This is a genomic window from Bradyrhizobium sp. WSM3983, assembly GCF_000473045.1.
Classification (GTDB): Bacteria; Pseudomonadota; Alphaproteobacteria; order Rhizobiales; family Xanthobacteraceae; genus Bradyrhizobium.
This window is the reverse complement of record NZ_AXAY01000024.1, coordinates 1-56,647: the sequence shown is the minus strand read 5'-3', so window position 1 is coordinate 56,647 and position 56,647 is coordinate 1. Positions and strand designations below refer to the sequence as shown.

The window sequence follows — 56,647 nt, the reverse complement described above, 5'->3', positions numbered from 1 at the left end:
CGGCACGCTGACGATGCCGTTCTCACCAAAGATCATCGGCAACCCGATCCTGCCCGCGATCCATGGCGGCATGACTGGCGCCTTCCTCGAGACATCAGCGATTCTCGGCGTGCGGCGCGAGCTCGGGATCGCCGCGCTGCCGAAGCCGATCGGGTTGACCGTCAACTATCTGCGGTCCGGCCGCGCTCTCGATACCGTTGCCAATGTCTCGATCGTGAAGCAGGGCCGGCGTATCGTCGCCTTCGAGGCGCGGGCCTGGCAGGACGATCAGGACAAGCCGATCGCCTCCGCTTTCGGCCATTTCATGCTGCGCCCGACGCCCGGGAACGACGAGGAATAGGCGTATTTTACTTGACGGAACGGGCTTGGGACTCAACCATACCGCATTCCGACGAAAGGTATTCGGTTGCGGCATCCGATCGACATCATCGCCATGTTTGCCGCGCTTTGGCTGCTGGCGTCGATGGTGCTCGACGCGCTGACGCCGAAGGAGCTGACGGCGGTCATGATCGCTATTGCGATCGGGCCCGCCGTGGTCGTCACCGCCGTGTTCTACTATCTGCGCTGCCCGCGGACGGATTTCGCTGTCATCTTCGCGGCGCTCTGGCTGATCTCCGACATCGCCATCGCTTTCATCTCGCCAAAGGAACTGCCGCACTTCCTGATCGTGCTCGGCTTCTTGCCGGCGGCGCTGATCGGCATCGTGCTGCACTGGCAGCGCTTCCAGCGCCGCCATGAGCGGCTGCCATTACCGTCGGCGAAGCGTGGCTAGCGAGCTGGTACACCTCTCCCCAGCGGGGAGAGGTGTACCAGACCGCGTCACCCGAAATCAACGCGGCAGCAGGTTCGTCTTCGCGAGGTCGATAACCGCGTCGCCGCGGCCACTCATCACCGCGCGCAGCACCCACAAGCTGAAGCCCTTGACCTGTTCGGCCGTGATGGTCGGCGGCATCGACAGCTCCTGCTTGGCGGTGACGACGTCGAGCAGCGCCGGGCCATTGTGGGCCAGCATCTCCTTCATCGCGCCCGGAAGCTCGCCGGGATCCTCGACGCGCTTGGCAAAGATGCCCATCGCGCGCGCCATCGCGGCGAAGTCAGGATTCTCCAGATCGACATTGGTGTCGACGAAGCCGGCCGCTTTCATCTCCAGCGCGACGAAGCCGAGCACGCCGTTGTTGAAGATGACCACCTTCACCGGCAGCTTCATCTGCGTCAGCGTGATCAGATCGCCCATCAGCATGGTGAAGCCGCCATCGCCCGATAGCGAGATCACCTGGCGGCCGGGCTGCGAGGCCTGCGCGCCGATCGCCTGCGGCATGGCGTTGGCCATCGAGCCGTGCACGAAAGAGCCGATCAGCCGGCGGCGACCGTTCATCTCAAGATAGCGCGCGGCCCACACCGTGGGCGTGCCGACGTCGGCGGTGAAAACGGCATCGTCCGAGGCGTGGTCGCTGATGACCTTTGCGAGATATTGCGGATGGATCGGCCTGCTGCCCGGTGTACCCTTGGCGAGCGTGTCGAGGCCTTCGCGCGCCTTCTTGTAATGCGCGACGGCATCGTCGAGATGCTTGCGCTGGGTCTTGGTCTTGAGCAGCGGCAGCAGCGCCTCGATGGTCAGCTTGACGTCGCCGACGAGGCCGAGATCGATCGTGCAGCGCCGGCCGAGATTTTCCGGACGGATATCGATCTGCGCCACCTTCGCATCATCAGGGAAGAACTGCTTGTAGGGAAAATCCGTGCCGAGCATCACCAGCGCGTCGCAGGCATGCATGGCAGCGTAGCCGGAGGAAAAGCCGATAAAGCCGGTCATGCCGACGTCGTAGGGGTTATTGTATTCGACGTGCTCCTTGCCGCCGAGCGCATGTACGATCGGGCTTTTCAGGGCTTCGGCGAGTTGCATCAGCGGCGCATGCGCGCCGGCGCAGCCGCGGCCGCAGAACAGCGTGATGCGCTCGGCACCGTTGAGGAGATCCGCAAGCGCCTTCAGCTCATCGGCCTGCGGCACGACCTTGGGTGCCGCGAGCGCAAGTCCGCGCGTCGTCGACAACGCGCGCTTCGGCGGGCTGCGGAACGCGACATCGCCGGGCATGGCGACGACGGCGACGCCGCGCAGACCCACCGCTGCGCGGATCGCATTCTCCAGCACGAAGGGAAGCTGGCTCGGATCCGAGATCATCTCGCAATAATGGCTGCATTCGCGGAACAGATTTTGCGGATGGGTTTCCTGAAAATAGCCGCCGCCGATCTCGGCCGAGGGGATTTGCGCCGCGATCGCCAGCACCGGCACGCGGCTGCGATGTGCGTCGAACAGGCCGTTGATCAGATGCAGATTGCCAGGCCCACAGGAGCCCGCACACACGGCGAGGCTTCCCGTCATCTCGGCTTCGCCGGCAGCGGCGAAGGCCGCGACCTCCTCGTGGCGGACGTGCACCCATTCGATGGTGCCGCGGCGGCGCAGCGCCTCTGTGATCGCGTTCAGGCTGTCGCCAACAATGCCATAGATGCGCTTGACGCCGGCCTGTTCGAGCGTTGCCACGAACAGATCGGCTATGTTGTTGATCGCCATGTCGGTCTCCTGATCTCGCTGATGCAGCAAGATAGGATAACGCGCGACCGTGACGGCATCACGGCTTGTTTATTGGCGGCTCAGTCTTTCACAATCGCCCGATCATAGGCGTCGATTGTCGCCTTCGCGCGCGCGGCGACATCGGCGGCCGACATGCCGGGCTTGTAGAGGCTGGAGCCGAGCCCGAACGCGGTGACGCCGCCCTTGATGTACTCGGCAAAATTCTGGTCGGAGACGCCGCCAACGGCGGCGATCATCACGCCGGCCGGCAGAATGGCGCGGATCGCGGCAATACCGGACGCGCCGAGCACGCTCGCCGGAAAGAATTTGAGGCCGGATGCGCCGGAGCGCGCCGCGAGCAGCGCCTCGGTCGGCGAGAACACGCCAGGCAGCGTCACCATGCCGTGTTGATGCGCACGCGCCAGAACTTCGGGATCGACATTCGGCGAGACCATCAGCTTGCCGCCGACATCGTTGAGACGATCGACATCTGGCGTGGTCAGAACCGTGCCGGCGCCGATCAGCACGCCGGCCGGCGCGAGCTTCGCGGCCGTTCCGATCGAGCGGAACGGATCGGGCGAGTTCAACGGAATTTCGATCGCGGTCATGCCGGCCTCGATCAGAACTCCGACGATGGCCTCGGTCTCCTCCGGCTTGACGCCGCGCAGGATTGCGACCAGGGGCCGCTTCATCGGCGGAAAGGGAACGCTCATCTCAAGATTCCTTCTTGCTTCGTCCAGATCGCCGCAGCCGCCATCGACAGGCCGTGGCGCACCGCTTCATCGGCATCGATCGGGTTCACGTCGACCTTCAGCGCGTCGAAGGCAAGCCGGTACAGAGCCGCCAGCCGTCCCGAGGCGATCAGCGTGATGCCGGCCTTTGGCACGGTGCCGGAAAGGCCCGCCGCAAGCTCGACCCCGATCAACGTGCCCGACAGCGTCTCACGTGCTGCGGCTGGCGTGCCGCCAAACAGCAGTTGCCGCGACCGCGCGCCGAACAGGAGATTGGCCGCGAAGGCCGGCGCCTCGAACGCGGCTTTCGCCGCGGCCTTGAAGCTCGCGACATCCTCGACCTCATCGGCGCCGGCGACTGCGAGCGACAAAATCGTCTCGCGCGACACGACACTGAAAAGCTCGCCGGTCATGAACGTCGAGAAATGCGCGACCGTGCCGTCCTTCACCCGCACCCATTTCGAATGGGTGCCGGGCATGCAGACCAGCGCCTCGCCGGCGGCATCGAGACCGAGTGCGCCGAGCAATTGCGTCTCCTCGCCACGCATCACGTCCGGCGCGGCTGTGTCGCGCTGCGCGATACCAGGCAGGATGCGAATGTCTCGCGCCTCGCCCGGCACGCGGGCGGCCTGCTTCAGAACGGCCGAGAGCGGCGCGGGCGTGTCGACATAGCCGGCCTCGACCCAGCCGGTGCGGGCGCCGGCCATACCGCAGACCAGAACAGGTAGATGATCCGGCGCGCTGACGGCGGTGAGGTGCGATTGCAGCACGCCAGGGAAGCCGGCCTTGGCCGCCGCCAGCATGCCCTCATCGCTGCGGCGCTCGGTCAGCACGTGGCCAGTGCGATCGACCAGCCAGAGCCGAAAGCTGCTGGTGCCCCAGTCCACCGCGACAAAAGCGGGTTCGGTCATTTCGAATCGTATCCTTAAGTCTCACCGCCAAGACGCCGTCTCGCGACAATGAGACGGACGCTTGGCAAATCTGCCCCGGGATATCGGCTATCGCGGCCCCAAACCAGCCTTTTCTCGCGGGTCTGGGGGCGGGGGCGCGCTGGCACACCGCTTGCTGAAGCTATCCTGCTCACGCCCGTGAACCGCGCAGCAAGACGCGTCAACATCAGATGAGGAATCCATGGAGATCGGCTATTTCACGATGCCTTCGCACCCGCCGGAGTGCGGCCTGAAGGAAGGACATGACTGGGACTTGCAAGTCATGCGCTGGCTTGACGAGCTCGGTTATCAGGAGGCTTGGGTCGGCGAGCACCACACCGCGCCCTGGGAACCCAATCCCACGCCGGACCTGCTGATCGCGCAGGCCTTGATGCAGACCAAGAACATTCGCATCGGACCGGGCGGTTTCCTGCTGCCCTATCACCACCCGGCCGAGCTCGCCAACCGTGTCGCGATGCTGGACCATCTCTCCGAGGGCCGGCTCAATTTCGGCGTCGCGGCCTCGGGCTTGCCGAGCGACTGGGCGATGTTCAACGTCGACGGGATGAGCGGCCAGAACCGCGACATGACCCGCGAAGCGCTGGAGATCATCCTGAAGCTTTGGTCCGATCCCGCGCCTTTCACCTACAAGGGCAAGTTCTGGACGGTGACCAAGCCGGACACGATGTTCGACTTCCTCAAGCCGCACATCAAGCCGCTGCAGGCGCCGCATCCGCCGATCGGCGTTGCCGGGCTGTCGAAGAATTCGGACACCCTCAAACTCGCGGGCGAGCGCGGCTTCATCCCGATGAGCCTCAACCTCAACCCCGCTTATGTCGGCAGCCATTGGGATTCGGTCGAGATCGGCGCCGCCAAGACCGGGCGCAAGCCGAACCGCGCGGATTGGCGGCTGGTGCGCGAGGTCTTCGTCGCCGACACCGACGAGGAGGCCTGGAAGCTCTCGACCGGCGACATGATGGGCCGGATGATGAGCGAGTACTTCCTGCCGCTGCTCGGCCATTTCGGCTTCAAGGACTATCTGAAGCACGCGCCCGACGTGCCCGATAGCGACGTCACCGTCGAATATTGCGCCAAGCGGAACTGGATCGTCGGCTCGCCGGCAACGGTCACCGAGAAGATCGAGAAGATCTATGACGAGGTCGGCGGCTTCGGCGTGCTGCTGGTGTTCGGCTTCGACTACAAGCACAAGGCCGAGGCCTGGCACCACTCGCTCTCGCTGCTCAAGAACGAGGTGATGCCGCGCTTGAAGCATCTCGGCTCCGCGAAGAAGGCAGCTTGACCGGAGGCGGGTGCGGCGCGATTCTGCCGCACCCGCTTCTATTTCGGAGATTTCCGCGTGACGGTCGACGCCAATCCTTTCGACGCGAAGCATTTCAAGCAGGCGATGCGCCAATGCGCCGGCGCGGTCGCGCTGGTGACGGTCGGCGCCGAGCACGGCAAGCGCACGGGCCTCACGGTGACCTCGGCCTGCTCGCTGTCGGATAATCCGCCCTCGCTGATCGTCTGCGTCAACCGCAACGCCAGCGCGCACGCCCGCATCCGCGAGGAAGGCGCCTTCGCAATCAACTTCCTGCACGAGGATCACGCGCTGCTGGCGCTGACCTTCAGTGGCCAGAAGGGCGTCAACGGCGACGATCGCTTTGCGTTCGGCCAGTGGACGCGCGGCGAGACCGGCGCCCCGGTGCTGACGGATGCCGTCGCCGCGTTCGATTGCGTGCTGGCGCAGGAATTCGAGACCAGGACACATTCGATCTTCGTCGGCGAGGTGCGCTACGTGTCACATTCCGACGGAGCCGCGCCGCTGGTCTATCTGCGCAGCAGCTTCCACACACCTCACGAGATCCGCGAGACCGTTTCAGTCGGCGATCTCGATTCGCGGCATCTGAGCTGGACGGATTTTTCGTAAGCATCCAGCCGCTCGCATTCCGACGATCTAGAACAGATCGTACCCGGGTGTGAGGATGCCGCCCGGATCGTGACGGCGCCTGGCTTCGCCCAGCAACGACCATCTCGCGCCAAAATGATCCGCCCAATCCTGTGACGACATGGCAAGCGCACTCACCGGGTATAGCATCCCGCCTGCGCCGCGAATGCGATCGTAGACCGCACGATTGCGTACGACCTGCCTGTCCGCATTCGCCGTCTCCGCCGATGCCGGGATGCGGATGAGATTGAAGGGAAACACAACGCGTTCGTCCGGCAGCCGAAGCAGGGGCGTACGGCACCCGTCAGTGAACATCGGATAGTAGGTGATCCGTCCGAACGGGCCAAGGTCATCGCTGCTCTGCCCGGCAATGACATCGCTTGCGATCTGAAGCGCGTTGCTGCCGGGCAAATAGGTCAGGAGCCAGGGATGCGGATTGAACCATTGGCCATTCGATCGCAGAAGCTTTTCGAGCTTGGCAAATGCGTTGGCGTCGTCGCCAAAGCCGAGGTCGGAGACGATCTCGCGCTTGTCAGCCAAGTCCGCAAGCAAAGCCTTGTCGTCGGGAGGCATGTTGCTGTCGTAGAAGACGCCCGCTTCCAGTTGATAGCGCCAGCCGCCGGCGCCGTCGGGCACGACGGCCCCCTGCAACTGATCGAAGCGCGCCTCGTCCAGAACGCGCCCTTGATCGGCAGTCAGCGAGGCAAGATCGGGATAAGACAGCTGAAAGCGGCGAACCCGTTCGGGTGCGCGCATAAGCCGAAGCGTCGCTCTGGTGATGAGCGCGCATTGCGCAAGGCCGGCCCGAACGGCATCAAAGAGTTCGGCATGCGAGGTCGGCGAGCAGGTCAGCTCCGCGCCTTCGCCGGTGACCACATCAAGTTCCAGAACCTGGTCCGTCTGGAGGCCGTGCCGGGACGAAGACCCGCCGATGCCCCCGACGGCGAGCGTGCCGCCGACAGACAGTTCGAGGTAGTTCGTCAAGACCGGTGGAACGAGCCCTTTGGCCAGGGTCGCATCCACCACCTTGTGCCAGGTCGCACCGGCATCGACCACGACACGATCCGGCTCGATCCGATGGATTGTGGCCAGCGCGCCAAGATCCATCACGATGCCGTCTTCGGCCATGGCCCGGCCGTAGGTTGCGTGGCCCTGCCCGCGTGCCGCAACCCTCAACCCTTGTTCCCTTGCCCAGCGCAGGATGTCGGCGACCTCGCCGCTCGTCGCGGGCTTGCAGACGGCCCGAGGCTGCCTGTGCACGATGTGGCCGAAATCCTGCGCGGCCACCGCGCGGGATTCTGCGTCGTCCGCGAGCAAGGCCTTGGGCGACCGCAGGTCGCGCGAGCCCGGCGACTGTCCGGCGAAGGTGGCGGAAGCAAACGTCGCGGTGACGCCGACGCCGGCGTGCAAGAGTGTACGTCGATTGGGAGTCATGGGTGCAGTCCTTTGCGCCGCGCTCGGCGGATATGCCCCCGCCTCAAGCTGCGATCGACTCTACGCCGGGACAACGGGCGTGCCGCGGGATAGACATTCCCGCCAATCGGTAGAATGCGTTCCCGGGCCTCGCTCAAAGCCGCTCGTGCTTCAGCCTCTCCGCCAGGAGGTCGACGAAGAAGTGCGTCTTGGCCGGCGGTATCGCGCTTGGTGGAAACACGGCGCGGACGGGCGTTCGCGGTGCCTCAAAATCCTCGAGCACGATTTCGAGAGTTTCCTGATCGACGAGATCGCGGATCTGCCAGAACGGACCATATCCGATGCCGATGCCATGACGGGCGGCGGCATGCGCGGCCGTGGTGTTGTCGGTGCGAAAGCGGCCATTCACCGGCACGGTGGTCAGGCGGCCCCCGATCTGAAACCGCCATATGTCGGCTTCGCCCCGGCCGGTCCTGCGCAGGATGCATTGATGACTGACGAGATCATTGGGGTGAAGGGGACGGCCGTGGCGCGCGAAGTAGGCGGGTGCGCCGTAGGCAACCGTGCGTAACTCTCCGAGCCGCCGGGTCTTGAGCGAGGAGTCCGGCAATTCCCTGATCCGGACGGCGAGATCGAAGCCACCACCGACGACGTCGACCGGCCAGTCGGATATATTGACGTCGGCCTCGATCTGCGGAAAGCGCGCCATGAACTCGGCGATGGCAGGCACCACGTGAGTCGACCCGAACAGGACGGGGGCGGCGACCCTCAGGAGTCCCGATGGCTCGACGCGCCGGTTTGCCGCCTCGAGGCGCGCTTCGTTGATTTCCGCAAAAGCCGGCTTGACGCGACGATAGAAGGCCAATCCCGCTTCAGTCGCCACCGATTGCCTCGTGGTTCGCCGGACCAGTTCGACACCGACGCTCCGTTCCAGCGCAGCCAACGCGCGATTCACCGATTGTAGCGACCGGTCCAATTGTCGCGCGGCGGCCGTCTGGCTGCCGGCTTCAATGACGGCCAAAAAGACTTCGATCTCCTCCATCGAATCCGCTCCTCTCTCGCTCTGTCTGGAATATATGTTCGCGATGGCGCAACTGGCGCCCTGCAACCGATCCAGGAGAGTCGACAAGGAATCGAGCCGCGTCCGGGTTCCCGACATCCTTCGACAGAAGCCAGCCAACCCGTCAGAACGGAATCTTCAACTGCTTGATTTTCCGATACAGCGTGGCGCGGCTGAGCTTCAGCGCGCGGGCTGCTTCGGTGACGCGGCCACCATGCTTGCGCAACGCCTCGACGATCGTCGCGCGCTCGGCGGCGGCGAGGTCCGGCTCCTCGGCGCGGCCTCCGAACGGCGGCAGATCGAGATCGGCATCGGTGATGACCCCATCCTCTGCCGTGCAGCCCGCAAGCCGCAGCGCATGGCGGAGCTGGCGCATGTTGCCGGGGTAGGGATAGGCCGAAAGTAGTGACCACGCTTCGACCGAGAGGCGGCAGTTCGGCGCCTCCTCGCGCGCGATCTGGCGGATGATATCATCCCTGTCCGCGCGTTCGCGCAGGGCCGGCAGCCGCACCTCCACGCCGCGCAAGCGGAAATAAAGGTCAGCGCGGAAGGCGCCCTCCTCCGCCATGCGGCCGAGATCGCGGTGGGTGGCGCTGATCAATCGGATGTCCACCGGCACGGGCTTGAGCGCACCGAGGGGCCAGACCTCGCGATTCTCCAGCACGCGCAAAAGCCGCGTCTGCAGCGCGATCGGCATGTCGCCGATCTCGTCCAAAAACAGCGTGCCGCCATCGGCCTGCACGATCAGGCCCTTCGAGCCGTCGCGCCGCGCGCCGGTGAAGGCGCCGGCCTCATAGCCGAACAGCTCGGCGTCGATCAGGCTTTCCGGCATCGCCGCGCAGTTCAGCGCGACATAGTTGTTGCGGGCCCTGTTGCTCGCCGCATGAATGGCGCGCGCGAACACGTCCTTGCCGACGCCGGTCTCGCCATGCAGCAGCACCGGCAGATTGCGATCGCCGATGCTCCTCAGCCGCTTGACGCTTTTGACCAGGCCGGGATCGCGCCCGGCGAGCCGATGCAGCGCGTCGAAGCGATCAACGGGCTCGTTGCGGCGCGGCGTGGACGATTTTGCGCGCGGCGGCGGGGCGACATGGCCCTGCCCCAGCGGGTGGCCATCGGCGCGGCGCAGATCGACGATCTCGTCTGAATGGCGCACGGCGTGATGATCGAATTTGATGTAGCGCGACAGATCGATGCCGGAGGCGATCAGGCCATCGGTCAAGCCGAGCAGTGCACGCGCCGACCGGCAGGCGCCGACGATGCGGCGGTCGTCGTCATAGGCGAGCAGGCCACTGCCGCCGTCGCCCGGCACGGTCGCGATCCAGGCGTTGCGGAAATAATCGCGGAAGATCGCCCCTTCCATCCGCCGCGTCGCCTCCATCGTCACCGCGAGCGCGAGCTGATGCGCGGCCCGTTCGAGGTCCTCGCGGCAGGAGGTGATGTTGATCGCGCCGGCAAGACGTCCAGCCTGGTCGAACAACGGCGCCACGGCGCAGGAGAACATGTGCCACTGCGCACGAAAATGCTCGTCGCGATGCACCAGGATCGGCTTCTGCGCCGCGAGGCAGGTCCCCAGGCCGTTGGTGCCCTCAAACGTCTCGGCAAAGTTCGAGCCGGTGTAGATCTTCCAGTCCATGAACATCCGTGCGTCGGCTTCGCCCGGCAAACGGCTGAACAGCATGGTCGCGTTCGCGTCGGCGAGATTGACGCAATAGCCGGCGTCGCGCAGCACACGGGCAAGATCGTCGAGCTCGGGCGTGAGCAGCCTGATGGTCTCTTCCATCGGCTCGGCGACGTGACGGACTTCGGCTTCAGTGAGCGTCTGCGGCGGGCCCTGACGGGCAGGATCGAGCTTGTGGCTGATCAGGCAGCGCCGCCAGGATGTCGCGATCCGCGACTCCGCGTCGACATCGGCCACATGATTGGCGACGGACAAGACACGGGCGACATGGTTCGAGGCCGAAAGGCTGGCCATCGCGGACGTCTCCACCCTGTATTATTGTGCAAAGTCTGGCACCACAGGCGGGGATGTCAATCGGGAACCGGGACGCAGGCTATTGCTGCACTGCGCTCACCACGTGTCGATGCACGGCCGCTTCTTCTCCGTCCGCGCCGGCGGATTCGGCACCGAGCGCAGGCCCGCCATGATCCAGCGCCGCGTCTCGGCGGGGTCGATGACGTTGTCGATCTCGAACACCGAGGCGATCGAGACCGCCTTGCCGTTGGCGTAGAGCTCGGCGACCTTGTTGCGATAGTAGGTCTCCCGTTCCTCGGGGTCGGCGATCGCCTCCATCTCCTTGCGGAAGCCGAGGCGAACATAGCCCTCCAGGCCCATGCCGCCGAACTCGCCGGTCGGCCACGCCGCGGTGAAGAAGGAGGCGTGGAAGCCGCCGCCGATCATCGACTGCGCGCCGAGCCCGTAGCCCTTGCGCAGCACGATGCCAAACAAGGGCACCGTGAGGCTCGCACCAGTGACGAACATGCGCGAGACGTGACGCACGATCGCGGTCTTCTCGGCTTCCGGGCCGACCATGAAGCCGGGCGTGTCGCAGAGCGAGACGATCGGCAGATCGAAGGCGTCGCAGAGCTGGAGGAAACGCGCGGCCTTGTCGCCGGCGTCGGCGTCGATCGCACCGCCGAGATGGCGCGGATTGTTGGCGATCAGGCCGAACGGCTTGCCCTCGATGCGGATCAGCGCGGTGATCATGCCGACGCCATAGTCGCGGCGCAGCTCCAGCACCGAATCCTTGTCCGCGACGAGGTCGATCACGCTGCGGATGTCGTAGACGCGCAAGCGGTTCTCAGGAATCGCGCGGCGGAGCAGGCGCTGGTCGGCGGCCTGCCACTCCGTTACCGCGCCCTGGAAATAAGACAGGTATTTTTGCGCGACGGCTGTCGCCTCTTCCTCGTCCTCAACCACGATGTCGATGACGCCGTTCGGCGACTGGAACGAGACCGGACCGACCTCGGCCGGGTGATAGACGCCGAGCCCGCCACCTTCGATCATCGCCGGGCCGCCCATGCCGATCGAGGCATTTTTGGTGGCGATGATGACGTCGCAGCAGCCGAGCATCGCGGCATTGCCGGCGAAGCAATAGCCGGAGACGACACCGATCACCGGCACAAGACCAGACAGCCTTGCGAACTGCACGAAGGACGGGCCGTCGAGGCCGGTCATGCCGAGCCGGTCGGTATCGCCCGGCCGGCCGCCGCCGCCCTCCGCATAGAACACCAGCGGCACGCGCCAATCTTCCGCCAGCGAGAGCATGCGGTCGATCTTCTTGTGGTTCATATGGCCCTGCGTGCCCGCGAGCACAGTGTAGTCATAGGCCACGACAATGCAGCGAGCGGCTTCGCTGCCGAACTTTTCGGCGTTGACGGTGGCAACGCCCATCACGAGGCCGTCGGCCGGGGTGTTCTTGATGAGATCGTCGAGCTTGCGACGCCGCCGCTGGGCGGCAATGGCGAGGCTGCCATATTCCATGAACGAGCCGTCGTCGACGAGCTGGGCGACGTTCTCGCGTGCGGTACGCTGATTGGTGTTGCGGCGGCGCTCGACCGAGGCCGGGCGGTTCGCGTCGAGCGTATTGGCCTGGCGCGCGATCAGCTCGGCAAGATCGGGACGGATGTGGTCGAGATCGATGTCGGCTTCGGCCGCCGCGCGATCGGCGGCGACGTCGAGCGGTTCGAGATACAGGATCGGCTCGCCATGCAGCAGCGTGACGCCGTCGCCGGCGACGAGCTTTGTCACTCGCCCGCCTTGCTCGGCCATGACCAGATGCTCCATCTTCATGGACTCGATCACAGCGAGCTGCTGGCCAGGGCGCACGACCTCACCTTCCTTCACCTGAATGGTGACGATGGTTCCCTGCAGGGGCGCCGCGACTGCGACTGCGCCTTCAGGCACGGCTTGTGCCACGTGGGTCTCGGCACCGTGAGCGCCGGTTCGCTCGGCCGCGGCAAAGTACAGCGGCTTGGCTGCGCCATCCGCCGCCTCGACGAGCTTTGCGATGTTGCGATCAATGAAATCAGTCGCGATGCGGTTGGTCCTGAAATCGGGATGCGCCAGCACCGCTTGGAGGAAAGCGATGTTGGTGACGACGCCGTCGATCCGAAACTCGCGCAGGGCGCGTGAGGCTTTTGCCACGACGTCATGCCAGGCTTCACCCGGCGTATGCACGATGACCTTGGCCAGCAGCGAGTCGAAGGCCGCGCTGGTCTTGTAGCCGGCATAGCCAAAGCTATCGACGCGGACGCCGGGCCCCGACGGCGGCTCGAACACGGCGAGCACGCCCCCGGTCGGATGCGTCGCGCCACTCTCGTCCAGCGTCTCCATGTTGACGCGCAGCTGCATGGCATAGCCGCGCGGCTTCGGGATCGCGCCCTGCGCAAGGCCGAGCGAGGCCAATGTGCTGCCTGCGGCAATCGCGAGCTGGGCGCGCACGAGGTCGAGGCCGAGCACCTCCTCCGTCACGGTGTGCTCGACCTGGAGCCGTGGATTGGCCTCGATGAAGGCAAAGCTGTCCTCGGCGCTGCCGTCGACCAGGAACTCGAAGGTGCCGAGATTGTCGTAAGACGCGGCCGTCGCGAGCTGCTTCGCCGCCTCGATGATGCGGCCCCGCAAGCCGTCGCTCAGTGAAGGGCTCGGCGCGACCTCGATGAGCTTCTGATGCCGGCGCTGGATGGTGCATTCGCGCTCCCAGAGATGCGAGATCGCGCCATGGCGGTCGCCGATGATCTGCACCTCGATATGACGGGCTTGCCGGATCAGCCGCTCGGCATAGACGCCGTCGAAGCCGAACGCTGCCTTGGCCTCGGATTGGCAGCGCGCATAAGCTTCCGCGAGATCGGCTGCATTCTCGACAACGCGCATGCCGCGGCCGCCGCCGCCGGCCATGGCCTTGATCACGATCGCCGCATGGCTGCCGAGCGAGGCAAAGAACGCCGTGATTTCCTCCAGGCTCGACGGGCCGCTGGTGCCGGCGATGATCGGCACGCCGCAGCGCTTTGCCAATTGCCGTGCGGCCACCTTGTCGCCGAACAATTCCAGCGCGGCCGCCTTCGGTCCGACGAAGGTGACGTTCGCATCCGCGCAGGCCTTCGCGAACGCCTCGTTCTCGCTGAGGAAGCCGTAGCCGGGATGCACGGAATCGCAGCCAGCGCTCTTCGCCGCCTTCACCACCGCTTCGATGTCGAGATAGGCCCGCGCGCCGCGACCGGAGATTTCGACCGCCTCGTCGGCAACACGCACATGCAACGATAGCGCGTCATCTGCGGGATGGATCGCAACCGTGGCAATGCCGGCGTCAGCCGCGGCACGCGCGATGCGGATGGCGATCTCGCCGCGATTGGCGATCAGGAGCTTTTGGAACGACATTCAGGACTCTCCGGGCACGCATGCGCGCCGCGCCTATTGCAGCGGACGTCGTGTGACGTCAACGACTAGAGGACCTGGAGTCAAGAGCGGTCCAGCCGCGGCCCGCATTGGTGCCGCGTCGCGGAATTAAGCTGTGTGGAGAGCCGCTAGGCCGCGCGCACGCCCGCAACGAAGGCGCTGACCTCGTTCTCCAGCGATTGCAGCTTCCCGGTCAGGCGTCCGCTCGATTGCAGCACGAGGCCGGCGGCCTGGCCGGTCTCGGCCGTCGCATCAGTGACGCCGGAGATGTTTTGCGAGACCTGGTCGGTGCCGGACGCCGCCTCCTGCACGCTGTGCGCAATGGCCTGCGTCGCGGCGCCCTGCTCCTCGACTGCGGCTGCGATCGACGAGGAGATCTCGTTGACCTCCATGATGGTCTTGCGGATGCTCTCGATGTTGCCGACGACCCGGTTGGTCTCGGCCTGGATCGCGGTGATCTGCGCACCGATTTCGTCGGTCGCTTTCGCGGTCTGGCTCGCCAGTGATTTCACTTCGCTCGCGACCACGGCAAAGCCCTTGCCGGCCTCACCCGCGCGTGCGGCTTCGATGGTGGCGTTGAGCGCGAGCAGATTGGTCTGCGAGGCGATCTGGTTGATGAGGTCGATGACCTCGCCGATCTTGTGGGCGGCCGCGGCCAGCCCCTGCACGGTGTCGTTGGTGCGCTGGCCGTCGGCAGCCGCCTTGTCGGCCACGGAAGCGGCCTGCGCGACGCGCTGGCTGATCTCGGTGATCGAGGCCGACAACTGGCCGGCGGCGGAAGCCACCGTCTGCACGTTGCTCGAGGCCTGCTGGCAGGCGGTCGCGACGAAGCTCGCGCGGTCGGTCGCCTTGTTCGCGGTCTCCGACATGCCCTGGGCTGCCTGCTGCATCGCGCGCGCCTCGTTGAAGACGTCGCGGACGACGGCCTGAACACTCGCCTCGAACTTGCCGGCAAGATCGGTCATCGTCTTGCGCTTCTCGTCGTCGGTCCGCTGCTTCGTCTCCTGCTGTTCGGCATGCATCCGGCCCACCGCCGACGCATTGTCCTTGAAGACGGCAAGCGCCTTGGCGAGCCCGCCGACCTCGTCGGCACGGTTGGTATAGGGCACTTCGAACGCACTGTCGCCGGCGGCAAGGCGCTCGGTCAGGTTAGTGATTTTCGCCAGCGGCCGGGTCACGCTACGGCCGATCACGAAGGAGGCGCCGAGCACGAGCACAAACACCGCGAGGCCGACCAGACCGAACGTCATCGCATCCTCGCGGAAGACGGCGTCGACGTCGTCGAGATAGATACCGGTGCCGATGATCCAGTTCCAGGGCGCAAAGCCCTTCACATAGGAGATTTTCCCGACCGGCTGCTCGAAGCCGGGCTTGGGCCAGAGGTAGCTGTAGAAACCCGCACCCTGTTTCTTGACAACGTCAACGAAGCCGACGAACAGCGCGTTGCCAGAGGGATCCTTCATCGCGGCGAGATCCTTGCCGTCGAGCTCGGGCTTGATCGGATGCATGATCATCTTGGGGGTCATGTCGTTGAGCCAGAAATACTCGACCTTGTCGTAACGAAGGCTCTTGATCTCGGCCATTGCGCCGGCCTGCGCCTGCTCACGCGAGAGTTTTCCGTCACTCTCGAGTTTCTGGTAATGCGCGAGAATGCCATAGCCGACATCGACCATGTGCTGTGTCTTGGCCTGGCGATCGGCGATCATCTGGCTGCGCAGGGTCGACAGTGCGATCGGTGCCAGCGTGATCATGCCGAGAAGGCTGATGCCGACAATGAGGACCAGCTTGAAACTGATACGAGAGAAAATCATCGGTGCTCGCAAGATTTGGCGGGGCTGATATGCCAATTTATCCCGCTCGCCTTAGCAAAGCCTTAAGCATTCGGGTTCCCCGCACAGGAGTCGGCCCGCTGATGCCTAGCGACCGCCTTTGCCGAGCACGAGGTCGATGGTGTGGGCGGCGATCTTGCGCAGCTGCGGCTCGTCGTCGAAGGCGCGTTCAAGCACGGCGAGGCCGCGCGTCACCGTGATGATATGCAGCGCTGCGCTCGTGGGGTTGCCGTCGAATTCGCCGCGCTCGGCGCCTGCCGACAATGTATCCTCAACCAGCGCGGTGATGCGCGACACAAGGTTCGCAAAAGCCTTCCGCGCGTCTTCGTCGAGCCCCTCGCCTTCAGCCGCGCCGAGCTCCATCAGCCCCCGCGTCGTCGGACATCCGCGCGGTGGCGAGCCCGATCGGAAGTTGGTGATGGTCAGGTCGAAGAACGCGGTGAGACGTTTGCGCAGCGAGCCGGCGCCAAGTGCCTCCTGCAGAGCGACGAGATAGCCGCCCGCATAGCGCTCATAGGCCTGGAGCAACAGCGCCTCCTTGCTGCCGAAGGCATTGTAGAGGCTGCCGCGCTGAACGCCGGCGTCGCGCGCGATGTCCGACAGCGAGGTGCCGCGCACGCCCTTGCGCCAGAACTGGTCGAACGCGATGCGCAGGACGTCGTCGTTGTCGAATTCGCGCGGTCTCAAATCGAGCTCCTCTAAATGTCATCAATATTTGACACGACGTCAAAAACATGGTTTCTGGACACAGTGTCAAAAACTAGTTGGGATTGATAGCCCGTTTCGTCAATGGGCCGAACGGCCGGCGCCTGCCTGGCCGATCGGTGCCGCATGTAAAGGGACCAGCTGATGCCTCTCCTTCACATCTCGATGCGCGCCGGAAAGCCGGACGCCTACCGGCAGGCGATCCTCGACGGCCTCTACCGCGCCATGCGCGAGGCGCTCAATGTGCCCGAGGGCGACGAGTTCATGACCATCAGCGAGCACGAACCTGCAAACTTCCGCTGCGGCAATGCCTATGGCGTCGAACGCAGCGACGACGCCGTGCTGATCCAGATCACCGTGTTCGCCTCGCGCACCCCGGAGCAGAAGAAGGCGCTGTACCGCCGGATCGCGGAGCTGCTCGGCGAAAATCCGGGGATCCGCCCCGAGGACGTGTTCGTGAACGTGCTCGATGCGCCCAAGGAGAACTGGTCCGTCGGCCACGGCCTCGCACAATTTGCGTGAGTCTGCCGGGCGCAGGCCCACTGATGCCCCCTTGAGAATTGCGGGCCGAAAAGGTCTGATAGGGCGCGGAGTGAACCTCCGCTGAGCCGAACCCTGGACCTGAACGGCATGACCATGTCGGTCGAACAATTATGGAGCCTGCCGGAGACCGCGCTGGTCGGTGCCTATGCGGAGGCGCGGCGGCGTTATGCCGAGAAGAAGTTCGAGCGCGACACCCAGCGGGCGCGGCTGGAATGGATGCGCGCAAAACTGTTCGTCAACACGCAGGGCAATGTGACCGAGCGCAAGATGGCGGTCGACGTTTCCGAGGAACTGGCGCGCAAGGGCCAGGAGGTGCGCGAGATGACGCGCGATCTCGACATGCTGAAGGTCGACGTCGACGTGATCGACACCATGATCGGGCTGCGTGGCGCACACGGTGCTCCCGCGGTTCACGCGGACGAGGCGGCCGAGAAGCCGGCCGAGCCGGAGGGGGAATGAGATGGCCGCATTCCGGGGAAGCTGCCTGTGCGGCGAGGTCGCGTTCGAGGTCGAAGGTCCGTTCGATCGTTTCCTCAACTGCCATTGCGCGCGCTGCCGCAAGGCGACCGGCACCGCGCATTCTTGCGAGGTGATCGTGGAGGCGCAGGCACTGCGCTGGCTGCGCGGCCAGGCGTCCGTCGTCCGCTTCGACCTGCCCAATGCACGAAGTTTTGCCACCGCGTTCTGCAAAACCTGCGGCAGCCCGATGCCGCACCTCACACGCAGCGGGCGCGAGGCGATCATCCATGCCGGTGCGTTCGACGACGAGCCGCTGGGCGCGACACCCGACCGTCATGTCCATTGGGCGTCGCGCGCGGAATGGTATGTGCACGGGGATGGGTTACCGATGGAGGATTGACGGCGGCGCGCGATGACCACGATGTCGCGACACACAGTCCTGCGGCGCGGCCGACATCCCCTTAACATTGGGGTAAGAATGTCATCATTCACCCCCTCGTAAGGCCCGTCTGTCCCATGCTATTCTCAGTGTATGGACGGTCATTCGGAGCTTTCGTTGCAACGGGCCCCGCTCAAGGTCGACCTTCAGTCCGGCGAGCCCGTCTGGACATCGCCACGGCAGGACTTGTGGCAGCGCATTGCGCAGCATGATTTCGAGCCCGATACTCCCCTGAACTTTACCGATCGGCTTGCGCGCGATCATGGCTGGACGCTCGAGAATGCGCGTGCAGCCATCGATGCCTATCGACGCTTCTGCTTTCTGGCCGTCGTCTCGCCGACGCCGGTGACGCCGAGCGAAGTGGTCGACGAGGTCTGGCACCAACACCTCATCTATTCGCGCGACTATTGGACGATCTGGTGCGGTCAGGCGCTTCAGGCACCGCTGCATCATGATCCCACGCCTGGCGGGCCTGAGGCCCAGATGGCCTATCGGCGGCAATATGCCGAAACCCTGGCTCTGCACGAACAATTCTTCGGACCACCGGCCCCCGAACTGTGGCCGGCAACGCATCTTCGCTTCGGGCCTCCCCGCTACCATGTGACGGACCGCAGCAACTGGCTGATCGTTCCGCGACCCATGGCCTGGATCCGCCGTTTATCCAAAAGGTGAACCGATGGAATGGAATCCGTTCAACTGGACTGCCGGCCCTTTCCTCACCCTCTATTTGGCTCTCGCATTCTCTGTCTTCGTGCTGGGCTTCCGCCTCAAATCGCAGATCGGTCCGGCCGCACGCGCGACCGGCAAACTGGGCGTGCTGGAATTGGCATATCTGGCGGGCGGCGCACGCCGGCTCGGTGACGCCGTATTGCTCAGGCTCACGTCCGGACACGGCGCCACCATCGAGCCCCACGGATACAAGATCACCGTCATCGACCAGTCGCCCCTGGCAACCCTGATCGGCCAGCCGCCCCGGATGCAATTCCAGGCCGGCATGACGCGGCAGCAGTTCCAGACGGCCATCGACCCGGTCGTCACGCGCATTCAGGACCTCCTGGAAAAGTCCGGCTATTGCCCAACCCGCGAACAGTTGGCATCCTTCCGCCTGGAGGTCCTCCCCTTCGTCGCGCTTCTGATCGTGTTTGGGATCACCAAGGCCGTGATTGGCTCATCACGGCATCATCCAGTCGACTTCCTGATATTCCTCATCCTGCTCACTGCATTCGCCGGCTTCGTGCTGGCCAAAGCGCCGCGGCGGACGCAGGCCGGCACCAACATTCTGGAGACCTATCAGTCCTCGAATGAGCGGGCCTCGCGCGCGCCGCGCGATCAAGAACTCCTTCTCGCCCTGGCGCTCTCCGGCCCTGTCGTCCTGACGGGGACCGCCCATACCTCTGTCTACAGTGCGTCGCAGACGATGAGCAGCGGAGGCGGTGGCGATGGCGGCGGTGGTTGCGGGGGCGGTGGCGGCGGGGGTGGTGGCGGATGCGGCGGCTGCAGTTGAGCCGTAGATCGCAGCCTGCCTCACCCTGTTGCGACACAAGCTTCCATGATTCCGTCGAGCTCGGCTTTCGATAGCATCCCGAGCTCGGTGATGAAGACGATCCGTGCCCGCGGCACGCCTTCAGTCGGGGGTTCGCCCGGCGCGAGTGTCGCGCGGCCGCCGGCGAACTGAAACACCATCAGACGTCCGGGCTGCTCGATGGTCTCGAACAGGCCTTTCGCGCGCGCCAACTTCGGCGCCAGCTTGCCGATCGCCTGTTGCAGGCGCGGCAACGAGAGCGGCTGGTCGGAGGTCCAGCTCAACGTCTCGAAGCGTTCTTCTGCCGGCCGTTTCGGCCCCGGCTCGCGCGGTGCCGGCGCGCCATCACTCGCGGGAAACAGCAGTGCGGACGGAATCGCGCCATGCTTCGCATCGACCACCACGGCGGGCACACGCTGCGCGCGGATGGCCTCGCGCATCCGCACGCCTGCGCCTTCGTCGGCCAGATCGAGCTTGCTCAACGCCACGATATCGGCGACGCGCAGCTGCGAGCGCTGGAGCGCATCGTCCAGAGCGGACGGTGGCATTGCGGCGTCGATCACGCAAAGCACGGTTTCCAGTGGTGCCTCGCGCAGGATTACCGGGTCCATCAGATTGCGCACGATGTCGCTGGGATCGGCGACGCCGCTGGTCTCGATGACGATGTATTCCGGCTTGGGATCACGCCGCAGCAGCGTCGAGAGCGTGCGGATCAGGTCGCCCTCGAGCGAGCAGCAGATGCAGCCATTGGCAAGGCTCACCACGCCATCGCTCGCCCCCGCGATCAACTCCGCATCGATGTTGATCGCGCCGAAATCGTTGACGACAGCGGCAATGCGCCGTCCGTCCGCGTTCGCCAGCAGGTGGTTGACGACCGTGGTCTTGCCCGCCCCCAAAAAGCCCGTCACCAGGAGAATGGGGACCGGCATGGCTCAGCCTCCGACGACAGGACGGCGCACGGGCCGACCCGGTCGCGCCGCGACGTCCAGCACGCCGTCGCTGATCAGCGGCCGGCCGCTGACCACGAGATGCCGCACGCCTTCCGACGGACGGTTCATCGCGGTGAATGTCGCGCGGTCCGAGAGTTTTTCGTAGTCGAATACGACGATGTCGGCATCGGCGTCCTTTGCCAGCCGGCCCTTGGCGCGCATCGCCGGCGTGCTCTGCGACAGGATCTCTGCGGGGATCAGCGCGCATTTGCGCACGCCTTCGAGCAGCGACACGGTCTTGCGCTCGCGCACCCATTCGCGGATGAATTTCGTGAAGCAGCCGGCCGAGCGCGGATGCGAGGTGGCGTCATCCGGCAGCGGCCAGGCATCGCCCTTGTAGGTGCTGCCGTCCGACAGCGTCCATGGCATCGCATCGGACGCAATCGCGCCGCCGGGATAGAGCACCGACATGTCGAGGAGATCGCGATGATGCGCATTGTTCTCGGTGTCGAGGATGTGCCACAGCACCAGCGAGGACGGCTCCTCGGCCTGGGCTTTCAGCAGCTCCTCGCGGTCGTGGAAGCGATAGCCATCGGTCACGCGTTGCACCGAGTCATAACCGGTGCCGTTGCGCTCGACGAACTGGGGATCGCTGAAGAAGGCCGCCGCCAGCACTGTCGAGCCGGTGCCGTAGGGATAGGCTTCGACCGTGATGGGAAGGCCCTGCGCCTGCGCCTTCTCGACCAGTACGCGGCAGCGCTCGATGTCGGTCTTGCTCGATGAATTGAAATGGCAGATGTGCATGTGCGCGCCTGTGGCGCCGGCATAGCCGATCAGACGGATATAGGCCTCCGCCGCACTTTCGGGGTCGATGCGCGACATGTAGGCGACGTGGGTGAAGGTCGGCACGTCCTGCTTTGCGGCGAGTTGGCAGACCGCGGTCAGTTCCTGCACGCCGGCGCCCGGCGCATAGGCGTTCAAGATGCCGATGCCGATGCCGCCCTCGTTCAGGCCGCGCGCGAGGCGCTCGAGGATCCCCGCCACCTCGCCATCGCTCGCAACGTTGTCCATCCAGCGGCGATCACGCATGGCATTGCCGAACGCTTCCAGCGAGCTCTCCGCGTTCGAGCCCGTCATCGCGCCGATGCGCGCAAAGGCCCAGTTGGTGGCGGCGCCGTAGTTCAGCACGCGGCCCTTCCGGGCCTGGCGCTCATACCATGATCCCACCGGCAGCACGCCGGCCTCGAGATCGAGCGTCGTCGTCACGCCGTCGAACGCCTGCATGCGGTCGGCAGGGATCGACTGGCCATGGGCGTGCAGGTCGATGAAGCCGGGCGCGACCACGAGCCCGGTCGCATCGATCACCCGCTCGGCGCCGCCGAGCGAGGAGCCGACCGCGGCGATCTTGCCGTCCACCACCGCCACGTCGCCAACGGCGTCCATCCCGCTCGCGGGATCCACCACCCGGCCGCCAGAGATCACCAAACCGCTCATATCGTCACACTCCTCCGCGCTGAGGCCGCATAGAGGCAGATTCCGGCAGCGACGACCACCTCCACTGAAGCCGATGCATTATGCTTGCACGGACTGGCGCTCAAGAGAGGTTTGGCGTGTTGTGCCCGACGGGATCGCCCCGGGCATGGATGCCTGGAGCGATGGCCAACTTCCGCGCGGCATGGCAGGTAGGACGCGGGCAATATCGTTCATTCCCGCGGAGAATATGATGGACCGGCTGGCTGCGATGGAGACGTTCGTCCGGGTCGTCGAAGCGGGCTCCTTCTCCGGAGCGGCCCGGCAACTTCGGGTGGGGCAGCCCGCCGTCTCGAAGTCTGTCGCCCAGCTCGAGGAGTATCTCGGCGTCAAGCTGCTGACGCGGTCGACGCACGGCCTCACCCCGACGGAAGCCGGGCTCGGTTATCTCGAGCGCGCCAGGCGCGCGCTCGAGGAAGCAACCGAGGCCGAGCTTGCCGCGCGCGGAGCCGGCGCAGGGCTGAAAGGCAGATTGCGGATCTGCGCCGCGGTGACCTTCGCCCGGATCCATCTCATTCCGCTCTTGCCGAAGTTTTTGGCGCAGAATCCGGAGCTAGACCTGGAGGTCGTCCTGGACGACCGCCAGATCGACCTCGTTCAGGAGGGCATCGATGTGGCGCTCCGCATGGGAAAGTTGTCGGATTCGACCCTGACCGCTCGCCGTATCGCACGATGCAAACGTCTCGTGTTGGGAACGCCCGGCTACTTCGATCGCGCCGGCACGCCATCGACGCCAAGTGAACTGAGCAGGCATCAGGCCGTCATCTATCTCCAGGAAGGCAGCGTCTGGTCGTTTCGGCGCGAGAGCACTGAATTGGCGGTGCAGGTTCAAAGCAGATTGCGGGTGACTGCTGCGGAAGGCGTGAGGGCTGCGGTGCTGGCCGATGCAGGTCTCACCATCGCCTCGGAGTGGATGTTCAGTCCCGAACTGCGATCGGGCATCGTGCGTGCGGTCCTGTCTGAATGGAGCTTGCCTGCGCTCGACCTGTGGGCGGTACTTCCAACCGGTCGCGCCGCGACGGCCAAGGCGCGCGCGTTCGTGGCTTTCTTCGAGCACACGTTCAACGCATGACGGGCTGATCCCGGTCACGGTGAGACGAACGAGCATGTCTTCGATCCCACGCGGCATTCAGCGTTTCGGATCGATGAGTACGGTGACACTCAACGGAGCTTGCTCATCCCGAGCCTCTATCCAAGGAGTGTCGCCATGTCCCGCTCATCGATCCTGAATCGCTTCATCCGGACCGTCGCCTCAACAGCCGTCTTCATCAGCCTGCTGTCGCCGGCACATGCGAGCGCGCGGCTGCCGTGGCCTGCGCCGGTCGGCCATCGGCAACCGCACCGGGCCGACGTCCCGCAATCGGAGGCCGTTTCGGCCTGGGAGCGCCAGCAACGGAGCTTCGACCAGGAGCTGGACCGCAGGCTGGTCATCTGCCGCGGCTGCTAAGCCTGCACGATGCTTATTCCTTCCGGGAATAACCACTAGTCGGACGGTCCTGCTACCCCCGACCGCCCTGTCCTTTACCTTCCTGCGTGTGAGTTCAACCAAACGGGGCGGCGCCGCCGCCCTCCACGCAGAAGCCAAGGAGAACGCCATGTCATTGCAAGCCAAGCTCGACGCTTTCAAAGCCGATTTCGAAGCCGGAAAGCCGCCCTACAATGTTCCTCACGCCGTCATCGAAATCATGCATCGCGCCACCGCCGAACTGATCCAGTCGGGCGCCGCCCAGCACGCCAAGAAGGCCGGCGATGTCGCCCCGTCCTTTTCGCTGACGGATCCCGAAGGCAACGTCGTCAACTCGGCGGATCTCTTGAAGCGCGGCCCGCTGGTGCTCAGCTTCTACCGCGGCGTCTGGTGCCCGTATTGTAACATGGAGCTGCAGGCGCTCGAAGCGGCGAGGCCGGAGTTCGACAAGTATGGCGCCTCGCTGATCGCGATCTCGCCGCAGACCGCCCCGAACAGCCGCAAATCGGTGCGCCAGAACAAGCTCTCCTTCCCGATCCTCTCGGATGCCAAGGGCAAGGTCGGCGCCGCGTTCGGACTGCGCTTCGACCTGCCCGACTATCTGGTCGAGCTCTACAAGCAGCTGAAGAACGATCTGCCGACGTTCAACGACGATCCGAGCTGGACGCTGCCGATGCCGGGCCGCTACGTCATCGGCCAGGACGGCGTGATCCTCTACTCGGAAGTGAACCCGGACTATACCCGCCGGCCCGAACCCGAAGACATGATTCCGGTTCTTCAGCGGGCAGCCGCCGTCAAGGCGTGACGGCGTACGAGGCGGCCGATGGGGCGCAAGCTTTAGCGACCATCGGCCGTCGTCTTTTCAAGCCTTGATCCCAAAGGAAGCCACGATGTCCAAGCTGTTCACGCCGACCACGGTCGGCCGCTATCGATTGTCCCATCGCGTCGTGATGGCGCCGTTGACGCGGATGCGCTCCGACCCCGGTGATATTCCGAGCGACCTTATGGTCGAGTATTACACGCAGCGCGCCTCCGACGGCGGCCTGATCATCTCCGAAGCCACCCCGGTCTCGATCCGCGGCAACGGCTATGCCGGAGCGCCCGGCATCTACTCGGATACCCAGATCGCCGGATGGCGGCGCATCACCGACGCGGTCCACGCCAGGGGTGGGCGCATCTTTCATCAATTGTGGCATGTCGGCCGGCAGTCGCACGTTGATTTGCAGCCGAATGGCGAGGCGCCGGTTGCGCCGTCTGCCATTGCGGCCGAGGGCTATGCCTACACCAAGAACGGCGAAGCCCCGTTTTCGATGCCGCGCGCGCTCGAGCTGCATGAGATTCCTGATATCATCGAGGAATTTCGCGCCGGCGCCGGGCGCGCGCTGCGTGCCGGTTTCGACGGCGTCGAGATTCACGGCGCCAATGGCTATCTGCCCGATCAATTCCTGCAGGACGGCACCAACAAGCGCACGGACGCGTATGGCGGCAGCATCGAAAATCGCGCGCGGTTCATGCTCGAAGTGACACAGGCCGCGATCTCGGTCTGGGGCGCCGATCGTGTTGGCGTGCGCATCGCGCCGAGCGGCACCTACGGATCGATGTCGGACAGCGACCCGGCGGCGACGTTCGGCTATGTGACGACCGAGCTTGACCGTCTGGGCATCGCCTATCTGCATGTGGTCGAGCCGCGTATCAAGGGCATCGAGGAGATCGCGAAGGGCCAGGCGCCGGTGGCAGCCCAGCATCTGCGGCCGAAATTTTCGCGGACCTTGATCGCGGCCGGCGGCTTCGCGCCGGACTCGGCGGAAGCGGTCGTCGCGGCGGGGGACGCCGACCTCGTTGCATTCGGCCGCCACTTCATCTCCAACCCGGATCTGCCAACGCGGCTGCGGCATCGCCTCCCGCTCAACCGCTACGACCGGTCGACCTTCTACGGCGGCGACGCGCGCGGCTACACCGACTACCCGGCCGCCGAAGTCGTGCCGGCCTGATCGGCACTTCGTATCGAAACATCAGGCCGGCGAAGACGCATCACTGCGCTTCGCTGGCCTTCGCTTGCCGACAGGATCGGACGTCTCCGCAGGCGTCGCGTCGGCGGCGGCAGGCCTTTCGGAAACGTCCGGGCCTGGCGCCTGGCTTTTGCGCCACTGTGCCGGCGTGATGCCCATGTGGCTCTTGAACGCGCGCTGGAATGCCGCTTCGGATTGATACCCGACAGCTTCCGCCACCGCGCCGGTCGACAGCGAAGATTTTTTCAGCTCGTTCGCCGCGAGCGTCATCCGGATATCGGTCAGGAGATCTGCGGCCGAGCGCCCGAGCTTCTCCTGGAATTGCCGCACGAGCGTGGCGCGCGACATGCCGCACAACCGCGCGAGCTCGGGCAGCGACCATGCGCGCGCCGGTTCGTTGAACAGGGCGGCCACTGCCGGTGCAAGGCGCGGGTGACCGGCCAGGGCAAGCAGGCCGCGCGGCGCGTCGTCCGCAAGGCTCGCGAGCCGCAGCACCAGCGCGAACATCGCGCTCGACAGTGCGTTCAGCATGGCGCGACCACCGAGACGATCGTCCGCGGACTCGCTCCGCATCAGCGCGACAAGGCCGACGAGTTGCCCCGCCGCGTCCGTCTCGCCGGCATCGGCGCCGGCATGCACGACGAGGCGCGGCGGCAAATAGCTGCGCAGCAGGCGGTCATGCGGGGGTGCGATGGCGAAGTGTCCGCACAACAGATCGAGCCGTTCCCCCGCGCCGGGATTTTCGCTGATCGTGAAATTGAGCGAGGCGCGGTTGCGTGCCGGCAGCGGCGCGGTCCCGCTGCCGTCGTGCATAACGTGTCTGGGATTGCCGGGGAGCAGCAGGATATCGCCGGATTTCAGCTGCAGCGGTCGGCCGCCGGCCGGATCGTCCAGCGTCGCCGAGCCGGCCAGCACGGCGTGATAGGGGATTTCGTTTGACTTGCCCGGTCCCTGATCGATGCGCCACGGCGCGCCGTAGGAGCAGCGCAGGTCAAGCCGCCCGCGCACGGGCATCATCTCGAACAGCCGGCTCAGCCAATCCATCGCGGTCTCCTGAACACGCTCATTTCGAGACGTTTGAGCATGTCTTCGAGATTTATCGACATTCAAAGTATCAGAACGGCACCCTATTGTCACCCTGCAAACGTTCACCAACCCCAACAAGGAGTGCCAACAATGTCCCGTCTTTCCGTTCCCAGTCTCGAAACCGCAACCGGCGCAACCGCTGAAGTCTATGGCCAGATCAAGAAGGCGGTCGGCAGCGTGCCGAACACCTTTGCCGCGATCGGCGCCCATGGGCCGGATGCGCTCAAGTCCATCCTGCTCGCCGACAGCGTGCTCGCTGCAGGCTCGCTCTCGAAGCGTGACCAGGAAACCATCAAGCTCATCATCTCCGAAGTCGCGGGTTGCGACTACTGCGTCGCCGCGCACAGCCTGCTCGGCAAGCTCGCGGGCCTGAAGCCCGAAGAGTTGAAGAATATCCGCGAGCGCCGCGCGACCGGCGATGAGAAGCGCGATGCGCTGATCCGCTTCGTCCGCAAGCTCGCGCAGACCAGCGGCACCGTCAGCAACGAGGAGTTCGCCGCCATCAAGGCTGCCGGCCACACCGACAAGCAACTGGTGGAGATCAGCCTGGCGTTCGCGACCACCGTCTTCACCAACGTGTTCAACCGCATCAACGACACCGAGATCGACTTCCCCGCAGTCGCATAAGCGACCGCGCCAAGTCTGATCATCAATGCAAGGATCACGACCATGACCACAATAACCAACACCACGCAAAGTGCGCTTGTCCGCGCGCTGCAAAACTCCGGCCTGCTTGCGGAGGATCTCGACTACCACCTCGTCCGGGCCTCGATGGTGATCATGTTCCTCTTCTTCGGCTACCAGAAGTGGTTTCCGTACGAGTTCGAGCGGCTGGTCCCGTTCATCAGCAACGGCCCGCTGATCTGGTGGCTCTATCCTCTCTTCGGCCACGCCGGCGCCAGCTATTTCCTCGGCACCTCGGAGTGGACGTTCGGCACCCTGCTGCTCTTGGGCTTCTGGGACAAGCGGCTCGGAATCCTCGGCGCTCTCGGCTCGACCGGCACCTTCATCGCGACGGTCACGATCATTCCGTTCATGCCGGAGGGCTGGGATGTCGCAGCGGGAGGATTTCCCGCCATGACGGGAAACGTGCCCTTCCTGATGAAGGACGTGGTTCTGCTGGCGGTGTCGTTCTATCTGCTGAGGCAGGATGTGGTTCGGCTGATCCGGCAGTAAGGTTTTGGATCAATATCTGAGACCTCCGGGGCAAGGCCCGGAGGTCTCAGATTGAATAGACCGTTCGCTCAGTTCTGCCGGTGAATGGTGATGTTGACGTGGCTGCTGCCCAGCGCCGAGGTGACGGCGTTCTCGGCCGCGGCGAATTCCGAGCCGATCCATTTCGCAGCAGAAGACTTGATCCAGCCCAAACAGGCCGGCTGCGGCAACGCCGTCGAGTTCGTCGATGGCCAGTTCGCGGTTTTCAAAACCGGTTTCGTCAGGACGCTTCATGTTGGTCTCCAGTTGGTGACGCGGGCCATCCCGCGATCACGAACAGGATGCACGCACACTCGCCATGAGGGCTGTGACGATGATCACCTCGGTCGCGGCAGGCGATCAGATGGCGCGCCATTCGTGAAGCCACGCCCGACTACGGCGCCAACCTCGTCTCGGCGACGATCCGCACAGGCGGAAACACAACGCAATCCACCACGTCGAACATCACCTCGATGCTGCGATCGAACGCCCGTGCAAAGGCAATCGCATCGTTGCGCCGTTCGTCGGCGATGGCAGTGCCGAGCGTACAATGCGGCGTCCATGCGCCGGGCCGATAATGAGGACGACAATGTGCTGGGTCGATTGCCGCGCTGACAGTGCGATGGATCCGAGCCAGGGCCTCGTCGACCGCCGGCCCTGCCCACAGCACAAGCGGAGAACCTTCAAACCAGCGAATTCGCTTGAATTCGACGCGCAATTGCGTTTCGCCAGCTGAGGCGGCCAGCATGGCATCCCATGCGGCCGCCTCGTCGATCGTGGGCCCGTCGTAGATCGCAAATGTAAAATGCGGACGGTAGCCGAGCGCACGCATCGACGCCTTGGCCTCGAACGCGCCGACCTGATCCCACAACCGCTCGATCTCGTCCGCTGAACTGTTGTCGGCTCGGATGTTGATCGCCAATGCCACGGGCTTCCCCCAGCGGGTGTAAAAATCAAATCGAGATGGAAGGAAGGTGACTTCGAGAAATGGCGCTCCCGTTGGCGATCTACGCGATCAACCGCTGCACCAGAGCCGATTCACTCGAGTAGGTCAAAAGCGCCTCGTGAGTCGCCCGAGTAACCCCAACATACGTCAGTCGAACACATTCCTCGACCGCCTCGCCGTGGCGGCCGAGCAAGCCCAACCCTGCAATGGCGACGCACGGAAACTCGAGCCCCTTCGCGGTGTGTATGCTCAGCAACCGCACGGCCACCCGCTTGGTCGAAACTCTGTTCTTATTGTTCTTGGCCATATCGATCGGCACTTCATGCTTGGTGAGCACCTGGGCAACCCGCTCCCCAACCCAGTGCTCCGGATAAAGGCAAGCCATTTGCGGCCACTCGTATCCGGCCTTTTTCCGCCCGAGAAACCACTCGGCGATGCAGTGCGCTTCTGCGTCAATGCTCACACACTGCCGCACGTCTGGCACCAATCCCTGCCGACCCGCATCCTCGGGCAAGAGAATGGCGTGCTCATCATCGGCCGCCGTGCCCGGAGCGCCGATCACGTCTGAAGCGAAACGTCGCGCAAAGGCAAGGATTTGGGCCGTGTTACGGTAGTTGACTTTCAGTACGGTCGTTCTGCCCGTCGCTTCAATTCCGAGCTGTTTCCACACCGGGCGCTCACGTCCCTTGTAGATGGCCTGTATGTCGTCATAGACGACCATCAGCGCCTTCGTGCGCGGGTTCACCATCTTGGCCGCAAGCGCGAGCCATTGCGGCTCGAAGTCGTGTGCCTCGTCGATCAGGACAGCATCGTACTGTTCCGTTGGGATATGCCCCTGATCTACAGCCTTCACGACCTCTGAAACGCTCGCAGCCAGTCGCTTTGCGTAGTCCGGATACTCTCGCTCGGATGGGGCGGGTATCCCATAAGTCCGCAACATCCGGTAACACCAAGCATGAAAGGTAAGGACCTGAACACGGTTCTCCACGCCCCGGTTCTGCATGGTATCCTCAAGTCGCCCAGCGATGCCGTTGGCGTAGCACAGGATGAGCACCGGCTTTGTCGCCGCACGCGCCAGATGTTCGGCTCGAAAGGCAAGGATGAGCGTCTTGCCCGATCCAGCGACGCCACGAATAATTCGGTGTCCCTCTCCCAGGCTGCGCGCGATCTGCTCCTGATGCATGTCCATGACTGCAAGAGTCCGGTCGGATGGATCGGGCACCATCGCTTCGTCCAGAGGCAGAGCAATCTGTCGTACGCGGATTTCGGGAAAGAGCAGCGCACGAAGCCGGTCGAACTGCGGCATCGACAGAGGATCTCCCAGACGCGAATAAACCATGCGCCACAATCTGGACCGGAATTCTTCGGGATCGGCGCCCTCCGTCATTTCGTCCTTGAACATACATAGATGCTCGGCGAACACCTCCTTGAGATTGGTCTGATCGAACTGCTTCCGTGTAATATTCGTGAAGACGACCCCGAAACCGAACGGAAGAATGGGCCGGCCCATGAAGCGATGACCAGCCGGGAACAGCAATTGCCCATCCCGCTCCAGTGTGCGCACGACCTCGAACGTATACTTGCGAGCCTGCTCAAGGGGATTGCTCTCGCGCACGATGCCACGACTCGTCAGCAACTCGGCCTTCAATTTGTCGGCCGACACGATTGACTCCAGCCGCCAGTCCTTCACCTCGAGCACGAGCAGGCCGTTCGCCGGGTGAACGATGATGAAGTCCGGATGCCGGCTTTGAGGGCCGACCGGGAGGTTGTGCCAAACGACAGCGTTCTCTTCGAGGAAGTCCTTGAAACGCTCCGCAAGTCGCAGCTCGCCGCGGGTGTCGAAGCGAGCGAAGCCGAGGCTGGGGATCAGTATCGCCATATAGCGACCGAGAGGTTGACGGCCCGCTCTGAGCCTGACGCTACTTCAACACGCTTTGGATCGAGCCTCACGAGCCCTCCCCTTCGCAGATCGTCGCCGCGACGTTCGCTTCCCTCAGGACTTTGGCACCGAGCGATTTCTTGGGGAAGGCCTGTCTGGGCTTCTCGGAATTGTGGACGCGCGCGACGGCTTCCTGAAGCGCTCCGGCACCTTGCCTTGAGCGCGGTGCGTCCCGCATCTGTCCTTGATCAGTCCCATCAAACGCGCGCATCCAAGACCACTGCTCTGCTACCACCTGAGCGCAGACAAAGCCATGATTTGCGTGATGATTTTGATCTGGCAGCGCTTCTAGAGCCGCTGGCGCGCCATTCAGAACAAAACCGCGAACTCATATATAATTGAAATTGTTATATAAATTCAAGCGAATGGGGAGAATCGACTCACTGAAGGCTACCTATGCCCGCCTTGGCATCTTCGGCGACCACGCCCATCTCGCCAAATCCCCAATGCTTCGCAGTCATTCTGGCGCCAACGAGCAAGCGGAGTGGCTCGTCTACGCAAAGCGGCCGGTCGGCAGGCCCGAGGCCGTGCTCGCCTGATGCTCGCGCCTTCTCGAATGTCCAAAGGACGGCCGACCGGGGACAAGTTGTCGCGAAACGAGCAATCTCGCCAGACTTGATAACTTGCTTGTGATATCGCGGAGGTAGCTTGATCGCAGCTGTCCGCCTTTCCGGGAGAAGCGAAAAGCGGACGCTGTAGCTCTGTTGGTTTACCATGGGTAAGCTTTATGCAAATGGACGATGTCACCGCTCGAACGAACGCCGATGCCTTGACCGAGAAAAGCCTCGCTCAAACAAAGACTCGAGAAAGCCCGCCACGCACGGATGTCGGGACGATAACGCTTCATTGGGCGACCGCCCTCGCGTTCGTCGTAAGCCTCGTTACCGGGATACGCATCGCAGCGGACGCGCTGAGCGCCCCCTTCTCGAAATGGCTCGCTCCGGTCCTGCCGCAAGGCGAGATCTTTTCCTGGCATTTCCTCGCGGGGCTCGCCGTCTTCTTCTGCGGGTCGGCCTACGTCGCCTACCTCGCGCGCAGCGGCCTCGTCGAGCGCAACAGCCCCAAGAAGACGCGGATCCTCGCGATGCGCGCTCCGGCTCGCCTCAAATGGGGAGCCGTCAACATCATCCTGCACTGGTTCGTCTATGCGCTCGTGATCTTCCTCACGGGGACGGGCGTCATGATGTATCTCGGCTATGGCGGCTGGTGGGCTTATCTCCACTCGACCGCCGCCTTCGTCGCGCTCGTCTATATCTTCGCGCATGTCGCCGCGCATTTTCTCTATGGCGGCTGGCTGCAGATCTTCCGCGTGTTTCGGCCGACGCCGCTCGCGATCACGAAGGCCGTGCGGCCGAGGCCTCTTCTCGTCGCCGCTGCAATCGGGGTGGCAGTCGCGTGCGGCGTCGCCGGGCTCGACTGGGCGACGCGCGATACGCTCGTCGTCGCACGGGTGAGTGACGCGCCCAAGCTGGACGGCGCCATGGGCGATCCCGCCTGGTCGCGCGCGCGCCCCGTCGTCATCCGCACGCAGCAGGGTGCCAATCTCGACGGATCGGGCGAATCGCGCGTGGAAGTGCGCGCCCTGCACGACGGGCAGAAGATCTATTTCGCCTTCCGCTGGGACGATCCCACGCGCTCCCTGCGCCGCATTCCGATCGTCAAGAAAGTGGATGGCTGGCACGTCCTCGACGAGCGTGCGGGCCTGCAAGACGCCGTCGACTTCTACGAGGATAAACTGGCCGTCATTTTCTCGGATAATCCATCGCTCGGCGGCGCAGGCGCGACGGATCTAGGCGCCAACCCGCTGCCCGGCAAACCGATGCCGATCAACGGCCGGGGCTTCCACTACACGGCGGATGGCAGCTACATAGACATGTGGCAGTGGAAGGCGTCGCGAGGGGGCATGCTCGGGCGCGTCGACAGCCAATATATCGGTCCGCCCTACGCCCCGACCTTGGACGAGCAAAATTACGATGCCCGCTACCAGGGCGGCTATTGGAACAAGCCTGGTCGCACTCTCTATTCGTATAACTTCAAGTTCATCCACAGGAACGACAAAGGACCCGTCACGGTTCTGCGGCTTCCCAAGGACTGGAAGGCGCAGGTCGCAGCCCTCAGCAAATTCGATCTCAACCCAAACAGCAGCGACGACGAGAACGGCCGCTGGTACATGTTCGACTGGGAGAGCGAACCCTACACTCCAGAGGCAGACGCGAGGATTCCCGTCGGCACGATCCTGCCCGGCGTGATTATTGCCGGCGACACCGACGGAGAGCGGGGCAATGTCACCGGGGTTTCAAAATGGAGCAACGGACATTGGACGCTCGAGCTGACGCGCAACATGAAAAGCGATGGCAGATATGACAAAGCCTTCGTGCCGGGCCACGATCTCTACATGTGGGTCGCTGTCTTCGACCATACACAGACGCGGCATGCGAGCCATAACCGCCCGGTGCTTGTCGTCACGCAGGAATAGGCATCTCATGGGGGGCGACGAGTTCTACCGGAGGCCACCACGGCGCGGCTGCGCTGAAGCATGGCTTCGCCCTCATCCGCGCAACGCATTCTGGCTCGGCGAGCAGCGGCCTGCTCGCAGAAATTCGCAGCACCCAAAGGCCTTGCGATGAAGCGGCATTGTCGGCTCGTCCTCAACGGCAAGGTCGTCGAAGCCCGCGCCGGCGAAAGCCTGATCGACGCGGCGCTCGGCGGCTCGATCCTCATTCCACACGACTGCAGATCGGGACAATGTCAGAGCTGCCGGGTGACGGTCGTTTCGGGCTCGGTCGATGACGGCGGCACGGGCCATGGCCGCACTGTGCTCGCCTGCCAGGCCGCGGTCGCAGGCGATGCGGAGATCGAATTCGAAGAATTGCCGCTGCCGATGAAGCGGGCGTGCGCCGTCACCGAGATCAACGAGCTCTCGCCGGAGATCGCCGAGGTCGTGCTGACGACCTCCGCGCCGCTCGAGTTTCGACCGGGCCAATATGTGCGCGTCAAGTTTTCCGGCTATCCTGCGCGCGAGTTCAGCCCGACCTTCAGGCTCGATGGTTCCTTCAAGCAAGTCGAACTCGTCTTCCACATCCGGCGCCTGGCCGACGGCACCGTGTCGGGGCAGCTCGGCAAGGCCATCAAGCCCGGCCATGCGGCGCATGTGCAAGGCCCCTTCGGACAAGCCCATCTGCGACAGGGCCAAGGGCCGCTAGTGCTGGTCGCCGGCGGAGCAGGCTGGGCCCCGATCTGGGCACTCGCCCGCTCGGCGCGCTCGACCCAGCGCAACCGCGAGATGGTGGTCGTCGCCGGCAGCCGGGATGCCGATAACCTCTATATGCTTCCCTCGTTGCAGTGGCTGATCGACGACGGTGTCCGCGACGTCATTGCGACAACGGAGGTCGGATCCACCCTGCCGATCAGGCCCGGGCGCCCATCGCACTACCTGCCCCTGCTCGGGCTGGAGGATACGGTCTACGTCGCCGGCCCCGCTGGTCTCGTCGAGATCGTGAAGAACAAGGCGCGCTCGGCCAATGCGCAATGCTACGCCGATCCTTTCCTGCCGAGCTCTCAAACCTCATCGCTGATGGACAAAATCACCCATCTATGGCGAAGCCGGGAGCAGCCTCGTCGCCCCGGTCTGTGAGCCGATGCCGAGCTCAGCAGCGCCGGCGGCCAGCGAGCCCCGGCGGCTCACGGCTTGACGGGCAGACTACCGAGGCTGGTGATGACGTCGGCCGCCTTCTGCGTATCGGCAAAGCGTAGAAAGGCCAAGGCGTCAGGATCCTGCAACGTATTTAAATAGATCAGCGCCAGCACCACGCTCGAGGGATAATCCGCGTCGGTCGGGTAGTGGCCATCCACGCGAAGCACTGTGAGCCCCTGTTCCAATGGCCGCGAGAAGGGACCGAAGCCGATCGCGCCTTGAACATCGCGAACCGTCTCGATCGCTTCCTGTGTGGTCGTTGCCGTCTTCGATTTCTCGGTGATCTCGAGATCATGCCAGCCGGGCATGCTGGCCCGTAGCACGGTGAGGGTACTGTCCTGGTCCTCGCGCCGCACGACGCGGATGCGCATATCGGCTCCGCCCAGCTCCTTCCAATTTGCAAGGCGGCCCGAATAGATCGCAACGAGCTGATCGCTTGTGACGGCACTCACTCCACAGCCGGGATGGACGATGAAAGCCGAGGGCAGGCGGGCGATCGCCTTGTAGACGATGCCGGAAGCCGCTTCGGCGTCGGTCAGGCGGCGTGCGACGCGCCCCAAGATCGCCTTGCCGGCCCCCACGGCCGCGATGCCTCCGCCAGAACCGATGCTCGGCGGGACCTCGACCTGTGCCGATCCTTCCTGCTGCATGAAGCTCGCGGCGATGACGCGCAGGACATCGATGCCGTCTCCGGTCCCGACGATGTCGAGCCTGCGTGTTTCGGCGCTAGCGGCACTCACCCCCACAAGGCAGAGGCCCAAAATTGCCGCCGTGATCCTCGCAAATGCCATTGCAAACCCCTTCGAACCACGAGGTGTGCAATCTGGCAAAGAAACCTAAACCATCTGTTGTCGCAGCGCCGTGCCTTTTGGAATTATCTGTAGTGGACAGAAAGCACAAAATTTGATGGTTTCGAAAAACCGGATGCTAATTAATCAGCAACAAATAGGCGATAAATAGACGATATTGAATGGTTCACTCGCCTAAGGTCGGCGCCTGGAAGACGCTCAGTTGGGGGCCTCAGTGGGCGACATTGACCGGCCCCCGCAATTTCAGGGTGCTGGCGGTGGTGGCGACTGACACGGATATGACAAAGGCATCGAGGACGCCACCCCGCTGGCGTCGTTGGGCCGTTCCGTCCGGGGTTCCGAGTTTTCCCTCATCCATCGCCATGCGTCTTGTTGCGGTCGTGCTCGCGACCGGCGTCCTCGGGCTCGGCCTCATCGGTGGCTTGACGGCGCTACGCCTGCACCAGCAACTGAGGCACCAGGCTGCGGCACTGGGTGAACTCTCAGAAGACCAGCTCGCTCATCGCCTCGACGGCGAGGCGCAGTTGGCGCGAGCGCGAATCGAGGTCCTGGGCGCGGAAACCGCATCTCGCCTGCGTCAGATCTCTCAGCGCGCCGACGTGGCCAAGGCGGTCGCCTCGAACAACGATGTGACTATCCGCGAACTGCTCAGCATCGTTGCTTCGACCTCCGGCTTCGAAAGGCTGATCGCCTTTGACGAAACCGGTCGTGTGATCGGCGCCAACACGCCCCTCGACCTCCTCGCGCTGAACCGGGCGCTCGAGGGTACCGCCCTCTCCGTCAATCTCAGCGCGATCCTCAAGGACAATAGCCGCGCGCACCCGCAGGGTGAGGAAGGCACCTACGAGCTCAAATTGGGTGAATTGTCAGCGCTCGGCCTGCCGGAGCGTCACACCATAGCGCACACCGCGATCGAGCCCGTGTTCGACGACTTCGGCGACCTCATCGGCGCGCTTGCCGCCATCCGGCCGCTCGGGCGCACGGAGCGGACCCTCGAGAACTTCACTTCGCTAGCCAATGCCGGCGTGGTCATCATTACAGGTGACAACGAGATCGTGTCTTCCGCGGGGCCTGAAGGGGTGAGATTCAGCGGCGCCAGGACGCGTTTGTCCGGGCTGCAGCACTCGGATGACGGCAACTACGTCGCGCGCTGTGTCGATTACGAGGCGACGCTCAAGGTGTGTACGTTCGCGAGCGCATCGCTCGTGACGACGACACGCGATCAGATGTTCCAGATTGGCGCAGCCCATACTCGTTCGCTGATGTGGCAGTTCCTGGCATCTGCGGCGCTGGCGCTCGGTGCCTTGGTCGTCGCGCTATTGGCCGCCGTGAGGCACCTCACCAAAGGACTTTCGGCGCTCGCCAAGACCGCCCAGGAAATCGCTGGTGGCAATCTCGACGTGCCGTTCCGCGCAACAGGCATCGGCGAGGTCCGCGGCCTCGGCCTCGCATTCGAGCGAATGCTGACGCATTTGCGGGCCAGCACTCGAAGAATTCGTCAGCTCGCTTTCTACGACACGGTGAGCCGCATTCCCAATCGGGAGAAGATGCGCGTCGATGCGCCGGCGCTCATCGACGCGGAAGAGGGCGGAGCGTTGTTCTTCCTCGACCTCGATGGCTTCAAATCCATCAACGACACTTTCGGGCACAAGGCTGGCGACGAGCTGCTCAGGATGGTGGCCGAGCGCTTGAGCAATTTGCTGACGTCCAGGGGCGCTCCCGGCAAATGTCTGCTCGCCCGGGTCGGGGGCGACGAGTTCGTCGCCATCATCGCTGGGGTGAAGACGGTCGAGGCCGCGAGCCTCAAGGCCCGCGAGATGATCGAGACGCTGCAGGTTTCCTTCAAGCTCCAGAGCAACCATGCGACCATCGGCGTCAGCATCGGCATTGCGATCTGTCCCACCCACGGCACAAACTATGACGATCTCCTGATCCGCGCCGACCTTGCGATGTACGTCGCGAAGAGCTCGGGACGCAATACCTACGCGTTCTTCACTCCGGATCTCGCAGAGGTCGCGCGTTCCCGCCATGCGCTCGAAACCGATCTCGCCTTGGCGATCCGCAATGGAGATCTCGTCGTCCATTACCAGCCCAAGGTGTCCTGCGCGGATGGCCGCATCCTGGGGGTGGAGGCGCTGGCGCGCTGGCATCACCCGAAGGAGGGCGACATTCCTCCTCAGCGCTTCATCAAGATCGCGGAAGAGATCGGCCTCATTATGGAGATCGACCGCTTCGTGCTCAGGCGCGCGCTCGCCGAAATCGGGGGCTTGATCCGGGCCGGCTCGAACCTCGTGCTCGCCGTAAATGTCGCGGCGACGGACATCGAGGACCCGCTGTTCATCAAGGATATCGTCACGACCGTTCGCGAGGCCGACTTCCCGCCGCGACACCTCGAGATCGAGGTCACAGAGTCGGTCGCGATGCGCAATCCTGATGTCGTGCGCGAGAGAATAAGCCTGCTCAGGCAATTGGGCATACGCTTCGCAATGGACGATTTCGGAGCTGGCTATTCGAATCTTTCGACATTGGCGAGGCTCCCCTTCGACGCCGTGAAGCTCGATCGCACGCTTGTGGCGGGTGTCGCGGATGACCGCGAAAAGCAGACGATCCTTCGCCTAGCGCTCGGACTTGCAGACGAATTGGGGTTCGAAACGGTCGTAGAAGGCGTCGAAACGGCCGAAGACCTTCGGTTCGCGGCCGAAAACGGCGCGACCATGGCGCAAGGTTATATTTTTTCTCCGGCGCTACCACTCGAAGAGTTCGCCGTCCTGCTCCAGCCGAGCCTTTTGGCTTCGGTGGTCGAAGTAGTGCCCAGGCGAGACCGAGCGGAGCGGCAGATTGTAAACCACTGAGGCGTCTGCGACGAGACCGGCCGGTGTCCTACCGGCGCCCACCAGCGATATCAACAGCTTGCGTGTCCGGACGTTGGCTGGGAGCTCCTGCGACGCTCTGTCAGCGCGCCTCCGCAAGGGCTCGCGGCTCGACCAGCAGGCCCAGTCGTTCGTAGCGGCGGCGAGTTCTGCTGAAGCGCACGACGACTGCATACTTGGTACTGTTCGTCTTCACGCGCCGCGTGAGCCGGGCATCGCCCGCCGGCAGAAATTCGAGATCATCGAGGCCGACGCAGCGCAGACGCGCCGGGCCGGGCGGCTCCATCATCAGGAGATCGCCGGTGCCGCCGCAGCGATGGCATGTCCACTCCGCGTTCAATGGCTGGACCACCACCAATTCCGCGCCGCGGCTTGCCTTTTCCGCCAGGCGCTCGCGCTTCGCTTCGGAGAGTTCCGGCGACACCCAATGTGTCCGAAACGACGCCTCGATCTTGGGGTCTCTACTTCGACTGAAATGCAGTGCAGAGCGTTGCGGCGTACGATCAACATAGTCGATCGGGCTCGCGATCAACCCTCTCTCGGCCGCCCAGGACTGGAATAGCTGCATGGCTTCCAGGATGCGGAGCGGATTGACCTGGATAACTTCCTCCACGCAATCGACCTGCCGGCGCTGCCAGCGCTCCACCGCTCCGGGATCAAGCCACCCGATCCCGATGAGGATGTCGGTAGCGCTTGCAAAGCTCCGGGCCGCCAGCGCCCTTTCGGCTGCTATGGCGACGCGATCGCCAAGTGGAACCCGATTCTTCCGGCTCATCGACACACCTTCCAATCGACGCCGAACCCGACCCGCTAGTCTCGGCGGCGCGGATCAGTTTCGCAAGATTTCACCCCTCTCCCGGTCGAGATGCGGCCCGTCAGGCTGAACAAGCTCCTCGGATTGCAGCCGGCGCAATGTCGATAATGGACATTGCTGTTTCGCGAATCAATGCGCATCGCTAACGATGACGAAAGCTGGCGACCCAACTCGGGAGCGTTTCATGGCCCTTCCCCTCGCCCAACAGCAGTCGATTTTCGCCTGGGGCGGCAACATCCCTTCGACGCCTGAGGACATCCTCGCGCGCTACCTACACCTTCGGGAAATCTCCAAGAAAGTTCATGAGGAAGTCCTCAGGTGTATATCCGCCGATGCCTTACTGAATCACGCAGGCTCGGATTGGCGCAAGGAAGGACGTTGCTTCTCGAAGACATGGACGAGATGTACTATGTCTACGACCTTGCCATTTACACCGCACCGGCGGATCGTTCGCGGGCGATTGATCGCTACGCGAAGTCGGCCAGGTTCGAAGCGCAGTCCGACGAAGGGGTGATGCTGGACGCAATGCGCGCGTCGCAAATTCGCGATACTCGCGATCGAGCAGCGTCACGACGCGGTGGGCCTGATCGCCACCGACATTCTCCGCAACTCAAAAGTATGGCTGCTCGGCGTCGGCATTGAAAGTTCGATTGACGATGGAGAACTGATCGCCACAAGGCTCCTTACTCCTGGGGCGTTCTCGATGACGGCCGGCGTCATGGTCCCGTTCGAGATCGAAATGCTCGAGCCGATTTGCATGCTGCTGCCGCAGCGCGTTGGAAACAGCAAGTTGAGCCGAGTAGCGGACGACAGGCGCTTCGCCGAAGCTGTCTACAAGGTGGCGCTTGCGGACGGCGTCATGGATCGCGTCGGCTATCTCGATCTTGCAGGGGGCTAGGGAGGATCGCGGACAGGGCTGAATTCGGCGGCCTTGGCGCCAGCCGCCGCGCTCCGGGGCGAGGCGGTTTCATTCCCTCAAAGGACGATCCGCTCATCCTCTTCAGGTCGATCGGCGATATTGCGGCATCGCTTCGCCGAGCGGGCGGTGCAATAGCGCCAGCGTATTGCACCGATCCGCAGATGAATTCGACGAAACATGCTTTTTGCTATTCCGCCCTATGATCGGCTGTCCGGGCATATACATGCCCGAGCGCCTTTTGGCGCGGAATTGGCTCACCTGACAATCTGAGGAGGCCTAAGCTGCCTCAGGCAGCTCATACCAGATCGTCACCACGATAACGGGATGGGTCCCGTCGTCGGACCTTTCCGCTACCGCGGTGGCACGAGTTTCAGTTCTGATGACCGTCGCCGAGCCGAGATGGTCGAGCCACATATTTATGCGCTCTTCCAGTTCGCTCGGTTGGGAACTCATAAAGAATTTTACTCTCATCGGCCTCGGCATTTGACCCAATCCCTTCTTTTTTTATGCTGACCGACTCGCCGACGATCCGCTCGTGAACGGCAATCTTGCTGGTTCCTGCCTCAGCAACAGGGTAGCAAGCTGCGTCGCGATGGTGTCAGCAGCGGACACGGCAGGCAAGTTGGAACAAAGAGAAACTTGGCCAAAGCCGACACCACTCCGAAAGGCTTTTCGTGCAGGAAGGGACGAAAATGGCCACCTTGCGATCTATGCGATGCCGGCACCAAGGGCCGGGAACACGTCCGTGAACAGCAAGGTGATCAGCTGCTGGCCGGCAGGCGTTGACCAATCCTGCGCGATTTCCGCAATGAGCGTGTTGGTCGCGGTTAGGACGACGCCCGCATCATGCATGCGCTGACGGGAAAACGCTTCGGATAGATCACTCGGCGAACCCGAGGCGTCCAGCACGGCCTGCACGCCGAACCCCTCGCGCGCGGCATCAATCGCGGGAAAGATCAAACAAACATCGGTCGTCACGCCTGCCATGATCAGATTCTTGCGTCCCGTGGCCAGCACAGCATTGCGGAAATCAGGGTAGGCCCAGGCGTTCACAACGCCAGGGCGTTTGACGCGCGCCGCGTGCGCTTCCGGAAGAACCTCGGCGATTTCAGAGAGAATAGGACCCTGGGCGCGATCTTCCTGGCTGGAGGTGATCACTACCGGCATGTTCAGGATCTTCGCCATCTTGGCCAGCGCAATCGACTGCTTGGCGGCAACATTGCGGTCGATATTCTTGATTAGCTGCATCGTGCCGACCTGATGATCGATCAACAGGAGTGCTGAGTTTTCAGCGGAAAAACGAGCCGATACTTGGGGAGTAGTCATCGTGTGCTCCTTTGAGTTTGCGAACGATCGGTTGGGGAGACCACCGATATTCGCGTCGGGGACGGGTTAGGTGAGCCCGCTCAGGCGGGCACGGAGAGTGAGGCGATGCGTCGGCGTGCCTCGTCGAGTGACACGGGGCTGGCCATCATGAGCGGGCCGTAGGCGAAGACCGGCTGTTTGAGCTGCGCGCCACAAACCAGCGCGATCCTTGCTCCGTGCGAACCGGTCGCAATCCGAATGCGATCGTCGCTGTCCGCCGCAAGACCAATCGCCTGTGCGGCGGCAAGGGCCTCATCGCCGATCGACGCGACGCCCTCAAGCAGGACGAGGATGCCGCCCCAGCCCGCAGGCACAGCGATGTCGCGGATCGCGGACTCGCTCAGCCAGATTTCCTCGATCCGCACCGGCGATGGCAGGGCGTCCATGAACGTGCCCAACGCTGTTCCGTCGACCGCGACACGCGACTCCCACCCGTCGCCCGAATGACGTTTGATCATGTCGGGTGGGACCGCAAAGGCGGCGGCTTGGTCGGCCTGATGGGCAGCGGGTAGATTGATAAAGATCTGCAACCCCCACGTGGGTCCTGCGCCCGGAACCGGTACTTCCTCGTGCATCATCCCGCGTGATGCCCGGCTCCAGTGCATGCCGCCCGGACGAATGTCCTGCACATTGCCGAAACTGTCGCGGTTTATGAAGCCGTTGGGCGAATCTGCGAACAGATAGGTGATGGCGGAAAACCCGGCGTGCGGGTGCGCTGGAAATGTTGGGCCGCTCATTTCGAACCAGTCGATGTTGAGGACGGGATCAATGAGGTTGCCGAACGCCTGACGCGGGTACTGGCGGGCCGAAAACACGGCGCCGTGGCGCATCTGCGTCGGGGTGTAGACAGATGAAAAGTGGAGCATCGGATACCCTCCTGACAATGTTGAGCGCGAATATGCGGCCCTATCACTGTCCAGATAAGACTTGCATTCGGAACGGTACTATCCCATTTTCAAGACAATGAAGCCATCGCTAGACGATCTCGCGCTGCTCGTCGCCATCGCTGACGATGGTAGTTTCACAGCTGCGGCCAAGAGGCTGGGGGTGCCAAAGTCCACGGTCAGCCGCAAGCTTGCCGACCTCGAGTTGCTGTTGCGCACATCGTTGTTCCGGCGCTCGACACGCGCACTGTCGCTCACGGACGAAGGTCAACGCATCTATGACATGGCAAAGCCATCGATTGTCGCCGCCGACGATGCAGCGCGGGCGATAGCCGAGCGCGAACGGGCTGTTGCCGGGCGCGTCTCGCTGACAACCACGGCGGCGCTTGGCCAGTACCTGGTTGCCCCGCATCTAACCAAGTTGACCGCCGCTTACCCGGATGTGCAGGTCGAACTGCGGCTTACCGAGCGGCGCGTCAATATCATTGCTGACGGCATTGACCTTGCGGTGCGCACGGGCACGCTCGAAGACAGCGACCTGATAGCCCGCCGTCTGTGCAAGGTCACACGCCTCCTGGTGGCGTCTCCCGCGTATCTCGAAAAGGCTGGGAAACCGGTGGCGCCTTCAGACCTCGCCTCGCATAATGCGATCATCACCAGCGCGGCGCTCGCCACCTGGCGCTTTGACGGGGGATGGGATTGCTCGATGCGATGGACCATCGCCGCCGGCAATATGCTGGTCGCCCATCAACTGGCGCATCTTGACCATGGCATCGCGCTCCTGCCCGACTTCATGCTGGAGGCAGATTTGAAGCAAGGCAGGTTGGTCCGCCTGCTCTCCGAATATCCCATGGAACAGGCGGACGCCTGGATTGTCAGCAGCCGCCAGCGCTATCGCTCGCTCGCAGTACAGACCATCTTGAACTACTTAGTAGGAGCTAGTGACCCTGGCTCGTTCAATACTGAACGGTCCGGAAATTCGTAAACTTGATCGCGTCGAAAACGCCGCCGCCGCATGACCGGTCAAGCTTCACAAGCTGCCGGAAATGGCGCGCCACCCAGAACGAAGCCGCGAACCCTTATGTAATTGAAATTGCTATATGATTTCGACAGAAATGTCCCAACCCCCACGTGATCCTCGCATGTGCTCATTGACGATGACGAATTGCACCTTGCGGGTGGGAGGCCTATGTTGAGCGTCTAACCACGCAGCCGCCCATCGTACGGCGAGATTCTGCAGGGACAACCTCACGGTGGATGGTTTGCATTTTGCGCCGGAGGTTACGTCATGGCCATTGCTCCCACACTCCAGAAATACCTGGCCGCTGAAAACATCCAATACGAAGTGATTCCGCACGAACTCAGCATGACGTCCACTCGCACGGCGGAGGCATGCCACATCTCGGGTGATCGCCTCGCCAAGGGCATCGTGTTGCGGCGTGACGACGGATACATGCTGGCAATCCTGCCCGCATCGCACCATCTCCGCCCGTCGGAACTGAGGACAATACTCGGTGACAATGTCCATATGGCCAGCGAAACCGAGATCGGGGAGCTGTTCCGCGACTGTGCGCACGGTGCAGTTCCCGTCGTCGGCAAGTGCTACGGGCTGGATACCATCGTCGACGACAGCATCGAGGCGCAGCCGGACGTCTATATGGAAGCCGGCGATCACACGTCGCTGCTTCATATGGGCCATACGCAGTTTGCGCGCCTGACGGCCAACGCACTGCACGGGCGCTTTAGCGCGCACGATTGAGGATGCATCTGAAACCCTGGAACGGAGGTTCGCCATGAAAGTCAAAGACGTGATGCACAAGGGTGTCGACTGGGTCAGCCCCAACACCCCGATCACCGAAGTTGCGAAATTGATGCGGGGGCATGACATCGGCTGCATTCCGATCGGCGAGGACGACAAACTAATCGGGATGGTGACCGACCGCGACATCGTCTGCAAAGGACTCGCGAGCAACGGCTTCGATGCCGGCCGCGCGACGGCGCGCGATGTGATGACCGAAGGCATCCATTGTTGCCGGGAGGACGATGACCTCGCCAAGGCGATGCATCACATGGAGAAATTGCAGGTCCGCAGGCTGCCGGTGATCAACAAGAGCAAGCGGATGGTCGGCATCATCAGCCTGGGCGACCTCGGCCGTTCCGCGTCGGGTGATTTGCTGACCGAGACCGTGAGGAGTGTTTCGGCGCATCACTGAAATCCGGCCAGGGCTCCTCTCGCGATCGCCGCTCGATCAGGCGTCGAGCGGAGCCCGAGCCGTGCGCTTGTCGTGCAACCATGGTGCGGCGCGAAGCGCTACACTTTGCGTCGATGTGAACGCGCCTGGGCGGGCCTGCGCGACGGCGAAGGCCCGTTCATGCGGCAGCCATCTGGATCCCGCGGTCGAGCGAGGCGATCGCCTCTTCGACGGTCTGCACGTCGCCGAAGATCGAATAAAACGTCATTAGCGAGGCATTGTGTTCGGCATCGCTGTATGTGGCGAGTGCGTCGGAAACCATCGTGACCTTGAAATTGAGCATCATGGCGTCGCGCGCCGAGCTCTCGCAGCAGATGTTGGTCGCCGTGCCGCCGATCAGCAACGTGTCGATGCCGTGCTGGCGCAGGTAGGGTACGATGTCGGATGAGCCGTCGATGAAGGCGCTGAAGCGCTTTTTGACGATCCGGCGATCCGTCGGGAGCACCTCGAGTTCCGGCCAGGGCGCGTGCCCCTCATGCGCAAGATCCATGGTGGCGTAGCGCAGGTCGCGGTTCTGCGGCGTCATCAGGCAATCGTGCAGCACGCTCCAGCTTTCGCGCGTGTCGTTGGTCGCGTTGTTGACCCAGATCACCTGCGCGCCGCGCGCACGCAGCGCCGCAGCGAGGCGATTCACATTCGGGACAATTTGCCGCGCCATCGGCACCTCGCCCATATAGCCCGGCTTCATGAAATAGTTCTGCATGTCGATGACCACCAATGCCGTCTTGGCCGGCTGCATGACATCGAAGGGATGCGCCCGCCCCGCCCGCTTGATGACCCGCTCCGTCAGCTCCGCTGGAATCGACACTTTGTGCATTCTCGTTTCTCCATTCCCCCGATCACTTGGCAAGCGATCACATAGCAATTCTTGGGCCGCTGGCGGCTTCTTTCAAGGCTGCGGCGCCCTCCGTGCTTCGAACTTTTTTGTATACAGATTGAGCCACGTTGATGAATTTGGCAGCACACGCTCCGTCGCGACCAACCAGAAATGTCGGGCCAAATGCTATCAGCCAATGAACTAATTGTATACAGTATACTAAAATTAGCGTAGCATTATATTGCCGGGAGGGAAAATCACCGCAGCAAACGGCAGGAAATTGCCGCGCGCCAATCGAGACCTCGCTCTCGAGGATTGGCACAGATGTTGCTGAACCCGGTGGTTTAATTGGGGAGCATGAAATGCCGAAACACTTCGTCAAGCTACTGGCTGCCGCGGCGCTGGCAATCGGATTCTCACATCATGCGCAGGCGGCAGATCAGGTCAAGGTCAAGCTCGCCGAAGTCGTGCGCTCACAACTCTATGTCCCGATGTACGCCGCCATCAGTAAGGGATTTGCCGCAGAGCAAGGCCTCGATGTCGAGTTGGTCACCGCGAATGGAGGGGACCGCGCCGGCGCTCTGGTGCTTTCGGGGCAAGCCGATTTCGCGTTAGCTGGGCCGGAGGTCCCGATTTACATTTTCAATGGCGAATCCCCCGACAAGCCGCTCATCTTTTCCGCGCTCACCGCGACGGACGGATTCTTCCTCGTCTCCCGCGCGAAGTTCGACAAGTTCGACTGGTCAATGCTCAACGGCAAGAAGATCATCGGCTTTCGTCCGGGCAGTACACCGGGCCTTTATCTCGAATATGTGTTGAAGCATCACGCCGTGGACGCCCCGACCGTGGCGGGCGTCATCACCAACATCGCCATTCCTGCCCGCGACGGCGCCTGGCTGTCGGGCACTGGCGATTTCGGCATCTTCATGGAGCCGAACCTCAGCCGGCTCGAGAAGGCCGGCCAGGCCTACGTCGTCACGTCCATCGGCAAAGAGGTGGGCCGCGCAGACTACACGGTCTTCTTTGCCAAGAGGAGCTGGCTGGAACGGAATGGCTCAACCGCACAGAAGTGGGCGAACGCAATCGCGCGGGCGCAAGCCTGGGTCGCCGATGCCAGCCCTAGGGAAATTGCCGAAGTCATTGCGCCCTATTTCCCCGGGCTCAGCCTTGACGACAACATTGCGGTCGTCTCGCGATATCGCGATGCCGGCGTGCCGATCTGGGCATCGAGCACCGTCGTCGACAAAGGCGGTCTCGCACGGGCGCAAGAGATCATGGTCGAGGGCGGCACGCTGCCTGCGGACAAGAAGGTTGCCTACGACCAGATCGTCACAACCGCTTATGCCGAGAAGGCACAGCAGGAATTTGCCAGGAAATAGCGGACAATCATGATTGCACAAGCCATGACCACGGGGCCTGTCGTCGCACTTCGCAACGTCGTGCTCCATTATTTCTCACCTGAGCGAGAGACCTTGGCACTGTCCAATATCTCGCTCGAAGTCACCCGCGGGGAATTTGTGGCCATTGTCGGCTCGTCGGGATGCGGGAAGAGCACCCTGCTCTCCCTTGTCTCCGGCCTGATGCAGCCATCGCACGGCGACATTTATCTCGAAGGCTGCAAGGTCTCGGCACCGTCGCCGCGCACCGGCTACATGTTCCAGAAGGACACGTTGCTCGAGTGGCGAACCGTGCTTGACAACGTCTTGATCGGCGCCGAGCTGCTCGGCCTCGACATGCGCGCGGCGCGGGCGCGAGCCGAGGACCTGCTACGGCGCTACGGACTCGGCGAATTCATCCACTCTTTGCCGCATCAGCTCTCGGGCGGCATGCGGCAGCGTGCGGCGCTGGCACGTACGCTGTGTCCCGATCCCGACCTGCTGCTGCTCGACGAGCCGTTCTCCGCGCTTGACTACCAAACGCGGCTGGCGCTGTCGGACGAGATCGCGGCGATCCTCCGCAACGAGCACAAGACGATCATTCTCGTCACGCACGACATCGGTGAAGCGATCAGCATGGCCGACCGCGTGATCGTCATGAGTCGCCGCCCCGGCCGCATCAAGGCCGAGCATCGCATCAGCTATCAGAGCGCCGGTCTGCAGCGGCCGACGCCGTTCGAAGCGCGCAAATGTCCCGAGTTCGCGATCTATTTCGAGACGATCTGGAACGAGCTCGATCTCCACGAGATGCAGTAAGGACCGTCATGGCAAGCAAAACGGTAACGGCGAATGTCAGCCAGAGCGACGCGTCGTCCCCTGTGACGGTGACACGCAGCCCGGCCTACCGGGCCTATTTGCGCACGCTGAAGCGGCGCGCCTACGCAATCCAGGCTTGGCAGATCGGCCTCTTGGTCGCTTTGCTGATTCTTTGGGAAGTCGCACCGCGGGCGGGCTGGATCAATCCCATGCTGACGAGCTACCCGTCGGCCGTGGCGCGCACCTTCATGACCATGCTGAAGGACGGCAGCCTCTTGATGCACACTTGGGTGACCTTCGGTGAAACCGTCATAGGATTCGTCGGCGGCATGCTGCTCGGCATCTTCTGCGCCATAGCGTTGTGGTGGTCGCCCTTCATCCACCGGGTGCTCGATCCCTTCATCGTCGTGGTCAACGCAATGCCGAAGATTGCATTCGTGCCGATCTTCTTCATCTGGCTTGGCGACGTCGCTTCAATCTACGCGATGGCGATCGCGGTAAGCCTCTTCGTGACCATCATCATGCTCTACACCGGCTTCAGTGCCGTCGATCCGGACAAAATCAAGCTGGTGCGTCTGTTCGGCGCCTCGCGGCGGCAGGTGCTCAGCAAGGTCGTGCTGCCGGCCAGTGTGCCGACCCTGATCTCGACGTTGAAGGTCAATGTCGGGCTCGCGCTTGTCGGCGTGGTGGTCGGCGAATTCCAGGCGGCGAAAGCCGGTCTCGGCTATCTGATTACCTATGGTAGCCAGATTTTTCAGATGAACCTGGTCATGACTGCCATTACCGTCCTAGCCGCCATCTCTTCCGTCCTCTTTATCGGCATTCAGGCACTGGAGGCGTTCGTCCTACGCGGCAGCGGCCGGTAACCGAGATCCTGGTCTTTGGTTGCTGAAGCGTTGATGCTCCGCGACGAGACGGGCGCGCCATAGTCGATGAAGATGCGCCCTATTGCTTCGCGATGGCACAGGCGAACAACGCCAGCGCAAGGGCAAACACTATTGCTCCCAGCCCGCCTGCAGGTACCGCGGCCGCCCAAGCGGTCGGCGGCCGGATAATGACATTTGCGGTATCTGTCGCATCGGCCTTGCTTCGCACTCTTGTCGCTGCCTCAAACGTAAAAGCGGCAGGTTTTGGAGTGCCCAGCCTTATACCGAAATGGCGCTCCCTAGGGGAATCGAACCCCTGTTTCAGCCTTGAGAGGGCTGGAATTTGTCTTCCTTTAGTTTCGCATTTGTTCGCCACAATATAGCTTTATCAATAGCTTAGATAGAGATCTTTCGTCGTTGTTCGGGCTCGTACGTGGATGCTTATTCGACGGATATTCGACGTCTTCTGGAGGGGGCTGCAATGGCGAAAACACTCATTGAGGCTCAGATCACGACCGCCAAGGCGCGCTCGAGGTTGGGTTTTGGCGTGCATTGGCGCCGTCTCGACGCTGAGTCGCACCTTGGCTATCGCAAGGGCAAGCGCAGCGGCGCTTGGCTTGTGCGCTGGCGCAATCACCATGATGGGGCCAACTACAAGCAGGCACCAGTCGGCGTCGCCAACGATATCAACGACAAATTTGCGGAAGGAACGCTGACTTTCGAGCAGGCGGTGACGCAAGCGCGGGAACACGTCACGCGGTCTAGAACAGAAGCGGCTGCACAAGCTGCCGGACCAGCACCCACCGTGCGGACGGCTGTCGAGACATACATCAAGGAGCGGAATGCCCGCGATAGCCGAAGGGCTGGTCACGAGGTTCGATCCGATGCTGGTCACCGCTTGCGGCGCTACGTTCTTGGTCAAGATGAGCGCGGTAGCCAGGAAGCGGTTGAGGCCGCTTCTCTCGCCGCGATCCATCTGCACGCGCTACGGGAGGGTGACCTCTTGATGTGGCGAGAGAACCTTCCTGTAGAATTGAAGGCCACGACAAAGCAGCGGCTCATAAACGACCTGAAGGCGGGGCTGAATGCAGCATGGCCTCGCCTATCGGCCGAACAAAAGAAGCTAAACCCAACATTCCTCTCGATCGTGAAAGATGCGTTTAAAGCTGAGCGCATCGATGATGATGATGAGATATCTGTCGCCCGCGACAACCAGATCCTCCCGGATGCGCAGGTCAGCATCTTGCTTCGAGCCGCGCTCGAGATCGACGGTGAGCACGGATTTGAAGGCGATCTTTATCGCATTGTCGTGTGTCTTGCAGCCACGGGCGCGCGATTCGCGCAGGTAAGACGGATGCGCGTCAGTGATGCACAACGGAAAGAGCAGCGCTTGATGGTGCCAGGTTCCTACAAGGGGCGTGGCGGCAACGGCGGCTCCGTCCCGGTTCCGGTGGGAGAAGATGTCATCGAGGTCCTATCGCCTATTTTAAATCGAACGAAAGAGGCGCCGTTGTTCGAGCGATGGAGCTACGAGCAGGCGGCCGGTAGTATCGTTTGGAGAAAGTCAGAACGCGGTCCCTGGAAGACGGCAGAGCTCAGTCGCCCGTGGCAGGCCATCCGCGAGCGCGCACGGCTGCCGGAAGTCATTCCTTATGCGTTGCGGCATTCCAGCATCGTCCGGGGCTTGCGGAATCGACTCCCTATTCAGCACGTTGCTAAATTGCACAATACTTCCGTGAAAATGATCGAGCGGCACTACGCGAAATATATCTCGACAGCCTTAGAAGATCTCGCTCGGGCAGCTGTTGTACCGCTGGTTTCGAGGCTCGACGAAAATATGGTCGGGCACGGATGATCAATACGAGTTCTTGTCTTACGATAACACTCAATCGGCGAGTTTTCCTCCAAAACCGATCCGTAAGACGCCTCTAGTCCAAAAGCGCTTCGCTGCCTTTCCGGGCTAAGAGTTGATTTATGATCGATTCGGTATCTGGGTTACTCCCGCATCTGTTCGCATGACTGTCGTCAGAAGCCGCGTATCTATCCGCGGTCGGCTGCTGTCGCCTTGACGCCAACAAGGGAAAACAGAGATTGTACAACGACTAGCCGACGGCGACCGATGGTCGTCGTGGTAACTCGACCATCCCCGATAAGTTCATAAAACTTAGTTCGCCCGAGACCTGTCACTTCACAGGCCTCCGCGATGGTGCAGGTCAACCGCTGCGCAAACGGGAGGCGACTCAGATGGCGGGACATCAACTCATCTGCGGCCGCACCACGTTGAATTTCGATACCGCTTTCGAGGTCTGGACCACGCCGTTTCAAGGTTACGTCTCCTCCACAGTCGAAGGAGGTACTCTGGGACGAGCCGCATTCCACGTCAACGGAAGCAAAGAGCAGAATAGAGAGCCTTAGCGAACGACAGAAAACGTCGGAGAAGTCTAGGCTATGAAAAGCAACGGAAATTTATAACTGATATCGACGCGCAAGTTCGATGCCGGCCAGGGGCTCCAACCCACGAAGTTGTTGCCGCTGGCGCTCGGATCGTAGCGACGAGGGTCGTGCGCCATGACAACGAGATCGGCGTCGCGGCCGGGCTCGATCGTACCCTTGCGATGGCCAATGCGAAACAGTCGCACCGGATTGGCAGCGAGCAGCCGCGCCGCGTAACTAATGTCCAGATGACGTTCGGTAGGCCTTTCAGCAGAAGCGCGCACAGGACCTCGAGACCCGGCACGCCCGAGGCATTCTTCAGCATGTTCGGATCGGTCTTGCGGTCCTCCGACCAGCTGATGTGATCGGTCGACACCACCGTTACATGTCCGGCGGCGAGATGCCGCCATAGCGCCTCGACCTGTGCGCGGGGGCGAATCGGAGGATTGATCTTGGCTTTGCCGCCGAGCCGCGCCACATCGTTCTCTTCGTCCAGAATGAGGTAGTGGATACAGGCCTCAACGGTGGCATCAAAACCCTGGCGGCGATAGCTCTCGCACAGCTCATAGCCGCGGCCGACCGAGCAATGTACGACATGAGCCGAGCAGCCAGCCTGCAGCTCTGAGAAGTTGGTCCGCCCTTCGTGGATGACAACCACCTCACCATCAACCATAGCCTGCTCTTTGACGTCAAAGGCGCCCCCGCTTGTCAATCGGCGCCCAACATTGACCCCATAGGTACGAAGTTGATCAAGCACTTAGGATGCCGATCGGCGCGCGGACCCCACGCCGAATTACACACTGGTTGCCGCTGCCTGGTTCGAGAAGGTTTGTCACCGCCACATTGTAGGTGGATTGAGCGCCTCGCGCCCAGCCGCCCTTAGCACGTCTTTCGAAAAATGCCCCTGCGCCGCTACCTCAAGGAGCTTCGATGCAACGTGCGTTCTGGCGCCCGTTTCATTGACGGGGATATTTTCGCAAACTTCCTCAAACACCGCTCTGAGGAGCGCAGTCGTCACGCTATCAAACATGCACAGCCTCAAGTACCAAAGACGAGGATGGGCGCGGCGTGAGTGGAATATGTTCGCTCGGCGGCGCCACCATGCATTCCAGTCTGGGCACTTAAATCCCAGCGCTTCGCGGTGTCAATCCAAATGCGGCCACCTGGGAAATTGACGGGTGGTCTATTCTCCCCTGATCTTCTGTTCGATGTAGTCGCTTACGGTTTGGGCGAAGTCGTGCTGAGCGCCGACAACGGCATTCCGCTGTTCGAGGACGTCCATTTGGAGCAGGCGCAGACCACTGACCTGAGCCTTCTGCGGGGTCGAGTCCCAATAGACATTGACTGCCCGCTCAACCAGGTGAAGGTTTTTCGGATCACCCTTGGCGATCAGGCGGCGAAGGATGCCTCTGCAATCCTCAAGATGCGGCATAGCTCGACTATGCGCCTGATTCTGAAATCAGGACAATCCAATGCCAGGCTTGCCGTTACTTCCGTCTTTCTTCCTTCACCAGATTTGCCAGAAATTCGTTCATCGCGCGCCGTCCTGCAAATTGGGCGGCCGAGTCAGATTGATATCCGTCGCCGGTTATCTTGATGCCGAGCGGCTTACTTTTGCGGCGTATCTCCCAGCTCCAACGCTCGGGGTGCTGGCCGCGACGAGACGTGACAAGGTAATAGTCGGTGAAGGGATAACTGGCCATTCTCCGAGACCATGCTGCTGCGTTGCAGCAAACGGTTTAATCCAAAACAGGCCACCGCCAAATCCGATAGGCACCGAAGAAGGCCCCAGCGCGAGGCAAGCGCTGAGGCTGCTTGGCTAGGGGACCAAGCACTAAGACGACTCCCGCCGCCGGGCATCGTTCCTTTGGCCCCATCGAAGCCACCTTAAAGGCACGCCAGTAAATGAACCGGCGGCCTCTTAGTTCTTGAGCGCTTTTCCAAAGCTATGGCCGCCATGGTTGCAAGCTAGTTGTCGGTAGGGATACGATCCCGATCTTGTACAAGCGACGGTCACGTTGCCGGATGTAAAAGTGAACGTGGGAGCGTGCTGCTTTGGATGCTTAGTCTTAAGGCTTTGAATCTGGCTATTATTGAACTGTCTTAGCTGCGAATTGGCCTTTACGTAGTTTAAAATTCCTGGGCAATCGTTGGCGAAAGCGCTGGCCGGAAAAATCATGAAGATTGAAAGAATGAGCTTCGTTGCAATCTCCTCTTGTGTCGATGGAGACCTCGGCCGCACAGGCCGAAGATGCATAGATATGCGCTTTCGTGCTCATGCCAACTACGGGCGCCTACGCTCGGCCCGAGCATCCAAGTAGATGATCGTCGCGAATGTGACCCCCACGGCCAAGAAGCCGACGCAGCCCGTGATCAACAAACCAACCACCATAACTGGACTAGTATTTCTAGGGCCGCAGGTGCGGGCAATACACGAATAGTTAGCGCCCGCAACAAGACAGCTTTCGACCACAGAGGCCCGCCAGCGTGAACCAGCTGAAGGTGCAGCGCGCTAAACCGAGAATCGCCTATAGCTCGGTGACATTTCCGACTGGGGGCCGATCCATGAAATTAGCCAGTGAACGTGCCTACGCAGATCCAGAAACGGCCGCGCGCAAGCTGGTCGCGATCGCTGCCGGCATCGAACCTGTCGACGGTCGCGTCCACATTGAGAAACTCAACGCGCCGTTTCTTTTCACGCTGAGGGGCAGCGGGCCGGAGTTCGGCGCCGGCATCAAGCATGCGATCGACCAAGGCTGGCTTGATCTGCACGAAAGCGGCACATACGTGCGGCTGCTGTCGGCCGGCGAAGACCTGCTGGCGCCCTAGTGCTCGTTGCCGGGTCCGAGTTAGCCACTGATCTCGATCCAACTTTAATAAGACAACAACGCTGCTTGTTAGCGTGAGCCGACGCGGCTCAACATGCGGGCATTGCCGTTTTCCGGGCTATCGGCGGGACCGGGAAACTAATTCCGTAAGGTGCGATTCGATTGAAGTTACTTCTTCATTTGGAGCATCTCGCCATGATCGAACGTCGTGCAATGGAGCGCATGCCGATCAACCGGGCTGCGCGCCTGTCATTTGGTGAAATTCGTGGGACGCATCCGTGTATAGTGCGCGATATCAACGCCCTGGGGGCCTGTATCTCCACGCCCTACTACGTGTTTGCGCACGAATTTGTGCTGTCATTCGACGGCCATTCCGCAGTCTTCATCTGCCGCATCGTATGGAGAAGGGGGACGCTTTGCGGCGTTTCCTTCCTTCTGCGTCCCCGCTCGCCGAAAGTGGCGAACGATTCGAGTAAATGCACAAACGTGGCAGCTGAGTAACGAGCGCCACGAGTTGGGCGCGACCGCTGGCTGGATATACGCCGCGCTCAATGACCCAGAGGTCCTTTTCGGCCCCGAGCGCGGCGCGTGTCGCTGCGGCCTTCGTATTTGTCGATCCGCGCACAAAGAAATTGCCGCCGAGTTAGTAGAGATATAGACCGGCGGGCACCGGTCGCTTGCGATTGATGTAGCATGAGTCCCGCCAGCGTGAACCGCCGGCCCCGGCTGAGAAGTATCAGCGGCACATCGTAGATGGATTTAGCGCTCTACGGCCCGCCATCTTTAGCGCGTCTGTCGAAAGCTGCTCCTGAGCCGCCGCCTCGAGGATCTTAGATGCAACGTGGGTCCTGGCCCCCGTTTCGCTGACTGGAATACCCTCGCAAATTTCCTCGAGCACTGCTCGAAGAAGAGCGATCGTCTCCGCACTGAACATGCACAACCTCACAACATACTAAGAGGACTAGGACACCGCACAGAGTATGTTCCGCTCGGCGGCGTCCCTAATGCATTCCGGGCTAGGCGCTGAAATCCCAAGCGCCAACCCTGCCGTTTCAGTTTTAAAGTTTTGTGACCGAGAGGTACCGGTTGGCCGGCGGAGCCGGTCGCTCGACGCTACTGTTCGGCAGCTAAGAGGCGTCGAGACCTCTGCTCCTGTCCAACGCTCGACTGCGAGCAAGTCGTCGCGAACAACATGGTTCGGCTGCATTGCCAACCCGGTCCCAAGCTCGGTTCAGGAACCCCTTGATTATGACTGGACGCAATAGTGGTGACCGCAGCAAACAGAACAACGGCTGCCAAGGCGAGCATTCGGGAACCTGTCCAATTGAATTTCATGGGACGTCCTCCGATCGATGCGGAGGGACGATAGGCCCGGTCTAGGCCTGTAAATTGTGAACTACTTCACACGCTTTCTTCAATGCTCATCATACCGGCGTGCGGGGCTCGCCAGCCTGAACCGGCTGGCCTCGTTGTTGTCACCGTCTCAGGCGCAGCTGCGGCGGGCTCGAGTGCGGACTAACCGCGGGGTTATCGCGGCGACTTGGACTACGCGCCTTATCAGACCAACGGCTGGGGGCGACCTCAATCGAACGTGACCCCCATTCGATATTCTCGCTGCCAGACCACGTGACAGGGTAGCCTTAAGCTATCCTCTGGGATGACCAAATTGAACTTCGTCGGAATGCCGAGGGAGCGAATGAGAGAGGAGAATTCCAGCGCGGCGCCGGTAGTCGAGATATCGCGAACCGTGCATGGGAATTTCGCCCCCCAGTGTTCCAATATGGCTGGCTTCCTCACCCGAAAACGTGGCGCGACTCGTGTCTCAACCATGTTGAGCGATCCGAGAGACAGTCAAAAGAGACGAATTAAAATCCGAACGAATGACGCAATTGGCGAAGTAGCGCGAGCAAGCCGTCGTAATAATAGCCAAAGTAGTAGTGTTGGTCCGCAACGAACGCGGCATATGTAGCAAGTGCGGCGATCAATATACCCTTGCCCATAGGTGCTAAGAGTGCACCGAACACGTTAGCTTCCGGTTAATAGGTGCTCTCTGTGTATCTGGGCCTTAATATCCGGCGCAGAGGTTGCGCGCGAGTCCGACAGCCAAATTCGATATTGATTTGACATCAATCTGACGCGATCGGGTGCAGACTGTCGCTCAGGTCAAGACCGCTGGAGACTTTCCGCGCGGCCTTGTGTTGAGGGCTCGCTTGCCAGCCCCGGCGAGCCCTCACCACTCCCCTCCGTCAGCACGACTGACGTACTAAGGTTTATCGCGAGTGTGGCCTCGATGACATTGCGCTCAAGCGCAACCACGGTAGATTCGATACACTGGGGCTGGTCTATAGTTTACGTATTCATTTAACCCGGTAGAGCCGCAGCGGGGCTGGAACCAACGCTGCGGCCTTTTTAGGGGGCAGGCGCAATCACCCGATCCGTAGATTTTCCGCAGAGTCTTTGCCGCGATTGTTCACGACGTCGAAGCTCACTTTGGCGCCCTCTGCGAGAGAACTGAAGCCAGCTTTCTCAACCGCTGAAATGTGGACGAACACGTCCTTGCTGCCATTGTCAGGCTGTATAAATCCGTAGCCCTTTGTCGGGTTGAACCACTTAACAGTACCCATCGCCACTTTGAATTCTCCGTCTTGCAAAAACTAAAGCTAGTGCTCGAATTTCGACAAAAGAAAGGCTGGTCGCCCGACCAACACGCCGTGTGATAGCTCGCCCCTAGATGCGCTTCATTTCTGCTCTGTGTTCCTCTAGTCAACCGCCAACCGCGGTTGCCCAGCTGAAGTCATAATGAGCGCTCAACAACTTCATTGCGACAACAGCGACGAGAACGCAGATGATTTGCAACAACGTTCTGGTCGAGAACACTCTATTGAAGAGCGTCATGATGCCGCCTCTAGCGCTGGTGACCGAGCCGGATTCCAAGCTTGAGCGCCTTTTGGCGGAGTGAGCCTTCGGAGCGCTTTGTGAGCTTCGCGATTTTTGCAACCGGCGTCTTCGCTTTCGAATGAGCGCGCAGCTCTTTCACGTCAGCCTTTGTGTATTCGCGACGCACTGTTTTCTTCTTCGTAGCCGTCTTCTTTGCCTTCTTCGCCACTTTTAGCTCCTCGATCCGAGAGTGGGCGTACTAGCACACCCCCGTTGAGGCGCAACTCTCCGCCAGTTGACGCTGTATGCTGGTACGATCCGTGAACTCTCTCGTGGAGTCCGTATTTCAGGCGACTTGCCCGACCTATTAAATTGTTCCGGCGATTCCTGGTG

At 62.5% G+C, this 56,647-nt stretch carries 52 protein-coding genes, 1 tRNA gene and 1 pseudogene (1 of these 54 cut by a window edge); 29 read left to right on the top strand and 25 right to left on the bottom strand.

What is annotated here, in order from left to right; all coding sequences use genetic code 11:
- Positions 1–340 carry the end of a PaaI family thioesterase gene (locus YUA_RS0127945; protein WP_027533665.1) on the top strand. Its footprint begins 569 nt before the window's first position, so only the last 340 of its 909 coding nucleotides appear in the window; the start codon falls outside the window, past its left edge; its stop codon occupies positions 338–340.
- Positions 341–406: 66 nt separating this feature from the next.
- Entirely contained in the window at positions 407–772 is a 366-nt protein-coding gene (locus YUA_RS0127940; RefSeq protein WP_027533664.1) for a hypothetical protein, read from the top strand.
- Between the two features lie 57 nt (positions 773–829).
- On the opposite strand, the gene poxB is transcribed toward YUA_RS0127940, so the two are convergent.
- The 3 genes from poxB to YUA_RS0127925 form a co-directional block, all read right to left on the bottom strand.
- On the bottom strand, positions 830–2,566 hold the full coding sequence (gene poxB, locus YUA_RS0127935; protein ID WP_027533663.1) for a ubiquinone-dependent pyruvate dehydrogenase: 1,737 nt from the start codon (positions 2,564–2,566) through the stop codon (positions 830–832).
- A gap of 80 nt (positions 2,567–2,646) precedes the next feature.
- Entirely contained in the window at positions 2,647–3,279 is a 633-nt protein-coding gene (locus YUA_RS0127930; RefSeq protein WP_027533662.1) for a 2-dehydro-3-deoxy-6-phosphogalactonate aldolase, read from the bottom strand.
- Positions 3,276–4,208 (bottom strand): 2-dehydro-3-deoxygalactonokinase, encoded by a 933-nt coding sequence (locus tag YUA_RS0127925; protein WP_027533661.1) that lies wholly within the window; start codon positions 4,206–4,208, stop codon positions 3,276–3,278. Before YUA_RS0127925 ends, YUA_RS0127930 begins: the two co-directional genes overlap by 4 nt.
- Positions 4,209–4,428: 220 nt before the next feature.
- Here YUA_RS0127925 and YUA_RS0127920 point away from each other — a divergent pair, with 220 nt between their 5' ends.
- Positions 4,429–5,526 carry an LLM class flavin-dependent oxidoreductase gene (locus tag YUA_RS0127920; RefSeq protein WP_027533660.1) on the top strand — a complete coding sequence of 366 codons (1,098 nt, stop codon included), beginning with the start codon at positions 4,429–4,431 and terminating at the stop codon, positions 5,524–5,526.
- Positions 5,527–5,583: 57 nt separating this feature from the next.
- The gene (locus YUA_RS0127915; protein ID WP_027533659.1) at positions 5,584–6,153 is read left to right on the top strand and encodes a flavin reductase family protein; all 570 of its coding nucleotides are present in this window, start codon (positions 5,584–5,586) and stop codon (positions 6,151–6,153) included.
- 27 nt (positions 6,154–6,180) lie between these two features.
- On the opposite strand, the gene YUA_RS0127910 is transcribed toward YUA_RS0127915, so the two are convergent.
- The 6 genes from YUA_RS0127910 to YUA_RS0127885 all read right to left on the bottom strand — a co-directional run bounded on the left by YUA_RS0127910 (position 6,181) and on the right by YUA_RS0127885 (position 16,555).
- Positions 6,181–7,605, bottom strand: a complete 1,425-nt coding sequence (locus tag YUA_RS0127910) for an FAD-binding protein (protein WP_027533658.1) — start codon at positions 7,603–7,605, stop codon at positions 6,181–6,183.
- Between the two features lie 133 nt (positions 7,606–7,738).
- Positions 7,739–8,626 carry a LysR family transcriptional regulator gene (locus tag YUA_RS0127905; RefSeq protein WP_027533657.1) on the bottom strand — a complete coding sequence of 296 codons (888 nt, stop codon included), beginning with the start codon at positions 8,624–8,626 and terminating at the stop codon, positions 7,739–7,741.
- 142 nt (positions 8,627–8,768) lie between these two features.
- Positions 8,769–10,619 (bottom strand): sigma-54-dependent Fis family transcriptional regulator, encoded by a 1,851-nt coding sequence (locus YUA_RS0127900; RefSeq protein ID WP_027533656.1) that lies wholly within the window; start codon positions 10,617–10,619, stop codon positions 8,769–8,771.
- A 96-nt stretch (positions 10,620–10,715) separates the two neighbouring features.
- On the bottom strand, positions 10,716–14,021 hold the full coding sequence (locus tag YUA_RS0127895) for a carboxyl transferase domain-containing protein (RefSeq protein WP_027533655.1): 3,306 nt from the start codon (positions 14,019–14,021) through the stop codon (positions 10,716–10,718).
- 146 nt (positions 14,022–14,167) lie between these two features.
- The gene (locus YUA_RS0127890) at positions 14,168–15,850 is read right to left on the bottom strand and encodes a methyl-accepting chemotaxis protein (RefSeq protein WP_027533654.1); all 1,683 of its coding nucleotides are present in this window, start codon (positions 15,848–15,850) and stop codon (positions 14,168–14,170) included.
- Positions 15,851–15,955: 105 nt separating this feature from the next.
- Positions 15,956–16,555 (bottom strand): TetR/AcrR family transcriptional regulator, encoded by a 600-nt coding sequence (locus tag YUA_RS0127885; protein ID WP_027533653.1) that lies wholly within the window; start codon positions 16,553–16,555, stop codon positions 15,956–15,958.
- 162 nt (positions 16,556–16,717) lie between these two features.
- Here YUA_RS0127885 and YUA_RS0127880 point away from each other — a divergent pair, with 162 nt between their 5' ends.
- The 5 genes from YUA_RS0127880 to YUA_RS0127860 all read left to right on the top strand — a co-directional run bounded on the left by YUA_RS0127880 (position 16,718) and on the right by YUA_RS0127860 (position 19,518).
- Positions 16,718–17,095, top strand: a complete 378-nt coding sequence (locus tag YUA_RS0127880) for a tautomerase family protein (protein ID WP_027533652.1) — start codon at positions 16,718–16,720, stop codon at positions 17,093–17,095.
- 108 nt (positions 17,096–17,203) lie between these two features.
- Entirely contained in the window at positions 17,204–17,575 is a 372-nt protein-coding gene (locus tag YUA_RS0127875) for a hypothetical protein (protein WP_027533651.1), read from the top strand.
- Between the two features lies 1 nt (position 17,576).
- Complete coding sequence (locus YUA_RS0127870) at positions 17,577–17,975, top strand: GFA family protein (RefSeq protein WP_027533650.1); 399 nt, start codon at positions 17,577–17,579, stop codon at positions 17,973–17,975.
- A gap of 156 nt (positions 17,976–18,131) precedes the next feature.
- Entirely contained in the window at positions 18,132–18,686 is a 555-nt protein-coding gene (locus YUA_RS0127865) for a hypothetical protein (protein ID WP_245285277.1), read from the top strand.
- 4 nt (positions 18,687–18,690) lie between these two features.
- The gene (locus YUA_RS0127860) at positions 18,691–19,518 is read left to right on the top strand and encodes a TIGR04222 domain-containing membrane protein (protein ID WP_027533648.1); all 828 of its coding nucleotides are present in this window, start codon (positions 18,691–18,693) and stop codon (positions 19,516–19,518) included.
- A 20-nt stretch (positions 19,519–19,538) separates the two neighbouring features.
- On the opposite strand, the gene YUA_RS0127855 is transcribed toward YUA_RS0127860, so the two are convergent.
- The gene (locus YUA_RS0127855; protein ID WP_027533647.1) at positions 19,539–20,465 is read right to left on the bottom strand and encodes a GTP-binding protein; all 927 of its coding nucleotides are present in this window, start codon (positions 20,463–20,465) and stop codon (positions 19,539–19,541) included.
- A 3-nt stretch (positions 20,466–20,468) separates the two neighbouring features.
- The gene (locus tag YUA_RS0127850) at positions 20,469–21,959 is read right to left on the bottom strand and encodes an amidohydrolase family protein (protein ID WP_027533646.1); all 1,491 of its coding nucleotides are present in this window, start codon (positions 21,957–21,959) and stop codon (positions 20,469–20,471) included.
- A gap of 229 nt (positions 21,960–22,188) precedes the next feature.
- Between YUA_RS0127850 and YUA_RS0127845 the strand changes: the two genes are divergently transcribed.
- The 4 genes from YUA_RS0127845 (at position 22,189) to YUA_RS0127830 (ending at position 25,451) form a co-directional block, all read left to right on the top strand.
- Positions 22,189–23,067 carry a LysR family transcriptional regulator gene (locus tag YUA_RS0127845; RefSeq protein WP_027533645.1) on the top strand — a complete coding sequence of 293 codons (879 nt, stop codon included), beginning with the start codon at positions 22,189–22,191 and terminating at the stop codon, positions 23,065–23,067.
- Positions 23,068–23,202: 135 nt separating this feature from the next.
- A complete protein-coding gene (locus YUA_RS0127840; protein ID WP_035972059.1) occupies positions 23,203–23,442 on the top strand; it encodes a hypothetical protein in 240 nt (79 codons plus the stop codon).
- A 148-nt stretch (positions 23,443–23,590) separates the two neighbouring features.
- Positions 23,591–24,265, top strand: coding sequence for a peroxiredoxin-like family protein (locus YUA_RS0127835; protein ID WP_027533643.1), 675 nt, complete (start codon positions 23,591–23,593; stop codon positions 24,263–24,265).
- Positions 24,266–24,350: 85 nt separating this feature from the next.
- A complete protein-coding gene (locus YUA_RS0127830) occupies positions 24,351–25,451 on the top strand; it encodes an alkene reductase (RefSeq protein ID WP_027533642.1) in 1,101 nt (366 codons plus the stop codon).
- 21 nt (positions 25,452–25,472) lie between these two features.
- On the opposite strand, the gene YUA_RS45230 is transcribed toward YUA_RS0127830, so the two are convergent.
- Positions 25,473–26,513 (bottom strand): AraC family transcriptional regulator, encoded by a 1,041-nt coding sequence (locus tag YUA_RS45230; RefSeq protein ID WP_051383416.1) that lies wholly within the window; start codon positions 26,511–26,513, stop codon positions 25,473–25,475.
- Between the two features lie 132 nt (positions 26,514–26,645).
- Here YUA_RS45230 and YUA_RS0127820 point away from each other — a divergent pair, with 132 nt between their 5' ends.
- Entirely contained in the window at positions 26,646–27,182 is a 537-nt protein-coding gene (locus tag YUA_RS0127820; RefSeq protein ID WP_027533641.1) for a carboxymuconolactone decarboxylase family protein, read from the top strand.
- Between the two features lie 42 nt (positions 27,183–27,224).
- Entirely contained in the window at positions 27,225–27,731 is a 507-nt protein-coding gene (locus YUA_RS0127815) for a YkgB family protein (protein ID WP_027533640.1), read from the top strand.
- A 9-nt stretch (positions 27,732–27,740) separates the two neighbouring features.
- Here the strand turns inward: YUA_RS0127815 and YUA_RS0127810 are convergent, their stop codons facing one another.
- The 3 genes from YUA_RS0127810 to YUA_RS0127800 form a co-directional block, all read right to left on the bottom strand.
- Positions 27,741–28,004: a hypothetical protein gene (locus YUA_RS0127810; protein ID WP_156947282.1), complete on the bottom strand. Its 264-nt coding sequence runs from the start codon at positions 28,002–28,004 to the stop codon at positions 27,741–27,743.
- A 139-nt stretch (positions 28,005–28,143) separates the two neighbouring features.
- Positions 28,144–28,677 (bottom strand): 2'-5' RNA ligase family protein, encoded by a 534-nt coding sequence (locus tag YUA_RS0127805; RefSeq protein ID WP_027533638.1) that lies wholly within the window; start codon positions 28,675–28,677, stop codon positions 28,144–28,146.
- Between the two features lie 79 nt (positions 28,678–28,756).
- Entirely contained in the window at positions 28,757–30,574 is a 1,818-nt protein-coding gene (locus tag YUA_RS0127800; RefSeq protein WP_027533637.1) for a DEAD/DEAH box helicase, read from the bottom strand.
- Positions 30,575–31,367: 793 nt separating this feature from the next.
- On the opposite strand from YUA_RS0127800, the gene YUA_RS0127785 reads away from it, so the two are divergent.
- Together YUA_RS0127785 and YUA_RS0127780 are read left to right on the top strand one after the other, a co-directional pair.
- Positions 31,368–33,110 (top strand): ethylbenzene dehydrogenase-related protein, encoded by a 1,743-nt coding sequence (locus tag YUA_RS0127785; RefSeq protein ID WP_027533636.1) that lies wholly within the window; start codon positions 31,368–31,370, stop codon positions 33,108–33,110.
- A 147-nt stretch (positions 33,111–33,257) separates the two neighbouring features.
- Positions 33,258–34,268: a 2Fe-2S iron-sulfur cluster-binding protein gene (locus YUA_RS0127780; RefSeq protein ID WP_027533635.1), complete on the top strand. Its 1,011-nt coding sequence runs from the start codon at positions 33,258–33,260 to the stop codon at positions 34,266–34,268.
- 47 nt (positions 34,269–34,315) lie between these two features.
- Here the strand turns inward: YUA_RS0127780 and YUA_RS0127775 are convergent, their stop codons facing one another.
- Positions 34,316–35,119 carry a PstS family phosphate ABC transporter substrate-binding protein gene (locus YUA_RS0127775; protein WP_027533634.1) on the bottom strand — a complete coding sequence of 268 codons (804 nt, stop codon included), beginning with the start codon at positions 35,117–35,119 and terminating at the stop codon, positions 34,316–34,318.
- A 380-nt stretch (positions 35,120–35,499) separates the two neighbouring features.
- Between YUA_RS0127775 and YUA_RS0127770 the strand changes: the two genes are divergently transcribed.
- Complete coding sequence (locus YUA_RS0127770) at positions 35,500–37,989, top strand: EAL domain-containing protein (RefSeq protein ID WP_245285275.1); 2,490 nt, start codon at positions 35,500–35,502, stop codon at positions 37,987–37,989.
- Between the two features lie 100 nt (positions 37,990–38,089).
- On the opposite strand, the gene YUA_RS45225 is transcribed toward YUA_RS0127770, so the two are convergent.
- Entirely contained in the window at positions 38,090–38,788 is a 699-nt protein-coding gene (locus YUA_RS45225; protein WP_245285279.1) for a hypothetical protein, read from the bottom strand.
- A gap of 610 nt (positions 38,789–39,398) precedes the next feature.
- Between YUA_RS45225 and YUA_RS50290 the strand changes: the two genes are divergently transcribed.
- On the top strand, positions 39,399–39,719 hold the full coding sequence (locus YUA_RS50290; protein ID WP_027533632.1) for a hypothetical protein: 321 nt from the start codon (positions 39,399–39,401) through the stop codon (positions 39,717–39,719).
- 729 nt (positions 39,720–40,448) lie between these two features.
- Here the strand turns inward: YUA_RS50290 and YUA_RS0127750 are convergent.
- Together YUA_RS0127750 and YUA_RS0127745 are read right to left on the bottom strand one after the other, a co-directional pair.
- Complete coding sequence (locus YUA_RS0127750) at positions 40,449–41,066, bottom strand: isochorismatase family protein (protein WP_027533630.1); 618 nt, start codon at positions 41,064–41,066, stop codon at positions 40,449–40,451.
- An 80-nt stretch (positions 41,067–41,146) separates the two neighbouring features.
- A complete protein-coding gene (locus YUA_RS0127745) occupies positions 41,147–41,971 on the bottom strand; it encodes a pirin family protein (RefSeq protein ID WP_027533629.1) in 825 nt (274 codons plus the stop codon).
- Between the two features lie 61 nt (positions 41,972–42,032).
- Here YUA_RS0127745 and YUA_RS45220 point away from each other — a divergent pair, with 61 nt between their 5' ends.
- The 3 genes from YUA_RS45220 to YUA_RS0127730 all read left to right on the top strand — a co-directional run bounded on the left by YUA_RS45220 (position 42,033) and on the right by YUA_RS0127730 (position 44,202).
- Positions 42,033–42,974, top strand: coding sequence for a LysR family transcriptional regulator (locus YUA_RS45220; RefSeq protein ID WP_198029516.1), 942 nt, complete (start codon positions 42,033–42,035; stop codon positions 42,972–42,974).
- A 303-nt stretch (positions 42,975–43,277) separates the two neighbouring features.
- Positions 43,278–43,748, top strand: coding sequence for an aminoacyl-tRNA deacylase (locus YUA_RS0127735; protein ID WP_027533628.1), 471 nt, complete (start codon positions 43,278–43,280; stop codon positions 43,746–43,748).
- Positions 43,749–43,782: 34 nt separating this feature from the next.
- Complete coding sequence (locus YUA_RS0127730; RefSeq protein WP_027533627.1) at positions 43,783–44,202, top strand: CBS domain-containing protein; 420 nt, start codon at positions 43,783–43,785, stop codon at positions 44,200–44,202.
- A 157-nt stretch (positions 44,203–44,359) separates the two neighbouring features.
- On the opposite strand, the gene YUA_RS0127725 is transcribed toward YUA_RS0127730, so the two are convergent.
- The gene (locus YUA_RS0127725) at positions 44,360–45,058 is read right to left on the bottom strand and encodes an isochorismatase family protein (protein ID WP_027533626.1); all 699 of its coding nucleotides are present in this window, start codon (positions 45,056–45,058) and stop codon (positions 44,360–44,362) included.
- A gap of 362 nt (positions 45,059–45,420) precedes the next feature.
- On the opposite strand from YUA_RS0127725, the gene YUA_RS45215 reads away from it, so the two are divergent.
- From YUA_RS45215 to YUA_RS0127710, 3 genes are read left to right on the top strand one after another with little or no spacing between them, the layout of a single operon-like run.
- Entirely contained in the window at positions 45,421–46,437 is a 1,017-nt protein-coding gene (locus YUA_RS45215) for an ABC transporter substrate-binding protein (protein WP_035972052.1), read from the top strand.
- A 9-nt stretch (positions 46,438–46,446) separates the two neighbouring features.
- Positions 46,447–47,250: an ABC transporter ATP-binding protein gene (locus tag YUA_RS0127715; RefSeq protein ID WP_051383414.1), complete on the top strand. Its 804-nt coding sequence runs from the start codon at positions 46,447–46,449 to the stop codon at positions 47,248–47,250.
- Positions 47,251–47,258: 8 nt separating this feature from the next.
- Positions 47,259–48,116: an ABC transporter permease gene (locus YUA_RS0127710; RefSeq protein WP_027533624.1), complete on the top strand. Its 858-nt coding sequence runs from the start codon at positions 47,259–47,261 to the stop codon at positions 48,114–48,116.
- 290 nt (positions 48,117–48,406) lie between these two features.
- Here the strand turns inward: YUA_RS0127710 and YUA_RS50285 are convergent.
- Positions 48,407–48,476 (bottom strand) — tRNA-Glu (locus YUA_RS50285).
- Positions 48,477–48,597: 121 nt separating this feature from the next.
- On the opposite strand from YUA_RS50285, the gene YUA_RS0127705 reads away from it, so the two are divergent.
- Entirely contained in the window at positions 48,598–49,971 is a 1,374-nt protein-coding gene (locus YUA_RS0127705; RefSeq protein WP_027533623.1) for a tyrosine-type recombinase/integrase, read from the top strand.
- A 616-nt stretch (positions 49,972–50,587) separates the two neighbouring features.
- Here YUA_RS0127705 and YUA_RS48775 read toward each other — a convergent pair.
- A pseudogene (locus YUA_RS48775) lies at positions 50,588–51,159 on the bottom strand (amidohydrolase family protein); the annotation flags it as partial.
- A gap of 627 nt (positions 51,160–51,786) precedes the next feature.
- On the opposite strand from YUA_RS48775, the gene YUA_RS50280 reads away from it, so the two are divergent.
- The 3 genes from YUA_RS50280 to YUA_RS48765 all read left to right on the top strand — a co-directional run bounded on the left by YUA_RS50280 (position 51,787) and on the right by YUA_RS48765 (position 53,878).
- Complete coding sequence (locus YUA_RS50280; protein ID WP_156947280.1) at positions 51,787–52,146, top strand: hypothetical protein; 360 nt, start codon at positions 51,787–51,789, stop codon at positions 52,144–52,146.
- Between the two features lie 890 nt (positions 52,147–53,036).
- Entirely contained in the window at positions 53,037–53,378 is a 342-nt protein-coding gene (locus YUA_RS0127670; RefSeq protein ID WP_371259916.1) for a hypothetical protein, read from the top strand.
- A 194-nt stretch (positions 53,379–53,572) separates the two neighbouring features.
- Positions 53,573–53,878, top strand: a complete 306-nt coding sequence (locus YUA_RS48765; protein ID WP_084292924.1) for a PilZ domain-containing protein — start codon at positions 53,573–53,575, stop codon at positions 53,876–53,878.
- 1,080 nt (positions 53,879–54,958) lie between these two features.
- Here the strand turns inward: YUA_RS48765 and YUA_RS48755 are convergent.
- The 3 genes from YUA_RS48755 to YUA_RS0127650 all read right to left on the bottom strand — a co-directional run bounded on the left by YUA_RS48755 (position 54,959) and on the right by YUA_RS0127650 (position 56,483).
- Entirely contained in the window at positions 54,959–55,207 is a 249-nt protein-coding gene (locus tag YUA_RS48755; protein ID WP_084292908.1) for a PilZ domain-containing protein, read from the bottom strand.
- A gap of 596 nt (positions 55,208–55,803) precedes the next feature.
- Positions 55,804–56,007, bottom strand: coding sequence for a cold-shock protein (locus YUA_RS0127660; RefSeq protein ID WP_027533617.1), 204 nt, complete (start codon positions 56,005–56,007; stop codon positions 55,804–55,806).
- Between the two features lie 275 nt (positions 56,008–56,282).
- The gene (locus tag YUA_RS0127650; RefSeq protein WP_027533616.1) at positions 56,283–56,483 is read right to left on the bottom strand and encodes a hypothetical protein; all 201 of its coding nucleotides are present in this window, start codon (positions 56,481–56,483) and stop codon (positions 56,283–56,285) included.
- Positions 56,484–56,647 lie beyond the last annotated feature (164 nt).

Excerpts from the sequence above, each read along its gene's own strand:
- poxB (WP_027533663.1), bottom strand. The coding sequence starts at position 2,566 with ATGGCGATCAACAACATAGCCGATCTGTTCGTGGCAACGCTCGAACAG.
- YUA_RS0127930 (WP_027533662.1), bottom strand. The coding sequence starts at position 3,279 with ATGAGCGTTCCCTTTCCGCCGATGAAGCGGCCCCTGGTCGCAATCCTG.
- YUA_RS0127925 (WP_027533661.1), bottom strand. The coding sequence starts at position 4,208 with ATGACCGAACCCGCTTTTGTCGCGGTGGACTGGGGCACCAGCAGCTTT.
- YUA_RS0127920 (WP_027533660.1), top strand. The coding sequence starts at position 4,429 with ATGGAGATCGGCTATTTCACGATGCCTTCGCACCCGCCGGAGTGCGGC.
- YUA_RS0127910 (WP_027533658.1), bottom strand. The coding sequence starts at position 7,605 with ATGACTCCCAATCGACGTACACTCTTGCACGCCGGCGTCGGCGTCACC.
- YUA_RS0127905 (WP_027533657.1), bottom strand. The coding sequence starts at position 8,626 with ATGGAGGAGATCGAAGTCTTTTTGGCCGTCATTGAAGCCGGCAGCCAG.
- YUA_RS0127900 (WP_027533656.1), bottom strand. The coding sequence starts at position 10,619 with ATGGCCAGCCTTTCGGCCTCGAACCATGTCGCCCGTGTCTTGTCCGTC.
- YUA_RS0127895 (WP_027533655.1), bottom strand. The coding sequence starts at position 14,021 with ATGTCGTTCCAAAAGCTCCTGATCGCCAATCGCGGCGAGATCGCCATC.
- YUA_RS0127890 (WP_027533654.1), bottom strand. The coding sequence starts at position 15,850 with ATGATTTTCTCTCGTATCAGTTTCAAGCTGGTCCTCATTGTCGGCATC.
- YUA_RS0127880 (WP_027533652.1), top strand. The coding sequence starts at position 16,718 with ATGCCTCTCCTTCACATCTCGATGCGCGCCGGAAAGCCGGACGCCTAC.
- YUA_RS0127875 (WP_027533651.1), top strand. The coding sequence starts at position 17,204 with ATGACCATGTCGGTCGAACAATTATGGAGCCTGCCGGAGACCGCGCTG.
- YUA_RS0127870 (WP_027533650.1), top strand. The coding sequence starts at position 17,577 with ATGGCCGCATTCCGGGGAAGCTGCCTGTGCGGCGAGGTCGCGTTCGAG.
- YUA_RS0127860 (WP_027533648.1), top strand. The coding sequence starts at position 18,691 with ATGGAATGGAATCCGTTCAACTGGACTGCCGGCCCTTTCCTCACCCTC.
- YUA_RS0127855 (WP_027533647.1), bottom strand. The coding sequence starts at position 20,465 with ATGCCGGTCCCCATTCTCCTGGTGACGGGCTTTTTGGGGGCGGGCAAG.
- YUA_RS0127850 (WP_027533646.1), bottom strand. The coding sequence starts at position 21,959 with ATGAGCGGTTTGGTGATCTCTGGCGGCCGGGTGGTGGATCCCGCGAGC.
- YUA_RS0127845 (WP_027533645.1), top strand. The coding sequence starts at position 22,189 with ATGGACCGGCTGGCTGCGATGGAGACGTTCGTCCGGGTCGTCGAAGCG.
- YUA_RS0127840 (WP_035972059.1), top strand. The coding sequence starts at position 23,203 with ATGTCCCGCTCATCGATCCTGAATCGCTTCATCCGGACCGTCGCCTCA.
- YUA_RS0127835 (WP_027533643.1), top strand. The coding sequence starts at position 23,591 with ATGTCATTGCAAGCCAAGCTCGACGCTTTCAAAGCCGATTTCGAAGCC.
- YUA_RS0127830 (WP_027533642.1), top strand. The coding sequence starts at position 24,351 with ATGTCCAAGCTGTTCACGCCGACCACGGTCGGCCGCTATCGATTGTCC.
- YUA_RS45230 (WP_051383416.1), bottom strand. The coding sequence starts at position 26,513 with ATGGATTGGCTGAGCCGGCTGTTCGAGATGATGCCCGTGCGCGGGCGG.
- YUA_RS0127820 (WP_027533641.1), top strand. The coding sequence starts at position 26,646 with ATGTCCCGTCTTTCCGTTCCCAGTCTCGAAACCGCAACCGGCGCAACC.
- YUA_RS0127815 (WP_027533640.1), top strand. The coding sequence starts at position 27,225 with ATGACCACAATAACCAACACCACGCAAAGTGCGCTTGTCCGCGCGCTG.
- YUA_RS0127810 (WP_156947282.1), bottom strand. The coding sequence starts at position 28,004 with ATGAAGCGTCCTGACGAAACCGGTTTTGAAAACCGCGAACTGGCCATC.
- YUA_RS0127800 (WP_027533637.1), bottom strand. The coding sequence starts at position 30,574 with ATGGCGATACTGATCCCCAGCCTCGGCTTCGCTCGCTTCGACACCCGC.
- YUA_RS0127785 (WP_027533636.1), top strand. The coding sequence starts at position 31,368 with ATGGACGATGTCACCGCTCGAACGAACGCCGATGCCTTGACCGAGAAA.
- YUA_RS0127780 (WP_027533635.1), top strand. The coding sequence starts at position 33,258 with ATGAAGCGGCATTGTCGGCTCGTCCTCAACGGCAAGGTCGTCGAAGCC.
- YUA_RS0127775 (WP_027533634.1), bottom strand. The coding sequence starts at position 35,119 with ATGGCATTTGCGAGGATCACGGCGGCAATTTTGGGCCTCTGCCTTGTG.
- YUA_RS0127770 (WP_245285275.1), top strand. The coding sequence starts at position 35,500 with ATGCGTCTTGTTGCGGTCGTGCTCGCGACCGGCGTCCTCGGGCTCGGC.
- YUA_RS0127750 (WP_027533630.1), bottom strand. The coding sequence starts at position 41,066 with ATGACTACTCCCCAAGTATCGGCTCGTTTTTCCGCTGAAAACTCAGCA.
- YUA_RS0127745 (WP_027533629.1), bottom strand. The coding sequence starts at position 41,971 with ATGCTCCACTTTTCATCTGTCTACACCCCGACGCAGATGCGCCACGGC.
- YUA_RS0127735 (WP_027533628.1), top strand. The coding sequence starts at position 43,278 with ATGGCCATTGCTCCCACACTCCAGAAATACCTGGCCGCTGAAAACATC.
- YUA_RS0127730 (WP_027533627.1), top strand. The coding sequence starts at position 43,783 with ATGAAAGTCAAAGACGTGATGCACAAGGGTGTCGACTGGGTCAGCCCC.
- YUA_RS0127725 (WP_027533626.1), bottom strand. The coding sequence starts at position 45,058 with ATGCACAAAGTGTCGATTCCAGCGGAGCTGACGGAGCGGGTCATCAAG.
- YUA_RS45215 (WP_035972052.1), top strand. The coding sequence starts at position 45,421 with ATGCCGAAACACTTCGTCAAGCTACTGGCTGCCGCGGCGCTGGCAATC.
- YUA_RS0127715 (WP_051383414.1), top strand. The coding sequence starts at position 46,447 with ATGATTGCACAAGCCATGACCACGGGGCCTGTCGTCGCACTTCGCAAC.
- YUA_RS0127710 (WP_027533624.1), top strand. The coding sequence starts at position 47,259 with ATGGCAAGCAAAACGGTAACGGCGAATGTCAGCCAGAGCGACGCGTCG.
- YUA_RS0127705 (WP_027533623.1), top strand. The coding sequence starts at position 48,598 with ATGGCGAAAACACTCATTGAGGCTCAGATCACGACCGCCAAGGCGCGC.
- YUA_RS48765 (WP_084292924.1), top strand. The coding sequence starts at position 53,573 with ATGATCGAACGTCGTGCAATGGAGCGCATGCCGATCAACCGGGCTGCG.
- YUA_RS48755 (WP_084292908.1), bottom strand. The coding sequence starts at position 55,207 with ATGGTTGAGACACGAGTCGCGCCACGTTTTCGGGTGAGGAAGCCAGCC.